The following is a 57,671-nucleotide window of genomic DNA, read 5'->3' on the forward strand; positions in this document are numbered from 1 at the left end:
CAGAAAACCCCGTCACAAAATGGGGCAGAACAATCAGCCAAATCACTCCATCACTCATAACAACACCAATCAACGCTGCAGTGAATTAACAGTGGACATGGCGTTGTCATATTGGCTTCACCCTTATCAACAAATGCTGATGCTCGGGCTTTTAGGGCAGAATGATGGGGTACGGAGGCGCGTTAAACATCTGCACAAACTGGGCTTAAGAACAGTACCGCTTCACTATCGATACGTTCCGCAAGATGCCGATACTAAATGTCTGGTTTCGGCATCTGGTTGTCCTCAAACATGAAAAGGACTAATTGGAGACCTTGGTTTGAGAGGATGGCTGTAATCGGTAATCTTCTTTATTAGGATCGGCAAAACAACATGATAGACTTAAGTAAAATTCGGCCATTGCGAAGAAGCCGCAACTACGAAATTTATCAGCATCCGTTTATTGAGCGCGCGCTGTTGAAAGTCCGGGTGGATGAACCGGTGCGTAACCACGTAATTCCTCGATATGCCGAGAGGCGCTATGGCAACCTCCGTCAGTGGAACCGGGAAGCAAACGAATACTTAGCCGCGTTGACACGAGGCTGCCCCGAGATTGAACGCCTTGCGGATTTTATGGGGTATGCTCCAACATCTCAAGGACCAGCGCTGGTGGTCGAAAAGATGACCGGTCCTGATGGCGATTTGGCGCCAACGCTGGAATCGGAACGGGCCGCATTGGGCGATGACATATCAGAGCGCAAACAGCTGCACAGCGAATTCATGGAACTCATGGACGACCTTGAACGTGGCCGGATTATCGTGGGCGACCTGAGTTTTGAAAACATTGTACGGGCGCAAGAGCGCAATGGAAAACTGGTCGTTATCGATGGCTTGGGCGAAAGAGTGCTGTTTCCGCTGACGCTGGTTTCTGATTTAGCATTCCGCAAGTCCATCGAGCGTCGCCGGACGCGCATGGGCCAGGCATTTGGTCTAGGCTAATGACACCCGCTCTACGGCAATCAACCGGCGTCGATTTGGCTTCGCTGCATAAGCCACCAGCTAAATAGGCGCCTTCCCGGCCTAACCAAACAAGGACCTGTTGGACCTAATCAACAGGGCTTGTCAGACGACTAGCTCTTTGCCGCGTCTATCAATTCAAAGAACTTTTTTCGAACCTGGCCGAGCTTACGGTCATTGTAACTACGAACCCATCTTCGCAGAGGAATGACTTGTTTAGACCCAAAGCTGTCAATCCAAACCCATCGCCCGGATCCGTCGGGCCATGTTTGATAGACAAGATTGCCAGTGTTCTTGTTGCTTATGATGACGCGTTCATCTGACAGTTGGTCGAAGTGACTATTGAGATCGCTCAAATGCTGAGGGGTGAGACGATCTTTGGCAATCAACTGACCCAGACTTGGGGAAAGCTGTCCATCCGGATCAGAAATGCGTTCATAGACAAGCGCCAAACCTTTGTCTGTCGGTGCGGTGCCAAACACCCTGCAAACGGGCATCACTTCCGGACTTTCCTGATGGCGGATCATCAGAAAAAAGGCTTCATCAAACTCACGCATGAAACCCTTAAAAGCGGTAGCTCTGCGAAACAGTCGGTCATACCACTTGTCGGTTACAAGCCTCGAACCTGCATCCATCGTGTGAGGTTGCGGAACCTTTAACAGCAACCCCTTGTCAAATGGGTGTTCATATACGAATTGCCTGTTTCCCTTCGCGATAACAGGGTTGTTTCCTAGTTCAAGCAGAGTGGGATTTTGTTGGCATTTCATATTTTCTGTTTAAGTTGATTCCGAACCAGCGCAAGTTGTTTTTTGACCATTGATATTGTTAGGTTAAACGCCGGAGACAATTGCGATCATGATGCTTGGAGTTCAAGCTGCACAGGGACGGTCACCATCTTGATTGTTGCCGGGAACCTATGGGGTCGCCGCAGTATCCGTCGCTATGCCCCAGCGGATGCGCCCGATCTCAGGAAGGGTCAAGTCCAAACGCTGACCACCTGACTGTACCATCCGACACTCTTTGCAAGCGATGACAAACAACTTGGAAATACCGGTGCGGTGTCCTGAGTTTTCAGATCTTTCGACCCTTGCGCACCCGTAATTTTCCGTTTCGAGGAGGTTTCGGCTATCACTTCGTATTCATAAGCCAGCACCGGCGGGTAGGGCTCTATTGCAAACTTTTGGCTGTTGACGCGCTTAGCTTTAGAGCGTGGATGGCTTTCGATCCCAGCTAGTCGAAAGTCAGTTCATACTCTCTTTCAAAGGCGCGCAATATCCCAAGGATGTGATCCTCTTTGCTGTGTTCTATTATGTCAGATATGGCGTGTCCTGCCGTGATCTTGAAGAAATCATGGCCGAGCGTGGCGTTGCAGTAGGTCATACGACGCTGAACCGCTAGGTGACAAAACACGCTGGTGCCATCGCCGAACTAGCGCGCAGAAGTAAGGGACCGTTTAACCACTCCTGGCGGATGGACGAGGCTTACATCAAGGTGAAAGGCGCGTGCGTTTATCTCTTTCGAGTCGTTGACAAAAGCGGAGCTAAAACAGCTGGCATCAAGGCCATAAACAAGATGCTAAAGGGCTTTGGATGCCCGATGCTAATTGAGATGCTCAGGCGGAAATGTTTGAATGGCATTGTGGAACAGAATGATCGATTTATCAAAGGACGAACCCGCCCGATGCTCGTCTTCAAGTCCTTTGCTTCAGCTTCAGCCACTCTGGCAGACATCGAAGTCGCGCACATGATCCGAAAAGGCCAATTCACACCTGGACTTTGCCCCTTTCAACAGGTCGAAGAACTGGCGGCCTGACACCGCAGGTCGGATGCATTTCTCCGAGCTGTAAGAAACTTCGCAACAGAACCTTTCATGGGTGCCATAAGGATCATTGTCCTCGGTCAACCCGTCATATGCTTGGACGGCCTCAAGACTGGCCTTAAAGACTCTGGCCCTTCGTTATCGATTGCCGTGGTAAAGACCCAATGACCGCTGCTACCTGCAGGTTCACGCTTGCGGAATCCATCATTCTGTTCCACAGGCTGGGCGCTAATCTGCGTTTGTGACATGGTGGTTTCTGCGATTTGTGCATTCATGATAAAGCCCTCCTTCGACGATACGTTGGCCGATATGCACCCGGCTTGTCCGCCATCGTTTGAGTGTGGTCCAATGGACCAAAGGTGTGGGTTTCGCCCGAACGCCCATTGGCCGTGAGACATCGAAACCGGCACCTTTTGCGCGTTTTTTCCCTGGAAAGGAGCGGGGCCGATGGAAAAGACCCGTTTCTGATCTGAGGACTGGGCGTCAGACTGAAATTGGGGGAATTTGGGAGGGGCACGCACTCTGCGCGCGGGAGGAACCAGGATTTTCATGGTTTCTGCTTGAGGCGAATTGAAATGAGAAATTGGAGCCGGACCAACGGTGCGGCTCTCTCTTCGCGCCTTGCCCTGGACCGGTTCAGATACGAGAGATTTGACTCCCTGGCGCCCGGGAAAACAAGCGCCGCAGACCGCAAGGCGGTCTGCTATCGCAACGATTAGAGTCACGGTGAGCCGCGCGCCCCGCGCGAATTTTACCACGCCAAAGGCATGACACAGTCAGCGGTTAGATGCGTTGACTTGTTCCCAATTATAAAATCACTGGATCACGGCATTTAGTGTCACATGACATCCAATTCACAATATGATTGCGTTTAAGCAGGAGTACCTATTGGGAAACGATGTGAGGTTTGACCAAGCTGGTAGATTGGAGATAGATCCTCATATGGCTCACCACCCTATCTTATGGACATTCCGTCGCTGCCCGTACGCGATAAGGGCCCGCCTCGCATTGGCGAGTTCACGAGTTACAGTCGAGCTGCGCGAAATTCTCTTACGGGACAAGCCAGAGGCCTTCTTAAAAACATCCCCATCCGGAACAGTGCCCACGCTTCGACTTCCAGACAAAGTTATAGATGAAAGTCTGGAAATCATGGTTTGGGCGCTCCAACAAAATGATCCGCAGCGGCTTTTAGACATGCCTCAAGAAGGTTGGGGTCTGATTACGGTAAATGATGGTCCATTCAAGGCGGCTTTAGATCACACAAAATACACCACACGGTATCCGGATTTAGACGCCAATGAGGAACGCAGGAAAGCGGCAAGCTACTTGCTCAGCCTCGACGAGCGGTTAGTCGGGAAGGCCTGGCTTTTCGGAGATCGCCCCACCCTTGCCGACCTGGCGCTTCTACCGTTTGTGCGCCAGTTTGCGCATATAGATCGGGCATGGTTTGACGTTCAGGAGTGGCCGAATCTAACAGCGTGGCTGGATCAATTCCTGGACAGTGAGATATTTTTGCTTGTGATGAGTAAATACGCAACTTGGTCAGAGGGCGACTCTCCGATTTGGTTCAAAGGCTAAGTCGAACACGTCGTATCTCGACCCACAGCCGACATCCAGCAGCCAACCGAGATGCTGCAGGTGCACCCCGCTTTGCCGCCATTCGCTACACCGACAAGATCAGAGGGCTGTCAAACTCAAAGATTGCGAAACCAAACAGCTGTTTATCGCAGTGCTGCTATTGGCCCCGTTGGTGAAATCTTGGGTGCAAGATTTAGATTCAGCTTTGAAACTCACCGTCGGACAACTCTCGAACGCAGTCCAGTAAGGCGCTTGAGTATCGAGACGTTTCGTCTTTCAACCGAAACAACGGCACGGATACGCTGACCGCAGCAATAGGCTGGGCATTTTCATCCAGGATGGGCGCTCCAAAACATGCAATGCCGGTTTCGTTCTCCTGATTGTCAAAAACGAACCCCTGCGCGCGGCATTGATTGATCTGCGCGCGCAATTGGATTGGATCCGTGGTTGTGAACGGGGTGATCGATTCCAGAGTCGCATTTTCCAGGAAAGCGGCCAGCTTTTCTTCAGGCAAAGCCGAAAGGTAGGCTTTGCCGACTCCGCTGGAGTGAAGCGGGACAAACGTTCCTATGGTCGAGTTCATGCGCACCGTCTCAAGGCTTTCGATCTTGTCGATATAAACAAGCCCGTCACCGCTTGGCACGGCAAGATGTACGGTTTCGCCCGTCTGATCCCGGACGCGACCCAAGGCATCCCGCGCCCTGTCACGAATGTCAGACTTGGCTAGCGCAGAACGGGCAAGATTGGTCAGGCGCGGGCCGGGTTTGTAGCTTTTGTCCTTTAACTGCACGATCAGCCCTTCAGACTCCAAGCCATTTAGTAGGCGGTACAGCGTTGGGCGCGTAAAGGCGCATTCATCCAGAAGTTCGGCCAGAGTTGGCGGGTTTCTGCGGTCGCAAATATGCTGCAACAGCCCTATGCTGCGCGCAAAGCTTTGGGTTCCCTGGACCTGTTTTGCCATTCCTACCTCTCCGATTGACGGGGCTTCTTGACGGTGTATATTCCATATGTTGATCATTGTGTCCATATTGTGGAATTGCAAAACTGATCGCAATGGGTAGGAGCCGAAATGCCACTGACCGAAACTGACGAAAATCCTCGCGTGCCATACAAGCATCCGATGCCGCAGGATGCCTTGCCCGAGATTGTGATCCCTGACGCGCTGGCCGAAGATGATCCGCGCATGTGGGTGCAACAGGCTGAGCACGTGTTTTTTCGCCCGCTCTGCCTGAATGTCTCGCAAGGCTACTGGATGAACCTGCTGAAAGTCACCAAGTCCGGTGTTTTGTCGCGCCACCGCCATGCCTGCCCGGTGCATGGTTTCGTGCTGAAGGGGCGCTGGCACTATCTTGAGCATGATTGGTTTGCCGAAGAAGGCAGCTATGTATTCGAGCCGCCCGGAGAGACCCACACACTTGTTGTGCCCGATGATGTCCAGGAAATGATCACCTATTTTCAGGTCAACGGGGTGATGTACTACTGCGATCCCGACGGAAATCACCTGGGCTATGAGGATGTGTTCACTAAGATCGATATGTGCCGTGCGCATTTCGAAGAGGTTGGCCTTGGCGCTGACTACGTGAAAAATTTTATCCGGTAAGACATCATGAGCAATGTAACCTATGACTTCGCAGGCCGTACCGCCGTTATCACCGGCGGGGCAGCCGGGATCGGAGCCGAAATCGCAAGCCACTATGCGGCTGCCGGCGCCAACGTGGCGATCTGGGATCTTTCAGGACCAAATGACGTCCCCGCGGGTGCTATCGCTTGCAAAGTGGATATCAGCCAACCAGACCAGATTGCCTCAGCAGTTGCAGAGACCAGAAAAGCCTTCGGTGGCATAGATTTTCTGTCTCACAATGCGGGTTTCGCCGGCCCAACACTTCCGGTCGTGGAAAACGATCCGGCGGTCTGGGCCCGCGTAATTGAGGTCAACCTGATCGGGACTTTTTACTTGGCTCAAGCCATCGTTCCCGTGATGCAAGAGGCTGGCTTTGGTCGGATCGTCAACATGGCCTCGCTTGCAGGCAAAGAAGGCACCCCTAACGCCTCGGCCTATTCGGCGTCCAAGGCAGGCGTCATCGGTTTCACCAAGTCGATTGCTAAGGAACTGGCGCAGACTGATATTCGCGTCAATTGCATCGCACCCGCCGCCATCAAAACGGCGATCCTGGATCAGATGACGCCAGATTTCGTGCAAATCATGATCGACAAATCCCCCATGAAACGCCTCGGCTGGGTTGAAGAAGCAGCGCGCATGGTGATGTGGCTAAGTTCCGAAGATTGCACATTCAACACCGGCGCAGTCTTTGATCTCTCAGGTGGAAGAGCGACCTACTGATGGCGCACGTTCGGGATTTTACGCCTGGCCCCGTGGAAGTGGCTGCAACTGTGGTGGCGGCACAGCATGGCCCCCAGGGCCTGTATGTTGTTCCCGATTTTTCATAGGCCTACGTGCGTGCAGCGTTGTCACAGCAGAAATACGACCTCCTCTGTTTTACCCATTTTGAAACTTCGACCGGATTGTAGCAACCGGTCGATGCCCTCGCCAAAATCGCCTCAGAGGCGGGCGTTCCTATTATGGTCGAAAGTGTCAGCGCACTTTGCACATATCCCGCGCATTTGGATGGCTGGGGGGGTGTCGGTGATGACGGCCGCCTCGCAGAAAGGCTTGGGCTCTGTACCGGGGGTCGGGTTGATCGCCGTTTGAGATGAAGCCTGGAACCTGATCAAAGCGAAACAGTCTCCGCGCGACGGCTTCACGGATGTAATCCGATGGCGGGATCAATACGACGCCTCAAGAAATTGGCATCCAAGCCTGACATCCATGCCCGTGGCGGTCGTTCACGCGCTGGACGTCGCGCTGGATGACATGCTGAAAGAAAGGCTGTACACCCGCTACGCCCGTCACGCCGAGGCACGCGATTTCTATCGCGATGGTCAGGCGGAAGTATCTAAATAACATCGTGGAACAGGACTATCGCCTCATCAAGAGACACACTCGACCGATGTTAGGGTTCAAGGCCTTTGCTTCAGCGGTGGGTTCGGCACAAGTGTGGGTTTAAGTCGTTCAAATTCGATACGGCCACGCTTGTTGGGATCCAAGTCGTCAACATGATCCGGGAACAGCAATTCTCTAGCGCAACGAACTCGAGCTTTCGGATGTCTGCTGGGATTACAGGATGACTTCGCCTGCCATAACATCGACGCTGGTCTATCGAAAACTTTGCGACACAAGCCAGCAGGGATCTCATCTGGCAAGTTTTGGATATGGAATCCATCAGAAAGTTAGCGGAAAATGCTAACATTCAATGCGCAGATCGACCCAATAAGGGCGGTGATCGGAACCAGTTGCGCTGCAATCCACCCAGGCCCTCTCTACTGAATGGACCAAATCGGGAGTGATCAAACAATAGTCCAGCCGCAAAGGCTGTGCAGGTGCGCGATCAGGCGGGTCGGGCCACCACGTAAATCCGTCGCCATCGGATCTATTCTTTGCAACGACCCAGCTGTCCGCAAGGCTGTCCCAGTGTAGGTTGTGACCGGTCGCTATGTCAGGTTCGCCGGTCAAAGCAGTGTATTCCGGACTGTCAGGAACTAAATTGAAATCGCCCAGCACAATTGTACTATTGGGGGCTTTCGGCTCATGTTCACCCTGAGACCAATCCATGGCGTGAAAATTTGCCAACTCGATAGGGTCATGCTTCGGTGCCGATCCGGTCCAAGATCCCCCACGAGCCTGCGCACCCTGATGCAGGGAAATCAGATATTGCACCTGTAGCAACTTTTCTCGCCGGGACGCAGACGATAAATGCAGAGAATAGACCCGCAGCGGACCGCCCGGGGTGTCCAGGATACATTCCAGCGCGCCAGTCTCCATCCCAAGGCTGCAAGCGGTAGCAATCTTGGGTAACAGGTGGCGGCGCACCTCCAGGATACGGTATTTAGACAGCAACATCACGCCGAATTGGCGACGGCGGTTTTCAACGCGGCCGTCTGTGCCGAAGCTGCTGGCGTCCATGTCGAACGCCGGAAAATAGCTCCAATGGTAGTCGGGCAGGAAACCCGCCAATTGTGTCGGCTGGTCTTCCATGCCACTGCGACGCCAGTTGCGCTCGACCTCTTGCAAGGCGATGATGTCGGCGCCGCGCACCTCATCGGCGATACGAGCGGAATCATAAACCCCGTCCATACCCAGAGTGTAGCGGATATTGTAGGTTACCAATTTCATGGAACTGCTCAATACAGCGACGGGTTGTTTTGGGGCCGCCCACCGCTGTTTTCCGGAGCTTTGATTACAGCAGCCAAGTCTTGACCAGTGCGCCGTCGAACATGGTGCCACCACCCGGATCGCCTTCCCAACCGCCGATCTGTTCGCTGACCCCATCGATAAAATCATTGAACATCGGGATAATAGCGCCGCCTTCGTCGCGCACCATCAGACCCATCTCGTGGTAGAGCGATGTGCGCTTGATCGGATCAAGCTCTGCCTTGGCCTGCAACAGCAGTGCGTCGAAGTCTTCGCGCTTGAAGCGAGTGTCGTTCCAGTCGGCATCCGATTTATAGGCAGTGGAGTACATCTGATCCTGCACCGGACGGCCTGCCCAATAGGACGCGCAGAATGGCTCTTTGTTCCAGACTTCGGACCAGTAGCCATCGCTAGGCACGCGCTGGATCTCCAGCGGGATACCTCCCTTGGCCGCACTTTGCTGATACAGCGCTGCGGCATCCACCGCGCTGGGGAATGCAGCGTCCGACACTTTCAGCACAATCGGTCCATCGTGACCGGATTTTTGGTAGTAATGGCGGGCTTGATCCGGATCAAAGCTGCGCTGCTCGATATCGCCGGAAAACAGCGGATAAGCAGCGTTGATCGGCATGTCATTGCCTACGCTGCCAAAACCGCGCAGCACCTTGTCGACCATCTCCTGCCGATCGACCGCCAGTTTCAGCGCCATTCGTAGGTCGTTGTTGGCAAACGGCGGCGTGTCGGTGTGCATGACAAAGACATAATGGCCGCGGCCCGATATGGTTTCGATCCGCAGGCCAGGCGCGCGACCCAGCAACTTGGCGATCTTGGGCGACACCCGGTTGATGAAATGGACCTGACCGCTCTGCAGCGCTGCCGCGCGGGCGGTGTCATCGTTCAACACCAGGATCTCAATCTCATCGGCGTGGCCTCGGCCCTCGTCCCAATAATTGGCGAATTTTTTGAATGCGTAGCGGGTGCCGGCTTCGTTGACCTCGACCGTGTAGGGCCCGCTGCCAATGCCTGCAGCCGGGAGCGCCATACCACCATCCGGCTGAACCACCAGGTGGTAGTCCGCCATCAGGTATGGAAGGTCTGCATTTGGTGTATCCAGGGAAACGCTAAAATAATCGCCATCCACCTTCATCGACTCGATGCCACGCATGATACCCAGCGCACCAGATTGTGCCTCTTCGTTTGAGTGGCGCTGCATGGTCTTAAGTACGTCGTCCGGCGTCAACGTTTTGCCGTTGTGAAATTCCACACCCTTGCGAATCTTGAAGGTCCAGGTCTTTGCGTCATCGGACGCCTCAACCGATTCCGCCAAGCGGGGAACAATCTCACCCTGAGGGCTGACTTCAACTAACAAATCGCCAAAGGCCGTGAGCACATTGGCAGTGACGGAACTGGCTGACAGCGCCGGATCCAGGCTATCGGTGCTGGCGCCGCCTTGCAGGCCCGCACGGATCAAACCACCCTTTTTCGGACCTTCGGCGCGCACTGCAGAGGCCAGAAGGCTGTTAGCGCTGGCAGCGGCCACACCCAGCGCGCCAAGGCGGCCGATGAATTCTCGGCGGCTTATGAAACCTTTGGCCGCCTGTTTCACATAGTGATTGATGATGTCAGACATGTTTTCCCCTGCTGGCTGCACCGGCCCCAGCAGGGCCATACAGCCTTCTTGTTGTTCATGTGCCCAAGTCAGGGCATTCACAGATTTGTTGGCAGAAAGTGGCTTTATTTACTACGTCCATTTAGATTAAATGTTGCAAACCAATTTGGAGTTCGCACGTGCCAGGGCAAACGAAGCATTTTGCGCCGCTGCCATTTTTGAAACTGGATCGCGAGGCTGGCACACCGCTCTATCTGCAACTGGTTCAGCACCTGCGCCGGATGATCCAGAACGGGGAAATCAAACCCGGGCAGAAACTGCCCTCAACCCGCTGGCTAAGAGAACACCACGGAATTGCCCGCAGCACCCTTGTCGCCGCATTTGAGCAATTGACCAGCGAGGGTTACCTGCAAAGCCAAACCGGTTCCGGAACTTTCGTCAACCCGGAGTTTCCAGGCCTAAACCCCGGCGTCAGGAACGTGCCGGAAACCACCCTTCCACCAAGGTTATCGAAGCGCGGCCAGGCGGTAACAGAGGGGCTGGATTCATCTTACTTCGATCCGGTCATGGTGCGCCCCTTCCTGGCCAACATTCCTGCCATAGATCTGTTCCCGCACAAGATCTGGGGCCGGATCGAAAACCGAATCCGCAACCGGCTGGACAGTACGATGATGGCCTATGGCCAGCCCGGCGGCTTTGCGCCCCTACGTGAGGCAATCTGTGATTACGTACTAAACCGGCGCGGCCTGAAATGCAGCCCAAGTCAGGTCATTGTCACTACCGGCTCCCAGCAATCGCTGAATCTGATTGCTGCTCTGCTGCTAAACCCTGGCGACAAAGTGTTGATGGAGGATCCATCCAGCCCGGTGGTACGGGCTAGCTTTCTGGCTCAAGGCGGAGCGATCGTGCCTGTCCCGGTGACGGAAACCGGTGCCGCCGTTCCGACTGACGGCGCGGATTCTGATGGGGCACGTTTGGCCTATCTGACTCCCTCCTGCCAGTATCCTCTGGGCGCCGTGATGCCGATAGCCCAGCGGCTAGATTGGATGGACTGGACCCGCCGCAATGATGCCTGGCTCATCGAGGACGATCTGGACAATGAGTTTATGTTCGGCGGGCGCCCGGACCCGGCGATCTACTGCGACGACCACCATGCGCGTACCATCTACGTCTCCAGCTTCAACAACGCGCTCTTCCCGTCGCTGCGGCTTGGCTTCATCATTGCACCCCGGGCGCTGGCCAGACCGCTGATGGCGCTCAGCGCCGTCACTGACCGCGGCCCCAACACCTGGCTGCAGGCGGTGTTGGCAGAGTTTATTGAGCAGGGACATCTGAACACTCATATCCGACGCATGCACAGTGCCTATACACGTCGCCGCAAGGCGATGATTGACAGCTTTGCTCGCATTGCCAACCCGCCTGTGACCTTGCACAAGAACACTAGCGGGCTGAGAGTGATTGCAGACCTGCCTGCCTGCCTGCCGGATACGGAAATGCTGGATGCGTTGGATGCGCACGGCGTGGCGGCCTATGCGCTCTCATATTATTGCATGCAGCGGCAGGACTTGAATGGGTTATTATTGGGTTTTGGCTGCACCCATGAGGATGACATTCCGGCTGCGGTTGCGGGTCTTTGTTCATGCCTCTCTGACTTCAACAATAACAAAATTTGAGGAAGCAGACTTTCACCTGAACAAAGTATTACCTTTTTGGGACTTGGGCATTGTCAGGTTGTTTTCATTCGACTGAAAGTTGCCATGCCGAGATGGTTTAGGCGGCCTGTTGGCCGCTGTACTGAGTCCACAGATTGACGGCAACCGCTCGTGAATGGCGATAAGAACAGGCTGAAAGACGGTTGCGTTTGGGTCGGAATAGGGCGGCGGTTTGATCGTAGACCGACAAGAACGGTTGCGCCTGAGAGGGTGACTTGAACTGGCCCATAACCTTCTGTCACCGCCTCTTATGTCCGTGCAAAGCCTCAACGCGATTGTTCAATCCTTTTTGCTGGCGTTGATCAGTCTCCGGGGCTGAGGCTGCCATAGCGGCGCGGTAGGAACGTAGTTTATCCGTGATGGTCACGCGCGGTTGCCCCAGGTCTTGAACGGCTTCCTGAATAAGCGCATCGCGGCGGCCTTGTTGCGACACGGCTGAACAAGGATATCAAGTGCGTCGCCGTTGCCATCGACCGTGCGCCACAGCCAATGTTTTCGACCATTGATAGGCACTACGACTTCGACGAGGTGCCATTTGTCCGCCGGACGTAGCCGATGACCGAACGCGGGAAACGGAAACCCCTGAGGCGGGACAGATCAGACTGATCCAACATGGCATCGCGCTACAACCGCAAACCCATTTTTACAACCTGGCAACGCCTTCTAACCACCAGGCACATCTGGGTTAGTCCCAATAGTTTTCGATTTGAGAGATAAATCCGGGAACAAAAACACAGCTCTTTGACCCATCACCAAAAAACTGATTGGCGACATGCACGCCTCCACTCTTCACATAGCGCGTCGTTGGCAGCATTTCTTCCCCTGCTCGACAGCTTCCAACTTAGCCAAGATGCATCTGGGTACGGTCGCAAAAATAGTTAGGTAAAAAAACAATTGAATGGATTTGAGTCGCGCCTAGGTTACGTCTTAAGCAGTGCGTGCCCAGGCGCGACGAGTTTTTACACCATAAAACCAAACGTGTGGGTGGCTAAAAATAAGTGAGAAAACCAGCTTGCTATCATGCGCAATCCTACCTGCTCGTAACTCGCAATTGTTTTGTTGTGTTGCAGGAAACTGGTGATGAAACCACGCTCAATGGTCAAAACGACTTGACCCATTCTAGACATTCGAACACTGCAAAAATTGGGATGACTGCTTCAGCAGAGCCGGACTTCGGACACTGCATAACATCGCACGGTTGGTTCGCCGTTCAGCAGGACCTAGAAGACCTTGGCCGCTTATCTCTCGGATGGATTTCCGAATTGGAAGTTCAACTGGCGGTTTGTCCTGAGGTAAGACAACGGCGTCCCCAAAGCCTCCTCTGCTTTTAAGATCACAGAAGCCGAAGCACGGGCGTCTTCACCTGCATCATGGTGATGAAACTCAAGGCCGAGGTATTTCTTAAGATTTGCCAACCCGTGCCCGCCGGCGCCCTTCAAGGACGGCCATGCCCGACGGGCAATCGACACGCTATTCGTCCAATGCGACGAGATCATTGGCAGCCCATACCGGGTACAAGCAGCCGTCATCGCCTTTTCATCAAACGTACTGTGTTGCACAAGATTGTGGGTGTTCAGGACTTCAAACAAGGATGCGTAAACCGTTGGGAATGTTCCAGCCCCAATCACGGTTTCGGCAGAAATCCCGTGAAGCTCAGTATTGAAAACCTCGAATGGTCCCTCGGGGTCAATCAGTACAGAATAGGTTTGCATGGAACCAGTGTCGCTAACAAAACAAAGCCCAATCTGGCATATGCTACCGATAGAATTGCTCGCCGTTTCGACGTCCAACGCAATAAATCGAAAAGGTCCGGCAGGCGGCGTACTAAGATGTCCAAATTTGTTAAATGTGTCCACCGTTTGAACGCTCTGAATCTGTCGGATTTCCTCAGCTTTCGCTGCCAGTTAGACAACTGAACATCTTAGTTTTTGCAGGTCGAATGGGTCTTGGCAAGCCGTTCTAGCGCGCAAGGAGTTTAGTCTGCCTATACGACGCTTCACTCACGGCCCATACCTGCCGTTCAGCGAGCAGCGCAAATGCCGTGGTGCGTCCGTCAAACCGAATTTTCGACCTGAGCGCTATATCTGGAGGTGGTCTACTAGCACTCTGCGGACCAAGCGCCGATTCGTTGCAGACACACGAATGGCGGCTTCAGTAAATTTCCCTGCTTGATGTTGGGCGGCAGAGAAGCTGATCACCAAGCTGGAAACTGTCGCACCTGACAAGTACCGGACGTCGTTTCTTCAGCCGGATGAAGTACTGGGAGCCGCGGCCTTTCGCCTGGCTATTTGGCGCCGCCAAAAGATAGCCCTTAAATATTTGGAGCACTCAAGCCAACAGACCCGTCGTGTGATCTGGCCCATACTGCTGGGTTATCGGGACACCAGCCGCATCATCGCTGCATGGTGCGAGATGCGAGATGCGAGATGCGAGAAGGCTTTCGGTACTTTCGGACAGAACGGATCATTAAGGCGGAGGTCCTCAATGACAGCATTCCTCGGCGAATGGACCTACTTCGTGCAGAGTGGCGTAACGCGGCGGATGCAGAACGTAAGCGTTATGAAGAGGAGGCAAAAGACAAGGGTTCCGAAGGACTGCTTTGAGGAAGCAGCAGCGCAGCGGCAGGTTTGGGCCGTCCTCGTGTCAGTTTTTAGCGAGGCAGAGGGCTTTGCCGCGATGGCACCGAGGTCCGTAAGGAGCCCTTTGTGCCTGATGCTGCTTTTTGCCCAAATGTCGGCTGTTCGAGCTTTGTCGATTTCCACCTATTCAGTTTCGCGGAGGGCCGTAGCGAAGTCAAATTTCACCGGACAAAGGCTGCCGTACTGCGGGAGGTGCCGCCGACGGGCGGAAACTTGATGTCTTTTCTCAAAACCTTGACGTGCCCGCGCAATAAATCTGAGCCGCAGAATACCATGTTTATTGCACACACAGCGAAATGAACACGCTTAGCTGGAAGGTGCGAAATGATGAGAAACGTAATGATTGCATTTGTCACTGCATTCGCTATTGCTATGTGTGCTGGAATGTCCATGGCCGGTCCGTTTCAAGGCCATGACCAGCGCGGATAAGCACAGGACGTTCGCTCCGCAGTTTCGCAAGCACATAACCACGCTGGTACAAAAAATGTCAGTGATCGCAGTGTTTTGACAAACAGCGATGAACGTCGATATGACACAGTTTCCCTAAGGGAGAGGTTGCAGGCGGACAGGTGTTCGGCGGGCTGGAATTTGGCATCGACCATCTGTCATCAGGTGTCGGTAACCGCTTGGCCAGCGCCGATATCTCGGCCGTCGGCTACGATGCTACCCTCAGTGCACTTTTGGTTGCGGACAGTCAGTTTTATATCGACGGTCAGCTGCGCGATGGGTATTTCGACAGCCAGATAAGCCCGAACGGTGAGGCCGCCGTGGATGCCGATGACAGCGGGTATGAGATTTCCATTGAGATTGGCACGCCTGTTCATGCTGCTGAACGGCGTTGTTGAAGAACTCGACTAAGGAGAATTCACAATGTGAATCCATGTGATTAGGAGGGCGGAATGCCGAAGCCGACTCCCACTCGCCATCGCACGAAGAACTGGGCCAACTACAATGCTGCTCCGAGAATGCGTGCCTCGTTGTTGATTTGGATTGATCGGGGATGACCTGGCTGGCGCGGCCCGAAAGCTGTTCAAGTTGCCTCTGCGGCAGACTGCAGGTGTGGTTGCCAGCCTGCTGGAGTTGGCAGGGCTGGATTGGCTGGAGCTAGACTATTCGACCCTCTGCCGCAGGCAAAAGACACTCACCGTTCGGATCCCATGCCGACGGCCCCTTGAACCTCTTGGTCGACAGCAGGGGGATGACGTTCCTCGGCAATGGCGAATGGCAAACGCCCAAGCATGGCGCGTAACGCCGCACCAGCGGCGCAAAGTGCATCTGGCTATGGGCAAAGGGGACGTCAGACATCCGCGCGGCTGAATTCACTTCGAGCCGCGACAGCGGTAGCCCGGTCCTGCCGGACCTGATCAACCAAGTCCCGGAAGACCAGCAGATCGGCACGGTGACTGCCGATGGCGCATATGACACCCGACGATGCTACGCAGCCATCATCGAACGACAGGCCACCGCAATCATCCCGATCCGCAAAAACGGGCGTCTTTGGAAAGAGGACTGCCCGGCGGCCAGGCTCCGGAACGAGATCCTCCGCGCCGGTCAAGGGGCCAGCGCCGCGCGGAACGCGCGTCGTCTTCTCGACAAAATTCCGGTTCCTACCCCGCGTGAGGCACGCGTGGGTCCCTCCCGGATTTGGCCGTTCCGACCCCTTGACAGTTGTGGAACGTCACAGATATTTGATCTCACTCGATGCCCAAAACCTTAGTAAATCAGTGAAGCGCATCCTTCAATTCTGACCCAAACGTCAAGCATTTTTGACCCAACACAAATAGCAGCATTCATCGACACTGCGGCCAATGCCCCATTCTCCCAGTCGCACTACAGCGATCAATACTTAGGGTTCGGGCGTTGACAAGCTCTCGGCCGGGCTGCGCTGTTAGACGGCGATCACCCAGTGGCATTGCACTTGCCAATCATCACCAATGTTTAACTCAACCCACCAAGCAGACAGAGTATTGGGGTCAGCTACCTCTCGTCGCTAGTGCCGTTTCGAACCTGCCAACAAGAAATACCTAGTGAATTAAATATCAAATTTCATTGTCACCGAGTCTCAAAAATTGATTGGTATTGCAGAAACTTTTGACGCCTCGTTCAGCTCAGCTAGAGTGCCACAATGTTGCAGCCAATTTAAGGATCGGGGACCGGATGCCTCAATCGATTTTTGTTCTTGTGCATGGCCTCTGGCATGGCGGTTGGTGTTGGTCTCGGGTCGCCGACATCCTCCGGACACGGGGCCATCAGGTTCACACGCCGACCAATACCGGTGTCGGGGATCGGTCACATTTGATCAACGCAGAGATTACCTTGGAGACTTTTGCGCGCGACATCGAACAGCATATCTTGTTTGAAGACCTCCAGGACCTGGTTCTGGTCGGTCACAGTTTTGGCGGTGCCACGATTTGCGGAACCGGCGATAAGGTGGCTGAAAGGATTTCAAAGGTGATTTATCTTGATGCAGCAATATTGCAGCCGGGCGAGAGCTGGTTCGATTTGCTGGATTCCGAAATTGCCCAGGCCCGCCAGGATCTGGCCAATCAGTTCAGCAACGGCCTTAGTTTGCCCCCGGTTGACCCGGAAATTCTGGGTGTGACTAAGGCGGCGGACATCGCTTTCCTGAAGCCGCGCTTGACCCCACATCCTTTGGCAACGTTAAAGACGTCATTGGCCATGCAAAAGCCTGCAGGAAAAGGGTTGAACCCCCACTATATTCACTTATCAGATCCGCCCTATATGCCTGCAAACGGATCGCTCGACCGCGCGAGGCAATATGGCTGGCCCATTTCCGAAATTGCCGCCTGTCACGAGGCGATAGTAACCGCACCATTGGCTGTTGCCGATGAATTGGAGCGCATCGCGAACGAGAAATGACAGGATATCTCAAGTTCCCAATCTGGGTGAGTAAAAGCGAATTTAGTACACGGCTAGTGTTGTGATCTGGTAGTCAGATCTTCGGTATCGCTACTGTTGAGCACACAACAGTACTAGCCTTGACAGAATGGGCGTTGATCTTGTGCGGACACCAAAAACCCTATTGGCGCCGCAGGTCGGGACGTTCTCAACGTGAAGCAAAGTCAGTTCAGATCAACCGAACAAATTGATAGTCACCCGTCAATTACTCACTGCAATAATGCGCCAGTTTTTGGGTAAAACCACCGTGACTTGCAGGCGAAGTCCAAAACCGTCGGGGCCCCCGCGTGGGCTTTCAGCTCAACACGTTGCGCCACTGGAAAGCTGAAGCGGCAGTTAGCCCCCGATTATGTTGCTACTTCGCTTCAGTGAGTGCCCGAACGATACAGACCCCTTGAGACGTATTTTTGCCGTCTGCCAGAAAAGCCAACTCTGCAGCTCTTTTAGACTTTGATGACTGGAGTTCAGCTCGGGCTTCGGGTGAAAGCAATGCAACCATGCACTCAGCCAGTAATAGGTTTTGATTGTCAGTCATGTCGCTACGCGACAGGTATTTCACATAGCTGTCTGTTGCCAGCTGGTCTGCGGACACAAATTTTGTCGGTATCAACACGAGCGAGCAGATAGTAGCCAACCTCATTACTTTCACTGTTCGTAAGTTCCTGTCCGGTGTTTGAGCTTTGGCTGACGCTAATAGAAATCGCGCTTCGGTATACAGACTCCGTCGGGCCTGGCGCCAAACAGAGTACGCTTTTAATCGGCGACCAGCTTTGTCACCATTAGATCGACCCCAGTATTCGTACGATACCAACCTATGTTCACCTGCAAGGACGGCCCAGAGCCGGCATCCAACCCATTGTTTTGACGCTGCAATCGCAACCCGTATCGCAGGCTTTCGCTGCACGTGATCGAAAAAGTAGCCACGGTGATCTCCGAAATTCTGTTGCCTTGTGTTTGGCAAGGGCAAGGGAAACGATCGGCGACAGATTATGCTCTTTTTTGGCATCGAACCATCGTTCACGGCACATATCTATCATTCAACCGGCGGACACCGGACTGTGCGGCAAACGCACGCCTTGCGGAAGCCAAGGGGCTTGATCGAAGGGCAATCGGCCTATTCTAATTGTTCTGTTGCTTGAGATTGGTGATGGTGGTGCCAAGGCGGCAAGTACAGGGGGCGCTGTTCAGCCAATGTTGAATATTCCGAAAGAAACGATCAATAACTGGCAGAGAATTGTTAACCTCATCGCTAGATTGGCGGATGTGCCTGCCAGTCTGGTGATGCGCACCCACACCCCCGAACACTCAGTCTTCGTCAGGAACGATACTGCGGACCACCCTTATGACGTCGGGCTGTGTTTCAGATTGAACGACAAACTCTACTGCCATGGCGTTCTGGAACAGGGCGAATTGGTGGTGGAAGACGCGCAGTACGATCCCCGATGGGCGGACAATGACGACATGGAACACGGTATGAGTTTCTATGTCGGCTTCCCGCTCTACTGGCCGGACGGTTCTGTTTTTGGGACAATTTGCGTTTTGGACTCGAAACTGAACCGACGTGCTCTGATGTTCCGCGAAGGGCTGAAAGAGTTTGCTCGCGTGATCGAAGCGGATCTTAAACTGCTTGTCGAAGCGGACCGACGCGTTCAGCTTGAACGACAACTTCAGGAAAGTCTGGATCAACTGGAAACACGTGTCGAAGAACGCACCGCCGAGTTGGAAGAGGCAAACATCGCCCTGCGCGTTTTGCTGCAAAGCGTTGAGCGGTCGCGCGATGACTATAACCAGAACATCATGCGACAGATCAAAGGAGTTGTCGCGCCGACTTTTGCCAAGCTGCGCAGCCGGGTCATAGGAAACGACGCGGCGCTGGCCTATCTTGATATTCTGGAAGAGAATTTAAGATCCATCACTGCCTCGATGTCCGACGAAAAGCGGGATGTGTTCGAACAGCTGACCCCGTCCGAACAGGACATCGCCCAAATGATTATACGCGGCCAGACCACAAAAGATATTGCTCAGGTTTTGTCGCGTGAGCCGAGCACAATCGAGTTTCATCGCAACAACATACGCAAGAAACTGGGCTTGCGGAAAACGGGTCAGAACCTGCGTAGCAAGCTGCGGTCCCTGCAATAATCATGGGGATGATCCCCATGATTTACTCTTGGTTTTCTCACACTCATCTGACCGACTACCGTTGTTACCCTTTTGTCCATGGTGCCAATCCGGGTGCCGGGCAACAACAGGGAAACACATAATGGAACGAGAAGACCTAAAGCTGGAACCGACATTGGTGAATGGCAAGAAAGACGATCTGACGCCAGGCCTTTCGCGACGTTCTTTTTTCATGGCCGCCGGAGCAGCAGGAGTGGGCGGTGCTGCGTCTTTGTTGTCCAGCACATCGGCTCAGGCGCAATCGACAGACTGGACCCAGCCGGGGAACAACAATGGTGTTATCGAATTGCAGAAAACCACGGGCACTGCTGTCGATGGCGATCTGGGGATCGACTTCTACGGCCATTGCGCGCTGAAATTCACCTCGCCGAGCGGGGCGACGGTGTTGTTCGACCCATGGCGCGATGACCCGTCCGGTGCCTGGGGGCTGTGGTTCAAGAATGAATTCCCCGAGGTGCCAGTGGACATCTGCATGTCCACCCACACGCATTTTGACCACGATGCCATTCACCGCCCGGTCTCAACTATGGTGCTGGACCGGATGGTTGGAAACTTTGAGTTTGCCGATATCAAGATCACGGGGTTTGCCGACAAACACGCGTGCCAGGCTCCGGGTTGGTACAATTGGACAAACGCCTTGGCTGAATTCGGCGTTGAAGCCTGCCCGCCCAATAATGTTAGCCATATGGACATGGTGGTCTATGTGATCGAGGCCGGTGGGTTGCGAACCCTGATCTGGGGCGACAATAGGCACAACCCGCCGCAGGAATTCTGGGATGCCATCGGGGAAATCGACATCCTCACTCTGCCGGTGGACGGATCGCAACACATTCTCAGTTATGGTCAGGGCGATGATATCGTGTCGCGCCTGAACCCCAAAGTTATCATTCCGACACATTATCTGAGCGAGACCACCAGCTATACCCTGACCACCTTGCAGGACGCGGATGAGTGGGTGAAGTCCCAACCCAGCTACAAGATGTTGGACGGCGCCAATCTGTCGCTGAACGCGGCGGACGTTGCAGGAATGGACAAAGAGTTCATGTATTTTGGCAACCACGCCCAGACGGGGTAACGGCTGGCTTTGCGCCCTTGCTCAACTCAGTAGAACGGCCAGCGAATTTTTCCGCTGGCCGCTCGTAGTTTCAAAATTTGTTTTCGAAAATAACATAGCTCGGCGAATTTCAGTCGAATTGAAGGCTCGCGGTCCAAACCTGCCTTTCACCGACCAATCAAATGCTGCGGTCGCAGCCTGCTTCGCCGTCATTCACTGCAAGTGCAAAGTTACGTGCACGCCGGAAGCCGGGAGCGCAATAAAGCTGCCCTTAGAAGAAATACTTGATGCTAAAGTAAGGCCCGTGCCGGTCGGCGTCATAGGCGAATTCTCCTGAACTCAGCATGTCGCTGTAGTCGACGCTGAAATAGCGGCATCCAAATGTGAGGGCGGTTGTCTCTCAGGGTTGGAAATCAAAACCAACACTCGCACCGATTTGAAGGTCATTTCCGCCAGCAACGAAGCAATTCCGGGCCAGTTTTGGCTCAGTCGCCACATCCCGCGCTTGCCGATTACGGGTTCTATCCAATCCTGATCGGCGCCCAATACAGGCGGATTGCCAGGCGTCGGAGTGAAGATGTCTGTTTCCTAACTGATGGAGTTGTACCTCTGTCCCGCCTGAATATCGATTGCATACCGCTGGTTTTTAGCAGCAAATGCTCCGTCAACGATACGGTAAGCACCTAGAACACCAGACCATTTTGACGCACGTTTACGTTCAGCTCGGCACCCATCGAGCCAGGCAGCGTCGGCGATTATTCCAAAATCTCCATTCCATGCCTCATACCGGCCGGCCGCTGCGAAATCGAGCAAGTCCAGCACGTCGCCAAGATCTAGATCAGCGGCTTGACCAGCCACGGTGGATGTCCCCGTGGTTCGCAAGGGTGTGAACAGATAGAACGCAGCACCATGACCCCAGCTGGATTTGTCCTGGTCCGGCGCGGTCAGTGATTGAGCACAGGAAAGTGTCGGCAGCGTTAAAATGCACGTCGCAAGCGCAATCACGCTGAAAATTATGCGGTGAGACGTAGCTTTGTCTTTGGGGTTCCTGAAACTTAGTAGTTGAATCTGAGACCGATTCCGACGCCTTGATTATAAGGACGATCTGCTCCGATCCCGATCAGCACATCTGCATAGAGGGCAATACCGGGGCTAAGATTTTTGCCAATCTGAAACTCAGCGGTTGCAGGCCAGGCGTTGTTTTCCCAATCATAGGGCGCTTTGATATCTGCTTTGACCCAATACCCATCGCCAAACGGTTGAAGCGCAATCAGGCGCATTGCAGTTTGGCTGACATCAGTCGGGCCATTGTACGACGCGAAATGCTGGACCAAAGGGATCAGCGTCAGCCCGGTGTTTGTGTTGGCAAAGGCAAAGCCACCAAACGGGGCGATCTGATCCGACCCGGTGCCAATGCCTTCATCGGGGTCGCCAAAATCAAGGATCCACTCCAACCCAAGCGCGGATTTGACGGTCCAGGTGTCATTCAGGGGTTTCTGTGACGGGAAATAGATCAGCTTCAAACTGGTCTTTTCAAACCCGCTGAACCGTGCGCCAGTCGCATTTGTCGAATTGTAGTGGAGCTCATATTTCAGCTTCAGATCAGGGCGCAGCATATATGCGCCATCAATGAACACATCCTGACGGTCTGCCCCACCTTCAAGATCAAAATACTGATAGCGAATGTCCGTGTTGTTGACAGCAGCCAATGGGTTTGACGCGTTTTCCTCAGCTCCGACAGCGAAACCCGCTATCAGCAACCCGGACGTCAGGATTGATTGGATAATGAAGTGGCTGGCCATCGTGTACCTGAAAAACTTCGTGCGATTGGTAAGACGGTGGCTTTGCCACCACCGTCCCAAATTCGCTATTGCCAGCTGGAAAAGACTTCTCTGGTCAGTTCGCTTTCAGGCCGAAGGTTCTCGATACCTTCGTAAGGAACACCCTTTCCAAGTGGCAGATGCGGGTGTTTGGCAATGGTTTTTTGATGGCGCTTGACCATGTCCTGAAAGGACGCCCCTGACCACAAAGAGTACCCGACAAGGGGATGTTCTTCACGCGGGTCGCGGTAGACATTGAAAACAGGTGCCGCTGCGCCCGGCTGGCCGGGGGCAGGCAGGTGCATCTTAAACTCCTGTTTGACCACTGAGCGCAAAACGGGCCCCTCGTACACATAGACGTAGTCTCGGCGCGAGTTGCCTTCGCCCTCAAGCAGCAGCGCGGTTTGGTCAATCCCGTCAATCACACGGTCGCGCGGAATGCGGTCGGTTGCCCCTGCAATTCGGGCAAAGGTAGTGAACAGATCCGAGACATGCACGATATCACCAGCTGCGCTTCCCGGCTCGATTACTCCGGGCCACCGGATAAATGCATCTGTACGCACGCCGCCTTCCAGGTGCTGGGTCTTGCCGCCACGGTAAATCAGCTGGTTTAGACCTGATGTCCCCTCGTAGTGATACATCAAGCCATTGTCAGCCATGACCATGACGACGGTGCTGTCTGCCTTGCCAGTTTCATCGAGCTTGGCCAGAACTTCGCCGATCCAGCCGTCCAGAACCTGTAATTTGTCGGCATGGAAGCCACCATTGCGGGAAACGGCCTCATCAGGGTAGGCAAAGTTCAGCGGGTAGAGCGGCCAGTACTGCATGAAAAACGGGTCGTCCTGCGAAGCCAGCTTCTCCAGCTGCTCCAATGCCTGACGCTGATAGCGCTGGTTCATTTCCTCGTATTTCGCCTGCGTCCATTCCTCGCCTGGTGCCATATCGACTTCGCGGGCAAGACCGCCAGCTTCACCTTCAACGCCAGTTACCAGACCGTAGGGTTTGAACCGCTGGTCCAATTGAAACTGGTTGGACTGACCCGACGCATGGTAGCCAAGCATGTTGTTGGCGACCATTGCGTCACGTGTCATCAGACTCAGTTGAACCTGCTGGTGCAAGGGAAAGGCCGCCCAGTCAAACCCCTGATTGTGCGGGTAGGATTGTTCAATATCGCCTTGATGCCATTTCCCTACATGCGCTGTGTTGTACCCTTCTTCCTTCAGGATTTCGGCAATCGTGACTTCTTCAGCCGCAAGACCTTCACCGACTAGAGCAACCTTGACCTCTTCCACACCCGCGCGCGCCGGGTGACGACCGGTCAACATCGCTGTTCGTGTCGGTGTGCAGGACGGCTCGGTATACATTCTCATCAAGGACATGCCTTCTGTGGCAAAATCGTTGATGTTGGGCGTATCGAAACCGGTGACGTAGTTCATCGTCCGGTTGCCCATCTGACCAAAACTGACATCGTCAATCAGAATGTAAAGAATATTAGGTGGTTTGCCGCCATTGGCGCCGCGGATCTCGGAAAGCTTCGCTTCGATCTCCGTATCCTGAGCGTCCCATTGTTCGCCAAATTGCGCGCGGAGAAAGTGGAATTCTCCATCATGAATGATGGGCGCATCCTGAGCGAAGCCCGCGCCAGCCATCAGCACCATGGCAGAGGCATGTTTCCATATTGATCTCATCGGTATCTCTTCCCCATTTTCGAATTACATCTTTCCTGCACGCCGCAGGGACTGGGCGATTTCATCCCTAAGACCATCCAGGGTCTCGCTGATGTCGCATTGAATCTGATACGATTGGCTTCCCGGCTCAGCATTCATGGAGAGATACTCGTCGCTGAGAAGCTGGTAGTCTTGGCAGATCTCATCGAACACAGTGTCCACGCGCCGTAAGTCCGCAATTGCGGCCTGGTGGTCGGGAAACAGCGTATCAAGTTCGAGGCCTTTCAATTTCGATGTCTCGTTCGATAGATCAGCAGATATACTGGAGTGTTGGACGAATTCACTTTTAACAATAGGTATATCGGGGCATAATACGGTGTAGTCATGGATGTAACTCGCTGAAAATATGGAAGTATTTAGAGACAAGTCACCTCCTCTGAATGAGGGCATTGCGCCTGACGCTGAGGATGTGCGGGCCGCACTTCAACGACTTGTCAGATCCTCGACTTTCGCAAGTTCACAGCGATTGCAGGACTTTCTTGTCTATGTGGTCGAGGAATCGCTTAATGGCCGCGCTAATGACATCCGTGCCAAAACCATCGCCATGGACGTCTACGGCGGGACCATGTCCGAGATGGCGCGTCGAGAAAATGTGGTGCGGGTGGATGCCGGTCGCCTGCGTCGCAAGCTGGCCGACTATTATGTCGAAGATGGCCGCGATGAAATCACTGTTTTCGATCTGCCAAAAGGCGGATACGCACCTGAGATCTCGATTAGGTCGCCCGGGACGGATCAGCCTGAAGTTTCCGAGAGGGAAACTAAGAGGCACACTTGGCTTCGCCCGTTCGTTGGGATTACAGGGGTTTTCATTTTTATCTGTGTTGCTGCTGCAATTGCGTTAATGTCGACAAATCGTGGGGTTCCAGTCAACCTGCCAGTCGATGGCCTGAGCCAAGATGAGCGCAGCGCCATTTTTGATGCATCCCCCATGCGGCTTCAGGCCGTCAACCTGGCCAACTCAGGCCGCGATTTGATTTTTCCGGCGTTGGAGCCCGCGCGGCTGAACGGAGCCCTGACAATATTCAAAGGGGCAATCGAAAACGACGACAGCTATTTCGGAGGCCACGCAGGAGCCGCGCAGGTTGCAGCAATGATAGCGTTGGTTTCACCGGACGCCGATCCGACCGGGGACATGCTGCGTTACGCGGACACACAGGCCAGCAGGGCCATTGAATTGGCACCCGAAACGGGGTGGAGCCAATCTGCAAAGGCCTGGGTCGAATTTACCAAGGGAAATTGGCCTGAAGCTACGGAGTTCTCGTACAGGGCACAGCGTTTAGCACCAAACGACGTGCATGTGCTGGAGTTCGTCTCACTGATCTTGTTGTACGCAGGTGAGTTCGAAGAAGTCGTGATGATCAGCGAAGATGCGCTGTCGAAAATAGATTTGGACCGGGGTTATGTGTTTCAGAACGCGATGGGGTCTGCAAAGTTTCACCTGAAGGATTTCGAAGGTGCCGTTTCCGCCTTTGAGCAGGTGACCGAAAAGGGCGGCCCCGTCGGCCCTGTGTCTGTGGCTTATCTTTTGGCGGCTCACCAGATGCTGGGTAACGAAAGTGAAGCTCAGGCCTTGGCGGATAAACTCTCGCGTGAGTGGCCTGACAGTCGGGTGGATATTTTATTTCAGAGACTGTTCGCGGACCGGGCATACGGAGTGGAATTAGGTGAAGCTATGAAACAAGCCAATTGGAAGCCAAAAGTTAACGAATGAAGCTCGTGTCTTGGCTATCGGAGCCATTCCAGTACGAACTGGCCACGGTGGTTGTTTAACCAAACATCGTTTCCAGCTAGGAAGCGTTATAGCTCACTGCCTCATTGCCGCTGGAGTTCGCAGACGGCCCTAACCGGACTTTCACTTTGAGGGGAAGATTATTACCTTTTCTAGAAGTAGGCAGTCCTATTGTGCCTCACTCATCAGATCGCGAAGTAGTTCCGCATGGGTCTTTCTGGTCATCTGGCTTACGTTGAAACGTAGAAACGAGTTCTTGGATTGAGTTGGGCTAAAGACATTTCCGGGCGCCAGAACGACACCTTTCTTGAGAGCTTTTCGCGCTATCGCTGCAGCATCCTGTCCGTCTGGCAGCTCGCACCAAAGATAAAATCCACCTCTGGGTTTCACAAAAGGCCTAATGCCTAACGCTTCTAACTCGTCGGTTGCGCGGGTACGGGCGCGATCCAGTTTAGCCCTGAGCGCCTCCATGTGTTTGCGATAGCTACCGTCAGTGAGCGCCGAATGTAGCAATTCTGTCACCATAGGGCTTGGACCTCCGAAGCTGATCGCAACCTGAAGTTCGGTCAGGGAGACAATCCAGTCAGGACGCGCTGCAATAAATCCACATCGCAACGATGCCGACAGGGTTTTGGAAAAGCTTCCAATAGTGAGAACGCGGTTAAGCCCATCCAGGGAAGCCAGTCTTGGCGAAAGATCAGGTTCGAACTCAGAGAAAATGGCATCTTCCACGATTTGCAACTCATACGCTTCGGCCAGAGTCAGTACACGATGCGCAGTCGCCGCAGTTAGTGTCACACCTGTTGGGTTGTGCAATGCCGAATTGGTCAGATAGAGCCGCGGCCGCTCTTTCCTAAGCACGTTTTCAAATTGGGCAAGGTCGGGGCCGTTAGGCGTGTAGGGGACACTGACAATGGTAATCTGGTGTGCTCTCAGAAGGGCCTGAAAGTTGAAATAACATGGATCATCCACCAACACAGTATCGCCAGGCTTGAGTAGCAATCTGCAAATCAAGTCCAGCGCCTGCGATCCAGAATTGGTGAGCAAAACGGTATTGGGATCTACCTCTATGTTCTGGTCGCACAGCATTCGAGCCACATGCTGGCGCAGACCGGAATGACCCTGTGCACAGCTGTAATCTGTAAGCACATTGTCGCCTCCACGTGCCACACGGCGCATTGCTCGCCGTAGCGACTCGACAGGCATCCAATCGGCAGGCATCCAGCCACATCCAGGCTTTGCCATGTCCTGGCTGGCGTCTATCGATTGTCGCGCGACCCAAAGCGGATCAATCTCGCGCTCAAGCAGCGGTCCAGTTTGCGAAACCTCGAACGGTTGTACGCGGTCTGACACAAAAAAACCTGAGCCGCGACGAGCAAAGATAACTCCTTCAGCGGCCAAGACATCATAGGCCTCTACCACTGTCGAAGGTGACACGCCCAAGCGAGTCGCAAGGCCCCGGACTGAGGGAAGTTTGTCACCCGCACCAAGTGCCCGCGATCGAATAAGACGCGTGATATGTTCCATCACAAGAGCTCTACGGGTCGCAACGGCCATACTCGATCTCCTCTGTATGGGGCCATACAGCAGTACAGTTTTTTCCAATTGTATTGCTTTGTACCTGCGTTTGTCGCGCCACTCCAGCTACAAGGTTCAAAAAGGACCGTTAATTTATGAACTCCTCGTTTTCTGGTTGGGGCAGCGGACTGCTCGGTGTATTGATCTTCAGTGGGTCACTTCCCGCAACGAGGGTGGCGGTCAGTGGCCTAGACCCGTTCTTCCTGACATCCGCCCGAGCGGTTCTTGCGGCTGTACTTGCGCTTTCCCTGCTGGCCTTTTTCAAAGAAAAGCTACCTTCGCGTGAGAACCTGTTTTCTCTTGTGGTTGTAGCCTTGGGTGTAGTGATCGGCTTTCCGCTTTTAACAGCGCTGGCGCTACAGCACATCTCCGCTGCACATTCCATCGTTTTCATTGGCCTCCTGCCGCTAGCCACCGCGACATTCGGCGTTCTGCGCGGCGGAGAACGCCCGACCGCGTTGTTCTGGGTATTCTCGATCCTTGGCAGCTCGGCCGTCGTCGGCTTCGCCCTCAGCCAAAGCGCTGAAGTATCACTCGTCGGGGACCTCTTCATGGTCGCTGCCGTCCTCGCTTGCGGGTTGGGCTATGCGGAGGGTGCACAGATATCGCGTCGCTTGGGTGGATGGCAGGTGATTTCCTGGGCGCTGGTCCTATCCTTACCTTTTATGGCGGCTTTCGCGATTTTGACATGGCCCCCTACATCAAACGGGCTGACCCTGCCGGTCTGGCTCAGTCTAGGCTACGTCTCTATCTTTTCGATGCTGGTCGGTTTTATCTTCTGGTATCGCGGTTTAGCACTAGGCGGCACAGCAGGTGTCGGACAGCTTCAACTTCTCCAGCCGTTCTTCGGCCTGATCCTCGCGGCTCTTTTGCTCGCGGAGCCCGTTGCGCCGTCCATGATCGGGGTAACGATCTTAGTGGTGATTTGCGTAGCCGGGGCAAAGCGTTTCGCCTGGCGGCCGATTCCGGACTCATGATCCAAGATTAAGATATCCCAGTGCACCCATCGAACCTGCCGTTCGCCGCAAGCGCGAGATAAGAGGCTCCAAGAATTCGCACAACCTCAGTTGAATTTTAGGTCAGGCTACGCTTCGGGACCCAACCAATCCTGTGTCTTACCGTCGGCCTTCAATTTCTGAGCGAGCAAGCTCAGCTCTTTGTAGATAATTCCTGCAGCAGGGTGCCAAGCGGCTACATCTTTCGCTTGTTGCGAGACGACAAAGGTGTCGCCTCGTGATGCGGGTCCCGTAAGCGCTCCCAGTGGTCCATAGGCGGCAACATTCTCACAGGTGGCATGAAGCAGCGTGGTGTTCAGTTGCTTTGCAATGTCATCAGGCACTCCCGCGGTAGCCCAGGCTTCACGCGCGATCGCCTGCAAAACCACAGTGAAGTTATTCGAAATCACGGCGGCCGCATGATAGAGGCTTTTGCTATCGGAATTGATATGAAATGGGATTCCACCAATCTCGGTCAGAAAGTCTTTGATAAAATCCAAGGCAGAAACTTCGCCCTCAATGCCACAAAGTGTTCCCTTGAATTGCTGGATCGCGGTTGCCGGCTCTGCGAACGTAAGTACCGGATGCACGCTGGCCAGTCGCCAGGCTAGCTTCTGAAGCGGCGCCATTTCGCCTGCCGGGAAAAAACCACTGCAGTGAAACGCAACTGGAGGCGGTTCATTGAAATCGTGTTGACCAACAACTTTTGCGAGTTCGGTTGCTGCAATTGAAATCTGAGAATCCGGCACCGCCAAAATCCACAGGTCGGCCGGCGCTAAGTCTGCATATTTCTCCACCGCTCTGCCCATTCCCGCAATTTGGGCTGATCTAAATCGAGAACTCAGTATGTCCTGAACCGAATACTTGGATGAGTGTCGCAAAAGGCCGAGGATGGTTTGCCCCACGCGACCGGCACCAACAATATTTACTCTGATTTTTGCCATTCAATGGCCTCCGACCTATACGCTCTTGCTTCCTTAGGGAACATGCTAAGCGACAGACCAATTCATCAACACCAGTTTATCCAAGGCAACAATCAATCGGAGCGGCCCATTCCTGCCGTTCGACCTTGGTCACCTTCGCTGCGACGCGACCCGTCAGAGGAGACATTCGCCGCGAGCGCGAAAACGGGGGCCGGTCGAACTCAAAGTCAGCGGACAAAAACGGTCTTTTTTCCCTGGCCAGAGTCCTCGGGCACAACCTCATGAGGCTCAAGAAATTGCTGAGATGGTCGGATAATTTCGTATGAGCGATACCTGAACTGCGACTCCTTGTTCGTCACCTGACCGGACCGTACGCCGGCTCGCCGCTGGCTACGCGACGGGCAATATTTTGCCCGAACACTGTGACCTTCGAGTCTCAGAGTGATATTCCGGCGAGATGGGTATATCCTGACATCGCAACACTGCATTCTTGTTTTGCGATGTCAGGATATCAAATCCAGAGACGGTGTTGCTACCTCGCTCTGGAACTCAGGCGGCGGTCTGATCAAGCAAGGCAAAGTCTGAAGATTGGCCGTTCCAGGAACGGCGAACACGGAGACAGAAAATGCGGCCAGTGGACAAACATTCTCCTCCCTCAGCGGAAGAGATCCTGCAACTGACCCGCCTCGATCCCATTCCCTCTTATCTTTCGCCTAGCCTCTATCTCCCGGTATTCGAAGCACTCGTCGAACTCAGGTTAAAGGGGATCGACGCCGACTGGAACGTCGTGCTCGATTCCGGCTGGCGGTGCCTGGGTCTGGCCCATGCGGCGCTGCTACTGCATCAGGACCACACAGCCACACTACGGCGCTCGCTGGCCCTGCAGCAGCTCAGCGACGATTTCACCGACGCGGCCCTCAAGGAGTCTTTCAACGATAGGAGCCGGGCCGAGTTGATTGCCGAGCTTCAGGCCGCCGGCGAAGAGATCGATCCCTTGGCCGGTATCGATGCCCTAATGGCCGAGATCGAGGCGGACCCGCACTTCGCCGACCTCAGCGGCGAGTTCGACGATATTCGCTCCGAACTGGAGCAGATCCACACCAGTACGTTCGAGGAAACGAGTGCCCTCCTGGATCAGGAGACCGGCGGCCCGCTCCTCGATGAAATAGTCGGGCTTCGCCAAAAGGCCATGCAGACACTGGTTGAGGGGGACGCGATGATCCTCACCGGTCTGTCGCGCGGCCTTGTCGCCGTGGCGCATGCCGGCTTCAACCTGACCGAACGGAGTGACACGGTGATCAGCGCTTTCGTCGCAACCGATTATCTTCCAGCGGCTAATCGCTTGATTGACCGCTTCGCCAAACAACTGCGCGGCCTCCAGATGGAGCTTTTCGTCGCATGCGCCCGCAATGCGCTCGACGAGGCGGCCCAGGCGGCGCTGAACATTGTCGTTGAATCCGAGCGCGCGCTTCCCGCTTTCCTGAGGTCGCAAGCCATACTTCGCTACTCCATTGTGGAACTTCAGAGCCTCGGCCGCAACTCCGAATCGGAAACGCTCGGTCGTCAGGCTGCGCGCGCCGGTGGCCTAACCCGGGAAGCGATTGGCAGCCATGTCGCCGCCGCACGCATCATGCAGGAGATCGCGTCCGGTTTCCGCGCCGAAACGGTCGCGGAGCTTGTCGAAAGGGCATCGAGCACCGCCTTTGACGGCGATCTTCCCGACGGCAAGAACATTGCGCTCAATGCCCTGTCAGACCGGCCGGATGGCGAATTTGTTGAGGTCGAGGGCTTCGTCAATACGATCGAAGTGCTCAACCCGCCGGGCAAATCCCGCGTGAGCCGCGTTGTGCTGATCGATCCGTCGAATGGCACGACCTTTCCGGCCGTGATCCTCTTCGCGCACCTGCCCCATGCCGGGCTGACGGAGGGCGCCTATGTCCGGTTGAACGGTACGATCCAGTCAAGCTCTAGCCTCAATGAGGATGAACCGGCCGTCGAAATCGACCGGCTCGCCCTTGCCGAGCTCGCCAAGGAGAATTGGCGGATCGCCTTTTTGCGCGCGGCTGAACCCTGGTACGAGGTCTGGCGCAGCAACGCCAACATGATCTGGTCGATCGGCCCGCACCGCCCGCAGGACGAGCAGGAGCCGATCGCCCTCGGCGCGGCCGACCTCATCTATCCGCCCTTCGTTAGAAATTGAGGCCGACCATGTCCTGTGAACTGGAGAAACATCTCGTCGAACTCGCTGACAAGCTTGTCGAGCACTACCACGACGAGATGAAGAAGGGCGATGAACATCTGCAGGATCTTCTGGAAGACATCCCCGGCGCTTGCGAGCATGTCGGCATCCCGAAGCTCGGCCATCTGTTTCCGTCGAGTTCCGGTGGCGGATATCTGGTCGAAGACCCGCTCCGGCGCGGGTCGAGACGCGAGCTGAACCGGGAGTGCTTCGACGCGATCCAGGCCTATCGCTGGTTCAGGATGGTCGACATGTACAAAAAGACGATGCTTTGGATTAAGGCCAACGACATGCGCGACCGGTTCAGGGATCGACTGAGTGAATGCGAACACGAGAACAAGGAAGTCTGAGCGGCCCTGGCAGCGGTCACTATGAGAGGGATAGCCATGTCAGATACATGCCAACTCGAGCACCTGCGTGTGGAGATCTACGAGAAATGGATCGGGTTCCATTCCGGCCTTTGGTGGGACTTCCATATGGAAGAGCTCGATCTGAAGCACGAGGTTCATGAGGCCTGCCCGGTCATCGAATTCGAGACCCCGCCCGAATGCGCCGAGGCGCGCGGAAAGCTTCAGCAGCATCGGTTCTGGAAGATGGAGCCGCTTGAGAGAACTATCGATGCGCTGCGCGAGAAGCTCTACGAACACCAGGAAGCGCTGGAAAACTGCGAGCATGAGGCCAAGGCGTTCAAGCTCGCCTGATTTCAACGACACTTAAAGTGCCGGGCGCGACAAGATTTCCTTCGCGACAGCGAGGCCACGAGCGGTAACGGTAGAAGGGCCGGCGAGCCATCCCTCAATGATCTCGCTTGCCGCCTTGTGCCGGTCCGGCTGGCTGCGCTGCGCTGCGAGCATGCCGATGACCCAGTGATTGTGGGCAATGCGCGTTTCGCGTGCAATGGGCTGGATGTCCGGGTCGGCCTCGGCGAACAGCGGCAGCGCTTCGGTCAGGTCGCTCGGTGTGGAAAGCAACGTGTTGTCGACCGGCGGCTCGCCATTGTCAGACCACCAGCGCCGCGCATCCTCGGGCCGGTACCCGAACTCCTCCCTGAACTTGCTCGCGAATGGGCTGACGAACGGCCAGTCGCCGCCGGCCATGATCCGCTCCACGATCTCGATCGTCGTCGCCCGATCGCCCCGCGCCTCCGGGTCATAGAGGACGCGATCTTTAACCGCCGCGTGGATCGGGCTCGTCGCGTCGGTGGTTAGTTCCGTTTCGGGCGCAAGGCCGAGCGCCGCGACCGGCAGCAGCGGCGGCGCGCCGAGGCCGAGGCAGTGGAGCCGGTCGAACGCGCCGCCGGCATCTCTCGCCCCGTCCGAGAGACCGCGCACGACCTGGGCAAGGCGCACATAACGCCGTGGCGCCGGGCGAGCGAGCTTCAGGCTTGCCGTCCCCATGACGTAGAAATCCGTGGCTGTCGGGTCACTTGCAAAGCTCGCCACGCTGAGCGCGACATTCCTAACGCCCGCCCCCATCGCCTCCTGCCCAGCCGCGCGCGCGGTGTTGTAATCGACCGCGCCGAGCACCGCATAGATGAGGCGCCCCGCCACGGCCGGATCCTCCGCGACCCGCCGCCAGAGCCGAATGCTTCGCCGGGCAAGCGTCCGATATCGGTCGACACTCCACCTCGTGATTTCGCGCTCGATACCGAGCGCCATCAGGCAAGCCGTCCCGAAATCCTCATTGGCGATGAGGTCGGTCGGATCCATGGAAAGCTGCGCCGCCAGCAGCGCGTCGTGGTCGCGCATCTCGGATTGCGCCTCGGCCGCATCGATCACCGAGTCGGCGAGCGCCGAAGCCCGGTCGCGGAGGGCATCGGGGACATCGCGCCCGCGCGGGATGCGCCCGACCGTCCGCCGGATCTCCTTGACCTCATCGCGAACAAGCGCCGCCTCGTCCCCGAATCCGGCGGTGACCTCGCCAATCAGTTCGATCGTGCCATTGTCGGCAAAGAGTGGCAGGCCCATGGCGCGGACCTCCGCCGCGTCCTGAAGTGCCGCTGGCGTGATCCGGTGGCTCGAAAGGAGATAGCCATGCGCCTCGGCGCCGGCCTCGGCGAACGCCTTGAGCGTGTCGCGCCGGAGATTAGATATGAAGCGCATCGGCCCGCATCCTTACGGCAGCTAAAGATAGAATACACGATTTCGCTAAGTCATAGAAATTATTAACGCCCTATTCCACGCCCAGATTGTTAATCAGACACGGTTCTGGGGGATGATAGATTGAATCTCTTGCCTGGCTTAGAGAATAACTGTTCAGACAATCCCTCTTACCAGACAGTACGCGCTCTACGTTCCTACGGAGTCTGATAGTGCAGAGCGATCAGGTTTGGCTGGTGGATTAGCGGCAGCTTCAATAACCCTAGATCTCAGCGCCCTTGTCAAAATCGGGTGTTTCCACCGGTGAAGCCGATACCACTTGCCTTCGCAAGAATGGCACGCGCAGCCATAAGCATAATTTTCCATCTTGATCGCATGCGAGCAACAACAACATGCGACGCAAGATGACACAGTTCAGCAACATCGGGTGCTGAAGTGTCAAAGTCCCTAGGTCATGACCCCCATGTCAAAAAACGGCCGTTTTTAAGCATTGTCGGGCTGTATCCTGAAAGCCCTGCAAAACCTTGTGCCACAAACCCTTGGCACCCCCTTTTGGTTTTTTTCACATTTTTGGCCGCAGCCCGAAGAGCGGACATTGATGCGATGCGCGGCATTGGTCGAAATGGGCTCTCTGCTGACATTCTCTGCGACGCGCCTCAGCGCAAAGAAACCCGTTACCAACCGTTGATCACAATTCGATTTTTCGCTCATGCTGCATGTCGCGAACCACGCAAACCGGATCTTCCCTAAGTGGAACACAGATTGCGGTGACGCGGGACAGAGTGACCTTTGGCTGCGACTGTATCAAGGGCCGCTTTCCGTTCGGACTGTCAATATCGGTCGTTTTAGCCAACGAACATGCTCGTTAGGTTGCCAGTGCCGTCGACCATGCGTCCAATCCGTTTGCTGTCTTTATTTCCCTTTTTCAGGTACTTGCGCCAACCGCCCACTTAATAGAGGAACGGCACGAATTTCGCGGTTTTTCCGGCATAGGCATTGAATTCCTTGCCATAGCGATCCGCCAGATACTCGTCGAGTGGCGGGATATGATAAAAGATGAACAGATAGGTCATCAGCGCCGGGATTGAGAACGCCCAGATTGAGGCCGTCAGGATCGCCCAGCCGGTGAACAGGATGCTGTCGCCCAGATAGTTGATGTGCATTGAATAGGCGAAGAGGCCATCTGTGTAACACCGCCCCTTGGAGCCCGGTAGCTTCTTCCACGCACGGCGTTGCAGTTCGGAGCCTGTGTTCAGATATGAGCCGAACAGAAGTAGCGCGATCCCGATCCAATCCCATGGACCAAACGGTGCGGCTTGGCCGGAAAGAAAGCCAGCACCGAGTAGCAAGAAGCCGATTTCGAAGATAGCGATGAAGACGGTCAGCCCCAACCCTTCGGACAGTTCGACCTTGCGCTGCAGCAGTACGAACAGGGTTATCATGTGGCGCAACCAATAGAGTACTGCCGCCCCTGCCAGCAGTTTGCCTCGGGTAGGATCGGCCCATTCGAAACCCCCGAAAGCCAACCAGAGGCAGACCACCACAATGGTGCTGTGCAGAAGCGCAAAGATCAGTTTGATCCCGAACGAGCGATCATGTGCGCGGTCCACGCCGCCGTATTTGGTTGTCATCAATCTATCCCTAGTCTCGTAGCAATCATGGGCGCGTCTTAGAACGGTTTGAACACCATCAAAACAAGCCTGGTGATGCTCATGATGAATGCGGCGCCACCGATCGGTGAGGCTTTCTTGAACGTGGTTTCATAGCTCTCGGACAGCACCGAAACGCCCTTGTGGGTGGCGTCGACCGCTGTGTCATGCAGTTGTCGTTCAATCCGGTCTCCGATCAGAAATGCCAGAAGCAGAGCGAGCCAGAGGGCAATTGAGACCACAAGCCAACCGGTCCACCAGTCATAACTCAGCAGCAGCATCATCCACAGGCCTGATGCCGGGATGATGAGAAGCGATGGCCCCATGAAGATCCTGTTGATCCGCGTCACAACCCGTAAAAGGGCGGCTGCCTCTACCTGGGTCGCGGCGCGGGCATGGGCGTGGATCACGCCGTTGATGATGGTCGCCCCCACCGTGATGAGTGCGGCAAGCAAATGGGTCAGTTTCCAGGAAAGGAAAATATCTGGCATGGCGCTCATCTTTTTTAGACCAATTGGACTATTTAATATTTATGGACCCCAACTTCAATCCGTGTCAATCGTAATTGGACCACATGGACGAAAAAATGCCGAAAATTGTTGATCATGACGCCCACAGCCAGGATCTGGCGCAACGGGCGGCCAAATACTTCTCGGATCACGGTTATGCCGGGACCAGCATGCGCAAGGTTGCGGCCTATCTGGGTGTTTCGAAAAGCGCGCTTTATCACTACTTTCCGACCAAGGAAGACCTGTTCCTGGCCTGCACCAAACAGGTTATGGCTGCGTTTGATACGGATATTGTCGACCCGGACCTTTCCGAGGAAGAAAACCTGGCGCGCCTGACAGATGTCCTACGTCGGGACTTTGCTACGGAGATGGCACTGACCTTCGAGTATCTGCGCGGCAAAAACCCAGCCGAGATTGCCGGGGACGAGGCTATGCTGGTCGCCATGGATGCCTATCGCACAGTGGCCGCGCGCATTGTCGGAGAAAAGCGAGCCGAAGATGCCTTGGCACGCTTGTTCGGTGTTTTGATGCTGGACTACATGTCCGGGCGGTAACGACACACATACCTATTCCGGCTGGTAAGGCTCCTCGCGCAGCACATGGCTAACCAGGATCTTGAAGAACAGGATCGGCAGGAACCATTCTAGATAGGGTGGGCTGTCAAACACATAAAGCGACAAAAGCAGAGCGGCCGCGTAAAGTGTCGCTGCCACCGGGCGTCGCAGATAAAGCGGCGATTTGAGGATGATGACACTGGATGCCACTAGCATCCCATACACCCCGGCGACCCACAATACGTCAAAACCCTGAAAAGCCCAGCTGAAGACCACGATCTGAAGCAAGTGAATCGCAATGAAATTCATGTGCTGCTTGAAGCCCTCACCCTCGCGGAAGAACCAGCGCTTTGCTGCTGAAGTCGCGTTTGTGATCACCCCACCGACCATGTCCACGGCCAGAAGCGCGATGATCACAAACTGCCAGATCGACCAGTCGAACTGTGCATAGAGCCCGACACCAACAACGCCAGCCGCGAACAGAAACGGTGGATAGAGTTGAATGTTTTTTTCGGCCTTGGTGGCACCGGGGCCAATGAACTTGTCGATTGCACCCCAGATGCCGGGACGGAATGCGGGTAATTCCCAATTAATTGTCATGATGTGACCTTCCGAAAGATGGTTTCCGGAGGTCGAATACGGTCATCGGAAGGCCGTGTAAATTTTTTTAGTCCAATTGGACTATTAAGGAAATTAATAGAATTGCCAGATCGAATTTACGTGCGAGCTAAAGGTCCGTTTCTAACACATTGCGACGCTTCGGGCTAAGTGCATCAGTCAATATGATGGGCTCACAGCGGATGTTGTCAGATCGACGCGTGGCCTGCCTGCGCGGACGGGTTCCGAACCCTTGGATTGCCCAGCTCGCGTTAGCCAGTCAGATCTGTTTGGACTACTAGTCAACCGCCGACATACACACCCGACTTAGGCCGATAGAATATCTTCTGATCGTGCAGCCGCCCAAGCAGATCCTGAATTCGGTGCAAGCTGTCATTCCGTTCTTTCTTTTCGTCTTCGCTTTCACCAGGGGCTCCAACCGACAATGAGGTTAGTGCGCGCCGCAGGGATACTTCAATCAGATCGATGTCCTCGACTGAGAGTTCGAACAAATCGTTGTATTGGGGCATTCTGGTTACTCCTACCCGGGCGTGGGTTTCCAGAGTGCATCACCTTCCAAAGTAAATCCACCCTTGCATGATGCGGTGCTCAAGGTGGCTCTCAGAACTTTTTGATTACTGGCCAACCGTAATGATCGCCGTATTTTTGGCTTATAAGACAGTGTTTTTTAAGCCGACAAACAGTGAATTCGCTGCGTTTGCCCGAATGTCGGCTATGCTAACGCCTGCCAACCTGATGATCGCCAATCCAGGCGCGCTGATCCCAGGTTGTGATTTCACTCGTCAACCACCTCATCACAGGCCCTTGGTCAGTCGCGTTTATTGTGAGGAAATCCACCGTCCTCAGGATCGCGTTCTGTGCGAATTCGTACTCCAAAACCTTTAACTCGCCGCCTAAGATTTCTCGCTCCACCGAAACGACCGGCAACTCTGCCCAGCCCAAGCCACCTATCACAAGCGCCTTTCTGGTGATCGGGGTACTTGAGATCCAAATGTCCGGGCTGAAAATGCGGTCTCCAGCGATTGAAGCGACGGAACTCGGTTCCACTGCTTGACGGTATTGCGACAGGTCTTTCCGCCCCACGGTCGCCAGTTTAGCCAGCGGGTGGTCAGCGTGACACACGGGCACGACCCTCTGAAACCCGACGCCGAGGCATCTGTAGCTTTGAGCCTCCTTGGGTGCTTCACATACAAAAGCAGCGTCCGCATCACCTGATTGAACTGCCTTGAGAACAGAAGGCCTCGAAAGCTGCTCCACACGGAGTTCTAAGCTTGGGAACCTATCGGCTGTGCCAATTAACAGGTTTCGAACACGATCCACCAACAACCCATCTTCGACAAAGAAGGAAAACCTGGGCTCAATAGATCCGCTCAGCGCCTCGGCTTGCCCTCGGAGCATGTCCATGCTGCTCAATACCGACCTTGCGTGCTTCAGCAATGACTCACCGGCATCCGTTAACACGGGGCGATAGCCATCTCTGTGGAATAGCGACAGATCCAGATCGATTTCCAGATTTGAGATCGTCGCGCTGACGGCAGATTGTGCTTTGCCTAGTTTTCGCGCAGCGGCAGAGAACGAACCACACTCAACTGCGGTGACAAAAGCGCGTAACTGCTCGATCTCGGGCATTCGTAACTCCATCGGAAAATCATATGGACTTCAACTTTCTATATCTATCCTTCCTCTGATTAAAATGCGTCTGATCAAGAGATTTCTGCATTGAGGACACACGGTATGAAAGCGCCCTCCCCATTGAGCTTGGCAGCGGTAATTGCGTGCACATTCACTGTCGGCACAGCGACCGCGCAAACAACAGCCTGCAGTACTGCTTTGGACATTGATCTGCCATCGGAGTGCAAAGACGTGACAGTTAGTCATCCGATCGACGGGCTTGAGAATTTTCGTGAACTCACGACACCAGATGCGGGGATCAAGCCCGGTGTGCTCTTTCGCTCGGATCAGTTGGACGGCCTTTCCGATGCCGCCATTGCCGAGCTGAATGGCCTCGCTATCGAGACCATCGTTGATTTGCGCGCCCCGGAAGAACTGGAGACGCACCCAAACGCGCAGATTCCTTCGGTGGATTTCAACGTCAATCTGCCCATTGGCTCAGATCCAGCCGACATCGCCAAGATCATGCCCATCGAGATCGCGTCTCAAATCCGCCCAATGTGGTTTGAAGGCAAGTTCGATGAGATCGACCAGTTGCTTGCGGATCACGATGTCGACTTGCGCCAGATCAGGATTGACCGTTACCGGGATTTTGCGACCAAGTTTGATCCGCAAGTGTCCCGGTTCCTGCATCTGCTTACCGATGCGAACAACTTTCCGATGCTATTTCACTGCGCAGGCGGAAAGGACCGTACGGGATACATGGCGGCCGTCACCATGTTGACTTTAGGCTATTCCGAAGAGGATGCCTTGCGCGACTACCTGACCACCAATGCCTTCACCTACGACGAGCTCGAGCAACTGGTTGGCAAGGGCCCACGCTCGCTGCGTCCGGCCTTCGGAGCGCATCCGGAACAAATCAAAGCCTCCCTTCAGGCGGTCAAGGATGCTCATGGTTCTTTTGACACTTATCGCCGCGATATTCTCGGCATTAGTAATGAAGAAGTGGAGTCGATTAGGCAAAACCTGCTTTTGCAGAACTGAGGCGCTGACAAACGGATGGAATAGTTACAAAGGGTGGCCGCTCAATTTCTTCTCGCGGCGCGCAGCGTGGACCAATTGGCGGGATGCGCCCGAAGTTCTTGACGACTTCAAGCTTGGGCATAGCGTGGTGGTAGCCGATGACGCCGGTAGCATTTCTCTCTCACCGGGCATCCGAACAAGAGCTGACGCGAAACCTCAATCAGGCAATTGACGAACGGTTTGGTCTGTATGGCGGCAGCAAGTTTTATCATATCGCAGTCATTGTCGGCGGCTGCATGCTGGCCCCGCCAGGTGCACCGATCTTACTGAGCCCGAAGTCAGCCCTGATTGCTGAAGTTTCTATCTGGGATGATGCGCCAGACCAAAAGCTGACCGATCAACCCAAACAATTCACAGTGCTTGAAGACACAACGCTGGCGTCCTTCATTGCAGGTTCAGCTCATATGCGCACGAAGCAGGAGCAGTTAGATGGGCTATCCGAAAACCCAGCTCAACAGATCGAAGCATGGCTTGTTCGGCAGCGAGAAGAAAATGCCTGGCACAGTAGTCGCGGGATGGAAGGTCAGCCAGAACATCTGGAAGCGTCTTGGAACGATAAGAAGATATTCGGCTCGCCAATAGCCGACATTCGGCAACCTACGGTGTCAGTTGCTTCCGGGCTCGCAGCTGACCTCGGAGCGAGCCCAGCATTGCCCCTACCACTTCTGTGTTAATCCAACTGACGATCCAATGGCGACATCTGGCAACGTGCCTGTCGCTGCATCGCGACTTCACTGAACCAGTCGTCGTACATCGCGAAACATTTTTGGTACGTCCCAAGAACGATAAAGAATGTACTACGCAAATTTTGGATGCTCTGGAACGCATTGGGGCCCGAGAGGAATTGGCTCAACCAACCTTATCCACAGTAGAAACCGACGATGGGCGACTCCGTTCGTTAATCCCTCACATTGCAGGAAACAAAACCGATCTTCTTCTTTTGTTTTTTGACCGCCTGAACGAGCGTGAGAAGGCGAAGTTAGGTACATTGAAAACTATTGAGGGTCAAGACGTCTGCGCCGAACATGTATTGAATCTGCTTCTTGATGGTCTTCTAGGTGATGAACATCTCAGCAAAATGGTAGATGAGCTTTGGCCTTGCGCGAATTCGGACCGATTTATTCAAGCCCGGCTAAAGGGCCTATATCACCGGATACGTGTCGAGTTGACTGATCGCATGGCGCTCGAAGGGAACGGCGCAGACAAAGTTGATCGTTTTTATCAGGCCTAGAAATTTGGACCTATAGCACCCAGGATATCAATTGAGGTGACGGCTAACCTGATCGAACAGGAACATCGGTTCATAATACGTCGTATTCGGCACATGTGCGGGTTCAAATTGTTTAATTTCACCTCGGCTACTCTGGAAGGCATCGAGGTCTCCAATATGCTCCGGAAGTGGTAATTCCAGAGCACAGTGACGTCTGGATTTCTGCTATTTGCCGAGATCGCAAAATAGGTGCGACTAGTAAGTCGCCGCCTCAGACCGCTTTAGAAGTTTGCGACACAACCTGTCGCAGTGCATGATTTTGCAGCGGGGGCAGTGGTTCAGTCCATTAAGCTAAATGCAAAATGATCTGGAAGCTCCCGAGTCAGTCTGGTCGAAATACTCTACACTTGGGTTTGGGAAATTTTCCGCCAATAAGAAGAGTAACACGCTAACAAGAAACAACACAGTGACAGCTTCAATGGAATTAAGAATGCCAACCAGTTTTTTCACACTGGTCCTCCCAAAGGCGTAGGTAAACAGCAAGGAACTACGTTTCGCCGTTTTCTTGGCGTTAATAAAGCGCAAAGATGCACCATAATATACTGATTAATAAGCGCAAAAATTAAACATTAGGCTAATCCTAATGTTTGGTGAGGAAGTCAGTTATTAGAAGGATAGCGCTGCCCGTATATACCTGAGTGGAATTTCGCAATGCTCGGGGAGGCGCAATTGTCTGACAAGGTAAATATCGCGATCGACGTGCGGGATGCAGTAAAACGCTACGGCGATTTTACGGCGCTCAAGACGATCTCGCTGTCGATCATGGACAATGAGTTCTTTACACTCCTTGGCCCGTCCGGGTGCGGCAAGACAACTCTGCTGCGAATGATCGCCGGTTTCGAGGCCGTAACCGAAGGTGCCATCTACCTCTATGGTGATGAGATCGAGAACCTGCCGCCCAACAAACGCCCAGTGAATACAGTTTTCCAGAACTATGCGCTGTTTCCGCATATGACCATTCTGGACAACGTGGCGTTCGGATTGGAAATGCGGGGCAAGTCGAAATCCGAGGCACGAAAGAAATCAGGTGAGATGCTGGAGCTGGTGCAGCTTTCCCAGTTCTCGGCACGTAAGCCCAGCCAGTTGTCGGGTGGTCAGCAGCAGCGTGTTGCGCTTGCCCGGGCCCTGGCACCGCAACCCAAGGTTCTGTTGCTGGATGAACCATTATCTGCGCTGGACCTAAAACTGCGCAAGGCGATGCAACTGGAGCTGAAGCACCTGCAGCGCGAAACCGGGATCACCTTTATCTTTGTCACCCACGATCAGGAAGAGGCCCTGACAATGTCTGACAGGATCGCGGTCATGTCGGCAGGCGAGTTGCAGCAGCTGGGTACACCAACCGATATCTATGAGCGTCCGCACAACATGTTCGTGGCGGATTTTATCGGCGAAACGAACCTTTTGGAGGTCTCTGTCGATGGTATTGATAACGGCCGCGCAACCTGCCATCTGGGCGGTGGGCATGAGTTGACTTGCAACGCCGTCGACGGGGTTGGCGTTGGGTCCAAGGTCCACATGTCGATCCGCCCCGAACGTCTGTATATGTCCGCCGAGCCGGTTGAGACCGAAGGCCTGCACGGGCGCGTCAAAGACAACATCTTTGTCGGCACCGACATCACCACAATAGTGCATCTGGACGAGGGTCCTGATTTTGTCGTGCGTACGTCGAATTCAGATCGCGGCAACAAGCGTATCTTCGAGCCGGGTGCCGAAATGTTTGTCAACATGGAGCTGGGGGCCGCGCGCCTCCTGGTGGACTGATGGCGGCGGGTGCAGCAAGCGGCGGCAGCGCAACGACAGACACCTACAAAGAGGCCCGTACATGGCTGTTGTTGCCTGCCTGGGTGACACTGTCCATTCTGGTGCTGGCCCCAGTTCTCATGATGCTGATCTACTCTTTCCTGACGAAAGAGTTCCGCGGGGGTGTGATCTGGGAATTCTCTCTGGCTGCCTACGATCAATTCTTCTTTGATCGCGGCTTGTTCGGGGATGAGCCCCCCAAGATTGAGTGGACCTATATCACTATTTTCTGGCGTTCGATCTGGCAGGCGGCGGCGGCGACGCTGCTGAGCCTCGCGATCGGGTTTCCAACCGCCTATTTCATTGCGACCCGGTCCGAGAACATGCGTCCGGTCTGGGTATTCCTGATCACTATCCCGTATTGGGTGAACCTGCTGATCCGGACCGTGTCGATGAAATTCCTGCTACGGGATCAGGGGCCGCTCAATGATTTTCTGATGAATACCGGCCTGATCGACAGCCCCCTGCACATTGTGAATACGAACTTCGCGGTGCAGCTGGGCCTGTTCTATTCGTACCTGCCCTTCATGGTATTGCCGATTTATGCGGCGGTCGAACGCTACAACTTTGCCCTGTCCGAGGCAGCGGCGGACCTTTACGCGTCGAAATGGACGACGCTGCGGCGGATCCTGCTTCCTGCGGTCAAACCTGGCGTGTTTGCGGGCTGCATTCTGGTCTTTGTCCCTTCGATGGGATCGTTCCTTGCACCTGACCTGCTAGGTGGCGCCAAGAACTTCATGATCGGTTCGCTGATTGAAGAACAGTTCAAGGGCAATGCTGGCAACTGGCCGTTCGGAGCGGCGGCATCGATGGTCTTGCTGACGATGGTGCTGATCATTCTGATGTTCTCGGCCCGGCAACAAGCCAAAGCCGACAAGGCGGGGGGCTGACCAATGGCAAGCAAGCAATTCGACATCAAGTCATATCCCGGATTCAAGGGTATTACACTGCTGTGTCTGGTCATCCTTTATGCGCCGCTGGTCGTGGTCACGATCTACAGCTTCAACGCTTCACAATCGCTGACCAACTGGGAAGGTGTATCGCTGCGCTGGTATGCAGATGTGTTTACCGGCCCAGAAAGCGGCAAGTTCAAAACGGCAGCGAAGAACAGCTTCATCATCGCAATCATCGCGGCAACTACGGCAACGACCATCGCGACCCTGGCGGCGACGGGGATGGTGCGCGGGGGTAAGTTCCGTTTTCGCACTGTGTCTTTCGGGTTGATCAGCCTGCCGCTGATGGTGCCGGAAATCGTGCTGGCGGTTGCGACCTTGATCTTCTTCAATTCGATCGGTTTCGAACGCGGGCTCCTGACGATCCTGCTGGCCCATATCGCGTTCTGCATTCCCTTTGCCTACCTGCCGATCTCAGCCCGCATGCAGGGGATCGAAGACAGCTATGAACAAGCGGCACTGGATCTCTATGCCACGAAACGGCAGGCATTCACCAAAATCCTTTTGCCATTGATGATGCCCGGCATCATTTCGGGCTTCCTGCTGGCGTTCATCGTCAGCCTGGATGATTTCATCATCACCAATTTCGTGAAGGGTGCGGGCGTCGAAACGCTTCCTACCGCGATCTTTGGCTCGGTCAAGCAGGGGATCAAACCGAATATCATGGCGATTTCGACCATGTTGCTGAGTGTGTCCATCGTCATGGTCACGATCAGCTATTTCGTCAGCAAGTCTGACAACACAAAATAACCAACAGATGGAGAGTCACATGAAACATATGATGAAAAGCGGCGTCGCTGCCCTTGCTCTGGCCATTGGTGCCAACGCGGCCGCAGCCGAGGGTGAGTTGGTTCTGTACCACTGGTTCGAATACATCCCACAAGAGCTGCTGGATAAGTTCACCGAAGAAACCGGTATCACTGTCACCATGGACACATACGACTCGAACGAGTCCATGTTGGCTTCGCTCAAGGCTGGTGGTATCGGCACTTATGACGTTTCTGTGCCTGGTGATTACATGGTCTCGATCATGGCGGGCGAAGGCATGCTGGACACGATCGCCGATGGTGAGCTGAAGAACAAAGGCAACATCGCCCCCGATTGGGCCGATCCCAGCTTTGACCCCGGCCGTCAATCTTCGATTCCGTATCAGTGGGGCTCGACCAGCTTTGCAGTTAACCGCGATGCTTATGACGGGGACATTCAAACCACCGACATATTGTTCAACCCGCCGGCTGAATTGCAGGGTCGCATCAACATGCTGGACAGTCAGGGCGAAGTGATGGCCATGGCCGCGTTGCACATGGGCATTCCGCAGTGCTCCACAGATCGTGAACAGCTGAAGGCGCTGAACGCCATGCTGCAAGAAGCCAAACAGCATTGGGCCTCGTTCAACTCAGACACCGCGAAAGAGGTACTGGTTTCGGGCGATGCGGCTGTAGGTCAAATCTATGACGGTTTCTCTGCCAAGGCGCGCGAAGAAGGCGCCAACGTCGAATACGCCTATCCGACACAAGGTTACATTGCGTGGATGGATAACGTGGTTCTGCTGAAAGATGCGCCCAACCGCGGCAACGCGCTGATCTTCATGGATTTCCTGCTGGAACCTGAGAACATCGCTGCCGTGACCAACTTCGCGCAATACAACGCGGGCGTGAACGGGGTGGAAAGCTTTCTGGACCCAGCGCTGGCAGCGCAGCCTGAAAAGAATCCACATGCCAATGCCGGACCGGGTGTCTTTATCGAAGTTTGCGATGAGGAAACTCAGGCGGTGTACGACCAAATCTGGACCAATCTGAAGAAGTAATTCAGGTCACATACTTATCTTGAATGCCCCTGGTTTCCGCCGGGGGCATTTTGGTTTGTGGCAAACCCCTTGTTGTTCACCGCCTGATATCTTCGAGGATGCGATCCATCATTGCGTCGCAAGCGTTCAGTTGACTGATCTCCAGGTACTCATCCGGTTTGTGGCCCTGACGTTCCATTGATCCGGGCCCGCAAACAACAGTCGGCACGCCCAGTTCGCTGAAGAACCCGGCCTCTGTACCGAAGGCCACCTTTGTGGTGACGTTGCTTTGCGCCAGTTTCTGCGCATAGGCAATGACGCCTTCGGTCTGGGCGACCTCCAGTCCGGGATAGGCGTTATACTGTTCAACCTCGATACGCGCCTCGGGACACAGGTCCTGATACTGTGCACCGACCCTGATGGCCGCCTCCAGAATTTGTGACAAGATGTCTTTGCCATGATCCGAGGCGACATGACGGTATTCAAATGTCAGTTCAGCGCGATCCGGCACAATATTCAACGCCTTGCCGCCAGACATCATGCCCACATGGAACGTGGTGTAGGGCACCGAATAGGCCGGGTCGCTGTTGCCGCTTTTGGCATAGGTTTCTTGCAACGCGCGCAGTTCACCTACAAAATCAGTTGCCAGGTGCAGCGCGTTGACGAATTTCGGGGCCAGAGCTGAATGCCCGCTTTGGCCGTGGCAGACGGCACGTAGCGCGGCTTTTCCTTTGTGGCCGACGGCCACCTGCATCTCGGTCGGTTCACCCACAAAACAGGCGCGTGGCTGGCCCAGCATAGGGGCGAGCCGGTCCAGCATGTGCTGGATGCCGACACAGCCGACCTCTTCATCATAAGAAAGCGCGATCTTGAGAGGTTCGCGCAGATCAGCCCCGGCGGCACGATCCGCCAGCGCCATGACAGAAGCCACGTACCCCTTCATATCCGTGGTGCCACGCCCATAGACGCGATTGCCTTCACGGGTCAGGCGGAATGGGTCCTTGGTCCAACTTTGGCCTTCGACCGGGACAACATCAGTATGCGCGGATAGTAGTACGCCATCACCCGCAGGTCCTTTCTCGGCGTAAAGCCCGGTCTTGTCGCCGCCAGGGTCGGTGATGCGATGAACGGTGAATCCGCGCGCCTCCAAAAACTCTTCGACATAAGCGGCAAGCTCAAGGTTCGAGTTTTTGCTGACCGTATCGAAGCCAACAAGCCTGTCGAGAATATCCAGGGTAGAGGTCATAGGATTGAACCTGTTTTTTGGTTTGACAGCCGCTTTGGTCTTGGCTGTGAGAGGGTCATTCTCTCCAAGCCTATACGACGGGCAAAATACTTAAATCTGGGAATGGCGAAGCAGAGGTTAGGAGATCTCTAAGTCACGCAATCACCCTTCGTCCTGCGCAAAAAGACCAGGAAGCGATCCTGAATCTACGGCATGAGCACAATGATCAATGAATGCTCTTGATGTGTTTGTTTCATTCTCGGCCCGCGCGCGCAGCAAGCCAAGACGCATTGGGCGCATTTCCCCGGCCAAGGGCACAAAGATCAGCTTTTTGCCATCCGGCGACAAAACGTTGAGGGGGCGGATATTGGCAATCGAAAAACCGAACCCGTTCGCCACCAAAGATCGCATGACCGACATATCTGCGGTGCGCTCCGCGATATTCGGTTTGATATTGGCTTCGCGGAAAAAGGACAGAAAATACTCACCACTGAATGGCAGGTCCAGCAAGACCATTGGGCTGTCCTGCAGGTCGGGGATCGTCAGCTCGCTGCGATTTGCCAGCGGATGACCTTCGCTCAGAACGACATAAGGTGGCAGTTCATGGAGTGGCCGGAATTCGAGATCGGCGGGAATGTCCAGATCGTAAGTCAGGGCGATGTCCAGTTCAGCCCGGCGCAACTGGCTGAAAATAACGGCCTGATTCAGTTCACGCTGTTCGATACGTACATCGGGATAGGTGTCCTCAAAGTCGCGTCGCAACCCCGGTAGAACAATCTGAGCAAATGTAACCAGACACCCGACGGACAGGATACCCTGTACCTTCCCGGTGATTTCCCCGGCCAGTGTGGCCAGCAACTCGGCCTCGCGCAGAACGAACTCGGTACGTTCCATGATTTTGTGCCCGGCCTTGGTCAGCGACAGACCACGCGCGTGTTCGCGCACAAAAAGGGCGACGCCGAATTCCACTTCCAACTGGGTGATCGCCGCCGAGATCGACGGCGACGAGACGTTCAGCTTGTCGCTGGCGGCTGCGATGCTGCCTGCCTTTCCGACGGCCACAAAATATTCAAGCTGTCGCAGCGTGTATCTGAAAGGCAAAGGCGCATCTCCGCGGTCTTGCGGATCAAGCCTTGTACTTGATCCAAGTCGTTTTCAAAGCAGTATACTTTTCAAGCGAGTGCAATGACAAATCGCGCCCAAAGCCTGACTGCTTCATGCCTCCAAACGGCGTCATTGCAGACAGCGCGTCTACCGTATTCACCGAAACGGTCCCTGCCATCAGCTTGTCTGACACCCGGCAAGCGCGGGACAGGTTATCGGTCCAGACTGACGCTGCCAGCCCATAGACCGAGTCATTGGCCATCGTCACGGCTTGGTCTTCGGTGTCGAAGGGAATGACTGACAGGACGGGGCCGAAGATCTCATCGCGCGCCAGCGGGTTGTCATGGTCTACGTCGTCGAAGATGGTCGGTTGGACAAAGCAGCCCTTGCCATCCAATGTGATCCGTTCGCCCCCAGTCACAAGGTTGGCGGTTTTCTTGCCTTCCTCGACAAAGCGCATGATCCCCTGTGTCTGCTTTTCATCAACGATGGCACCCATTTTCGACGCCGGGTCCAGCGGGTCACCGGGTTGCATCGCCTGCGCACGGGCGATCAGCTTTTCGACAAAGGCATCCTTGACCGAGCGTTCCACGTATAGCCGCGAATTGGCCGAGCAGACCTCGCCCTGATTGAAGAAGATGCCAAAGGCGGCCATGTCAGCGGCCGAGTCCAGATCCTCGCAATCGGCAAAGATCAGATTGGGGCTTTTGCCACCTGTTTCCGGCCAGACCTGTTTCAGATTCGACTCGCCCGAATACTGCATGAACATCTTGCCGATTGCGGTCGACCCGGTGAAGGCAAGGCAGTCCACATCCATATGCAGACCCAGCGCTTTGCCCGCAGTCACGCCAAAGCCAGGCACGACGTTGAATACACCATCCGGAACGCCAGCCTCAGCCGCCAGTTCTGCCAGTCTCAGCGCTGACAGGGGCGACTGTTCGGCCGGTTTCAGCACAACCGAGTTGCCGGCCGCAAGCGCCGCGGCGGCTTTCCATGTGGCCATGTCCAGCGGGAAGTTCCACGGTGTCACTGCTCCGATCACGCCCAGAGGAACACGTTTGACCAGCGCCAAATCGCCAGGCCCGGTTGGGGCGACTTCGTCATAGACCTTGTCGATAGTCTCGGCATACCACTGGAAGAAATGCGCCGAACCGGGGGCATCGATAGTGGCAGCATCCGTCACTAATTTGCCCATGTCGAGACTGTCCAGTAGCGCCATCTCTTCCAGATTGTCGCGGATCAGGTCGACCAGTTTCAGCATCACCGCCTTGCGGTCACCGGGGGCCATGCGCGACCAGCGGCCATCCTCGAATGCGGCGCGGCCTGCGGCGACGGCACGGTTGATGTCTTCCTCATCGCATTCGGCAACCTGAGTCAGCACTGCGCCTGTGGCGGGATTTATGCTATCAAAGGTCTTGCCCGATGTGGCATCGACAAACTTGCCGTCAATGAAAGCCTGCCCACGAAATGACAGACCGGCGGCGCGACTTTTCCAATCTTCGTGCGTATAATCCAACTTGATGTCTCTCTCGCTGATTATTCGTCGCCGGGTACGCCATAAGAAGGCGCTTCTCTCGGGTCGAGCGCGCGCTGAATATAGGCGTCCAGCTGCGGTTTATAGATGTCCCAGGCGGTTGCGATGGCCTCAATCGGGCAACCCTCGGTCCAGTCGCATCGTAGATCGGCTACCGGCCAGCTGACCTTGTCGACGATCTTCATGCCTGCTGAATGTACCGGACCGGCCTCGCCCCCCGCGTCCAGACCGGCGCGCATGGCTGCGATCAGGCGGTCTCCGATATGACCCGAGGCCGACAGAAACCCGTCGACGATGGCCTGCGGGACGCCGTCGTTGTCCAGAAGATTGCCACCCGAGGCGACGTTTTCGGCCTGCGCTTGTGTCCAGATGCCAAGGCTGTTGGGACCGGAATGGATCGCCGTGCGTCCAGCGGTGTCCACGGCCAGAACCTGACGGTACTCAATGAATTTCATGCGGGCCGTCATCTCGGCGATGGCCTCAGGCGCGGTTTTACCTTGTTCCATCAGATCCAGCGTCAGCGGGCCAAGGCTGGGGTCGGTTACGTTCTGCGATGCGACAGCACCGACACTGGCGCGGGCAAACGAACAGCGGGCGGCCACGGCGGGTGAAGACGACGAAATCGCCAACCCGAACATGCCGGTATCGGCACAACGGGCAACCAGTGAAAAAGTCATATAGACCTCCTTAACGACAAAGACCGGGCTGCGCGGGGTGAGAGCGTAAGTGCGCAGCCCGGTATCCTCAAATGATCGGCAAGATCAGTCGGGAATGACTGCGGTGCCGTCAATCTCAACCAACCAGTCCGGGCGTGCGAGTGCCTGAACCACCAGCCCCGTCGAGCAAGGGTAGACCCCTTTGATATACTCGCCCATGGTGCGATAGACGGCCTCGCGGTGGCGGACATCAGTGATGTAGACGACGACCTTGACCAGATGTTCCATTGAACCGCCGGCCTCTTCGATCAGCTGCTTGATGTTCTGCATGACCTTGTGGGTCTGCTCGACCGGATCGTGGCTGTCGATATTGACCGCATCATCCAGGTTCTGCGGACACTGGCCACGCAGGTAGACGGTTTTTCCACCTTGCGTGACGACGGCCTGACACAGGTCGTTATCGAGGTTTTGCTCGGGGTAGGTTTCTTTGGTGTTGAATTTGCGAATGCGTGTGTGCGCCATTTCGGTGTCCTGTTGTCTTATTCTGCGGCTGCTGGGGCGATGATAGCCGCCTGACCATCGTAATCGGCATAGGCGCGCTGGATCGCAATCTGATCGGCTATGTATTTCGCATCGTGCCAAACGCCCCAAATGAAGGTGGAGCCACGACGTGACTGCCAAGGCAGGCCAAGGAAGTATATGTCAGGTTCGACCGAAACGCCGCGCTGGTGGATCGGCGCGCCTTTGGCGTCAAATGCGTCCGCCTTGATCCAACTGAAATCCTGACGGAAGCCCGTGGCCCAGATGATCGTGGAAATACCTTCTTTGGTAAAGTCGACTGACCCAAGCGGATTGGTCAAACAGTTCGGGTCTTCAAAGGGTTCGCGCGCCTCAGGTTCTTCCGGCAGATCAATTCCGGTGCGTTCCACATAGGCGTCAGCAAGATCAAGCATCTCTAGATAATTGGCGTCGCCTGCGGCTACGTTGCGCTGCAGATCATCCGCGAAGCTGAGAACGCCGTTCTCGAAGCTGTTGGTCATGCCCGTGAGGGTGACCCCCTCGTTCCCAAGTCGGCGAAAATCCATCGTATGCCCACCATGGGCCCCGCTGACCGAGATGGTGACATGCTCGGTTCCGGGTTTTTGCGCAGCGATATCCCAAAGTCCCAGCACGCCCAGCCACCAGACATTGTCGCGACCGCGGTATCGGCGAGGCGGGCGGTCATGCGGACCAACCGACAAAAAGACCTTGCGGCCTGCGCGGTTCAACTCGTCCGCGATCTGCGCGCCGGACGACCCGGCACCGACCACCATCACGGCACCTTCTGGCAGTTGGTCGGGGTTCTTGTAGTAGAAGGAGTGGATTTGCTCGACACCAGCCGTTGCCGGCACGATCGGCGGAATGACCGGTTGCTGGAACGCGCCCGTGGCGGCCACAATGCGTTTGGCATGAATCTCGCCGGCAGAGGTTTCAACCTTGAAGCCTCCTTCACCCGGCAGACGTTCTGCTTTCAGCGCCTCTACACCTTCGCGAATGGGGGCTTTGACCATTTCGGCGTATTCGACAAGATATTTGGCAACCCGGTCCTTAGGCACGAACGCATCGGGGTCGTCGCCGTTGAACTGCAGGCTGGGAAAACGGTCATGCCAGGCCGGGCCATTGGCAACCAATGCGTCCCAACGACCGGTACGCCATGCTTCTGCAGTGCGGTTCTTTTCCAGAATGATGTGGGGCACATAGTTGTTTGCCAAGTGCTCGCTCAGCGCGATACCAGCCTGTCCGCCGCCAACAACCAGCGTATCCGTTTTCTCAATGGACATGTGTCGGTTCCCTATAACTGCATCTCGAATTGACCCTGAGAGGTCATTGCCATCGCTCATTACATGCCGGTCTTGGAGGACGAGCGATCACAATGGACCGAACGCCTTGCACTTTCAGAATTCGGACATCAGCACCTAACCGGTGAGCTAGCCGATACCTGGGTAACGGCCGCTTTGGATTGCCGCATTCTGTGCCACTCCAGCACGCTATGCACGTTTCCAGGTTAAGGTTTCACAAGTTCGAAACAGGTGAAATAACTGTCTAACTTACTCTTAATTAGGCTTTGGCTAACTTGTCGGGTTTTATGTTGAGCTCCCAGGCAGTTGCCTATTCTCCGACAGATAAGGCGCGATCAGGTAATACAGTTCCCCCTGCGAAGAGATCTGGCATTTCCGGTAAAGTTGCTTGCGCAAGACCTTTACGGTCTGGGGGCTAATGCCAAGTGTCAGGCCAATAGAAATCGACGAATGTCCTTGCAGGATCAACAGCGCCACCTGGGCCTGTCTTGGGCTTAGGCTGATGTCCTGCTCGGCGGACATGCGCCGGCGCAGTTGTTCAACGGTATCTTCCGGCTCACCTTCAATCGGGGGCTTGATGTCTGGCCAGTTCATTCTGACCAGCGCACTAACCACTGGCGCGATGTGTTTAGCCGCGCTGTAGTCTCTGGACGAGAACCGCGATGCGGTGGTTGCGTCCCTGCCGATACAGACTGTGATTGAACTGATCGGGGTAAGGCAGGCGAAATAAGCAAGCTCATCTGTCAGCGTTGTGTTGGCGTAGTAGGATTTGAAGTACTCGTTGCGCTGAAACTGATCAGGGGCGACATCGGTTAAACGATAAAGACCGTCTGCAGCGCGGCTTTGATGTAGGCCAAAGAACGGATCCAGCAGATAGGCTCCTTTGACATAGTGGCTGTCGATGCGCTCGAAAACGCGACTGTCGCGAGCGTGGGTCATCAGAACCTGGGGCGCACGATCCTTAAAAAAGGCGATGATCGCGAAGTTATCGAATGAGCATGTCGCATCCAGCCAACGGTGCAATGCATCACCGAAGCGTTCTGATCCGATTGCCATAATTGCGGTCGACAAGGCGTCTGGTGCCGAAATTTGTGACATATTCGGGTACCCCCCTGGGGGTATATACCCCCTGAAATCGCCAAAGTAACGTAAATACTCAATTTAGGTGGTATGTATCCGCCGGCGCGATCATGGCCCGAACAAGGGACGCGCCGGATCAGCAGAACTGCTACAGGAAAACAAAGGGGTTGATCATGGCTAAAGATACGCTCGACATTCTTTCGCAGGATAAGCACCTGATTCAGTCTTTCGCCGATCTGGACGCGCTAAAGAAGCAGGGCGCTCGCACCGTCATATCGCGGGCAAAGGGCGCCTACGTTTATGACAGCGACGGAACAGAGCTGATCGACGGAATTGGCGGTTTATGGTGCGTCAATATCGGCCATGGCAATGACGAGATGATTGCCGCGATCTCGGATCAGTTGAAAACACTGGACTATTACTCGACCTTCTACAACTTTACACACCCGGCAGCGGCGGCGCTGGCCGAGAAGATCGCTCAGCTTGCGCCGGGTCATCTGAATTCGGTCTATTTCAGCAATTCCGGTTCGGTCGCAAATGACAGCGCCATTCGGATGCTGCACCATTATAATATCCGCAAGGGAAAGCCAGAAAAGAAGCTGGTTCTATCGCGGCACGGCGCCTATCACGGATCGACTCATCTGGCGATGGCGATGACCACACCTGGCTATTCCGAAGGTTGGCACGCGGCCAGCGAACTCGTGCATCACCTGCGCTCACCCCACTACTGGCGCGAATGCGGTGAGATGACCGAGGGTGAGTTCCTTAACGATCTGATCGACGATCTGACCGCCAGTATTGAGCGGATTGGCGCAGAAAACATTTGTGCGTTCATCGCCGAGCCGATCCAGGGCGCAGGCGGTGTTGTGACCGCACCTAAAGGTTATCACAAGCGCGCGTGGGAGGTCTGTAAGGCCAACGATATCAAATACGTCGCCGATGAGGTCGTCACCGCCTTTGGCCGTCTTGGGCACTTTTTTGCCTCGGAAGATGTGTTCGACATGGTGCCAGACATCATCACCACGGCCAAGGGCTTGACCTCAGGCTATCAACCGCTTTCGGCCACTATCGTCTCGGATGATATTCACGAAGTGATCTCGGGGCCCGACGGTATGTTCCTGCATGGCATGACCTATTCGGGCCACCCTGCGGCAGCGGCGGCAGGTCTGACCAACATCGCGATTATGGAGCGCGAGCAGATCCCGCAGCGGGTGCAAACAACCGGTACCCGTTTCGAATCCAACTTGCGCGGTCTGACCGACATCGAAATGGTCGGCGAAGTGCGTGGTAGCCATTTCATGATGGGGATCGAATTCGTCAAAAACCGCGCCAGCAAGGAAAGTTATCCGGATGAGGCGCAAGTGGGGCTGAAAGTAGCCCAAGCCTGCCAGAAACGCGGCCTGATCGCACGCCCCTTGGGTAACGTGCTAATCTTGTCCCCGACATTGATCATGGACGAGCCCATGATTGATCGCATCGAAGCCATCCTGCGCGACGCCATCACAGAAGTTGCCGCCGGTCTTTAGATCTTGATTTACTGGGACTGACGGCCCTCCGTGAACCCTATCAGCCAGCCTTAAGGAGCCAGCCATGCGCGATCCACGCTATGATATTCTGTTCGAGCCGATGCAGATCGGCCCTCTGACCGCCAAGAACCGGTTCTATCAAGTTCCCCATTGTAACGGCGGCGGATATCGTGATCCCTCGGCGGCGGCTGCGATGCGTGGGATCAAGGCTGAAGGCGGCTGGGGTGTGATCTTCACCGAGCAGTGCGAGATGCACCACACGTCTGAGATCACACCCTTTATCGAGCTGCGTTTGTGGGAGGACAAGGACATCCCGCAACTGCGCAAGATGTCGGAACGGATGAAAACACATGGCGCTTTGGCGGGCATTCAGCTGGCATATTCCGGCATCAACGGGCCGAACCTCTATACCAAAGAAGTGCCGCTGGCCCCTTCGGCCCTTCCCATTCGGACTTTCACAAACGACCCGGTTCAAGCGCGCGCGCTGGACAAGCAGGACATCAAAGACCTGCGCCGTTGGTTTGTGAACGCTGCCAAACGGTCAAAGGACGCAGGATTTGACTTGATCTGTCTTTATGGTGCGCACGGGTTTGGTATCTTCCAACATTTCCTCAGCCGTGCCACCAACCAGCGCAACGACGAATATGGCGGCAGTCTGGAAAACCGCGCCCGGTTCAGTCAGGAGGTCATCGCCGATATGCGCGACGCGGTGGGTGATACGATGGCGATCACGTTGCGGGTTAGCCTGGATGAAACCATCGGTGAGCTTGGCTTTTCGAATGCCGAGGTGCGCGACTATATTGAGATGAACAAGGACCTGCCGGATCTTTGGGATTTGGCGCAAGGAACTTGGGAAGACTGTTCTGGCCCTTCACGTTTCAAGGAAGAGGCCGCGCAGGAAGAACTGGTGCGTGGTATTCACGATCTGACCGACAAGCCTATTGTCGGCGTGGGCCGGTTCACTTCACCAGACGTTATGGCCAAGATGATCAAGTCCGGCACTCTGGATTTCATCGGTTGCGCCCGTCCATCCATCGCCGATCCGTTCCTGCCCAAAAAGGTCGAAGAAGGCCGGATTGATGACATCCGCGAATGCATCGGCTGCAACATCTGCATCACGGGCGACATGACCATGTCGATCAGTCGTTGCACCCAGAACCCGACCTTCATGGAGGAATGGCGCAAGGGCTGGCACCCCGAGAAGATGAACGAAAAAGGTGATAGCTCGAACGTGCTGATCGTGGGCTCGGGCCCTGCGGGGCTTGAGGCCGCGTGGGCGCTGTGTCGCCGCGGCTACGACGTTGCCGTGGCCGAGGCCCGCGATGTTATCGGAGGCCGTGTGGCGCGCGAACGTCTGTTGCCGGGCCTATCGGCCTGGGGTCGGGTAGTGGACTATCGTGACTATCAACTCAGCCAGCGCCCAAACGTGGAAATCTATCGCGAAAGCGAGCTGGATGCTGAAAGTATTCTGGAGTTCGGCTTCGAAAACATCTGTATCGCCACAGGAGCGACATGGCGCAACGATGGTGTCTCGCGTCAGCACGTTGTGCCGATGCCAATTGCTGAAGGCGCCAGGGTCTATACCCCGGACGATCTGATGGATGGCACAATCCCATCCGGCCGCGTGGTGGTGTACGATGACGACCACTATTATATGGGTGGTGTTCTTGCCGAACTGTTGGCCAAGAACGGCGCGCAAGTGACGCTGGTTACACCATCGGCTTATGTCAGTGACTGGACCAACAACACGTTGGAACAGATCGCCATTCATCCAAGGCTGGTCGACGCGGGGGTTGAGATCGTGCTCAACCAAGGCGTCACCGAAATCCACCCGGATCATGTGGTCTCAAACTGTGTCTACACCGATCGCACTTGGAAGATCGAGGCGGATGCTGTTGTGATGGTTGCATCCCGTCTGGAAAACAACGGCGTATTCAATGATCTGAAGGCACGCGAAGCGGACTGGGCAGATGCAGGCATCAAGTCGGTCAAACTGATCGGCGACGCCAACGCACCGGGTCCGATCGCTTGGGCAACCTATGCCGGTCACCGCTTTGCACGGGAACTCGATGGTAAAGGTATTGGTGACGCTTTGCCCTTCCGCCGTGAAATTACAGAACTTGCGGTAGACTAATATCTTTGTGGGGTTTTGGCGGCGAAGTGTGAAATTTGCCGCCTTATGCGCCTGAATGTTATTTGACATCCGCGGAACACCAACAGACACAACAAATCCGTTACGAAATAATACTCTTTCTCAACTCAACGGCGAATTGCTTTCATTTGCTTACGAACTCAAAACAGTGTGAACATCCGCGTTAGGTTCGAAATTGATAGTGTAATGCACGCGCAGCGAAAGTCAGCGTTTCCGCAAAATCCCGACAATTCCGTCCGATAGACGTCGGTATGACCTACAGTTCGTTTTTTTTGAGATAACTACGGGTCATACCACCATTTATCTGAAGAAGTTGATGAGCCTGGTGCTGATTAACTATGTTCCCGGATCCAGGCCGTTTTCTCTCATTTTTCGTTGCTGTTGTTTGTGTTGTTGCCTTGAAGATAGTTGAATGGTGTCATCGCAACTGCTTAAACAACTTTGCGACAGATCCGCAAAAGACCCACAACATGACGAATCCCCCGCATGACTTACCGACGCCTGATCGTTTTCTCTATTACGTCGTAGGGCAATTCACGCTCATCATAAACACCGATAAAAATACCGACATCAGCCGCACTACCGTCTCGCTTCTTCAGCAACGTTTCATTTGAAACTGTTGTACGTTGCGATGGACGGCGCGCCCATTCTGACAAGCGCTTCATGAACATGTTGATCACCTCGGCATGGCCCAAGTCGGCACCGAGATCATTCAACTCTTTAGGGTCGTTTTTCAGGTCGAACAATAACGGGCGAAACCCACCATCGGCAAAGATGAATTTCCAATCCTTGTCCGCCAGCATGAACAGGCGTGCTAGTTTGGGGTCAAGGCCCAGAGCCGCGGCTTCGGGCGTGGCAGAA

53 protein-coding genes and 4 pseudogenes (1 of these 57 running past the window's edge) are annotated in these 57,671 nt (G+C 54.9%); 29 read left to right on the plus strand and 28 right to left on the minus strand.

The features are described from left to right. Window positions 1-295: hypothetical protein (locus AC2FD9_RS17250; RefSeq protein ID WP_496838063.1), on the plus strand; the 295-nt coding region annotated here is incomplete at its 5' end. A gap of 77 nt (window positions 296-372) precedes the next feature. Beyond that, window positions 373-978, plus strand: coding sequence for a YrbL family protein (locus AC2FD9_RS17255; protein ID WP_282121617.1), 606 nt, complete (start codon window positions 373-375; stop codon window positions 976-978). Between the two features lie 131 nt (window positions 979-1,109). Here AC2FD9_RS17255 and AC2FD9_RS17260 read toward each other — a convergent pair whose 3' ends face one another. Further along, window positions 1,110-1,763, minus strand: a complete 654-nt coding sequence (locus AC2FD9_RS17260; protein WP_496698991.1) for a YrbL family protein — start codon at window positions 1,761-1,763, stop codon at window positions 1,110-1,112. Between the two features lie 481 nt (window positions 1,764-2,244). On the opposite strand from AC2FD9_RS17260, the pseudogene AC2FD9_RS17265 reads away from it, so the two are divergent. Both AC2FD9_RS17265 and AC2FD9_RS17270 read left to right on the plus strand, forming a co-directional pair. After that, window positions 2,245-2,808, plus strand: a pseudogene (locus tag AC2FD9_RS17265) (IS6 family transposase). A gap of 948 nt (window positions 2,809-3,756) precedes the next feature. After that, on the plus strand, window positions 3,757-4,392 hold the full coding sequence (locus AC2FD9_RS17270) for a glutathione S-transferase (RefSeq protein WP_496838065.1): 636 nt from the start codon (window positions 3,757-3,759) through the stop codon (window positions 4,390-4,392). A gap of 199 nt (window positions 4,393-4,591) precedes the next feature. On the opposite strand, the gene AC2FD9_RS17275 is transcribed toward AC2FD9_RS17270, so the two are convergent. Further along, window positions 4,592-5,353: an IclR family transcriptional regulator gene (locus AC2FD9_RS17275; protein ID WP_496838067.1), complete on the minus strand. Its 762-nt coding sequence runs from the start codon at window positions 5,351-5,353 to the stop codon at window positions 4,592-4,594. A gap of 108 nt (window positions 5,354-5,461) precedes the next feature. Between AC2FD9_RS17275 and AC2FD9_RS17280 the strand changes: the two genes are divergently transcribed. From AC2FD9_RS17280 to AC2FD9_RS17295, 4 genes and pseudogenes are all read left to right on the plus strand, one after another. Further along, window positions 5,462-5,992 carry a 2,4'-dihydroxyacetophenone dioxygenase family protein gene (locus AC2FD9_RS17280; RefSeq protein ID WP_496756588.1) on the plus strand — a complete coding sequence of 177 codons (531 nt, stop codon included), beginning with the start codon at window positions 5,462-5,464 and terminating at the stop codon, window positions 5,990-5,992. Between the two features lie 6 nt (window positions 5,993-5,998). Further along, window positions 5,999-6,733 (plus strand): SDR family NAD(P)-dependent oxidoreductase, encoded by a 735-nt coding sequence (locus AC2FD9_RS17285; protein WP_496838068.1) that lies wholly within the window; start codon window positions 5,999-6,001, stop codon window positions 6,731-6,733. Window positions 6,734-7,219: 486 nt separating this feature from the next. Next, complete coding sequence (locus tag AC2FD9_RS17290; protein WP_496838069.1) at window positions 7,220-7,354, plus strand: hypothetical protein; 135 nt, start codon at window positions 7,220-7,222, stop codon at window positions 7,352-7,354. After that, window positions 7,338-7,578: pseudogene (locus tag AC2FD9_RS17295) on the plus strand (hypothetical protein); the annotation flags it as partial. The gene AC2FD9_RS17290 and the pseudogene AC2FD9_RS17295, both read left to right, overlap by 17 nt. A 115-nt stretch (window positions 7,579-7,693) precedes the next feature. Here the strand turns inward: AC2FD9_RS17295 and AC2FD9_RS17300 are convergent. Beyond that, window positions 7,694-8,623 (minus strand): endonuclease/exonuclease/phosphatase family protein, encoded by a 930-nt coding sequence (locus AC2FD9_RS17300; protein ID WP_496838070.1) that lies wholly within the window; start codon window positions 8,621-8,623, stop codon window positions 7,694-7,696. Between the two features lie 64 nt (window positions 8,624-8,687). After that, window positions 8,688-10,271: an ABC transporter substrate-binding protein gene (locus AC2FD9_RS17305; protein WP_496838255.1), complete on the minus strand. Its 1,584-nt coding sequence runs from the start codon at window positions 10,269-10,271 to the stop codon at window positions 8,688-8,690. 158 nt (window positions 10,272-10,429) lie between these two features. Here AC2FD9_RS17305 and pdxR point away from each other — a divergent pair, with 158 nt between their 5' ends. Continuing rightward, the gene (gene pdxR / locus AC2FD9_RS17310; RefSeq protein ID WP_496838071.1) at window positions 10,430-11,923 is read left to right on the plus strand and encodes a MocR-like pyridoxine biosynthesis transcription factor PdxR; all 1,494 of its coding nucleotides are present in this window, start codon (window positions 10,430-10,432) and stop codon (window positions 11,921-11,923) included. 97 nt (window positions 11,924-12,020) lie between these two features. On the opposite strand, the pseudogene AC2FD9_RS17315 reads toward pdxR, so the two are convergent. The 3 genes and pseudogenes from AC2FD9_RS17315 to AC2FD9_RS17325 all read right to left on the minus strand — a co-directional run. After that, window positions 12,021-12,508, minus strand: a pseudogene (locus tag AC2FD9_RS17315) (IS6 family transposase); the annotation flags it as partial. Between the two features lie 413 nt (window positions 12,509-12,921). After that, window positions 12,922-13,080: a hypothetical protein gene (locus tag AC2FD9_RS17320; RefSeq protein ID WP_496838072.1), complete on the minus strand. Its 159-nt coding sequence runs from the start codon at window positions 13,078-13,080 to the stop codon at window positions 12,922-12,924. Between the two features lie 120 nt (window positions 13,081-13,200). Further along, window positions 13,201-13,818 carry a 3'-5' exonuclease gene (locus tag AC2FD9_RS17325; RefSeq protein ID WP_496756612.1) on the minus strand — a complete coding sequence of 206 codons (618 nt, stop codon included), beginning with the start codon at window positions 13,816-13,818 and terminating at the stop codon, window positions 13,201-13,203. A gap of 1,352 nt (window positions 13,819-15,170) precedes the next feature. Between AC2FD9_RS17325 and AC2FD9_RS17330 the strand changes: the two genes are divergently transcribed. From AC2FD9_RS17330 to AC2FD9_RS17340, 3 genes and pseudogenes are all read left to right on the plus strand, one after another. After that, window positions 15,171-15,446 (plus strand): autotransporter outer membrane beta-barrel domain-containing protein, encoded by a 276-nt coding sequence (locus AC2FD9_RS17330; protein WP_496756619.1) that lies wholly within the window; start codon window positions 15,171-15,173, stop codon window positions 15,444-15,446. Between the two features lie 54 nt (window positions 15,447-15,500). Then, window positions 15,501-16,150: pseudogene (locus AC2FD9_RS17335) on the plus strand (IS5 family transposase); the annotation flags it as partial. 608 nt (window positions 16,151-16,758) lie between these two features. Continuing rightward, a complete protein-coding gene (locus tag AC2FD9_RS17340; protein WP_496838073.1) occupies window positions 16,759-17,481 on the plus strand; it encodes an alpha/beta hydrolase family protein in 723 nt (240 codons plus the stop codon). Window positions 17,482-18,273: 792 nt separating this feature from the next. Here AC2FD9_RS17340 and AC2FD9_RS17345 read toward each other — a convergent pair. Continuing rightward, entirely contained in the window at window positions 18,274-18,444 is a 171-nt protein-coding gene (locus AC2FD9_RS17345) for a hypothetical protein (protein ID WP_496838075.1), read from the minus strand. A 207-nt stretch (window positions 18,445-18,651) separates the two neighbouring features. Here AC2FD9_RS17345 and AC2FD9_RS17350 point away from each other — a divergent pair, with 207 nt between their 5' ends. Further along, window positions 18,652-19,659 (plus strand): LuxR C-terminal-related transcriptional regulator, encoded by a 1,008-nt coding sequence (locus tag AC2FD9_RS17350; protein ID WP_496838076.1) that lies wholly within the window; start codon window positions 18,652-18,654, stop codon window positions 19,657-19,659. A gap of 121 nt (window positions 19,660-19,780) precedes the next feature. Continuing rightward, complete coding sequence (locus tag AC2FD9_RS17355; RefSeq protein WP_282170410.1) at window positions 19,781-20,773, plus strand: MBL fold metallo-hydrolase; 993 nt, start codon at window positions 19,781-19,783, stop codon at window positions 20,771-20,773. A gap of 567 nt (window positions 20,774-21,340) precedes the next feature. Here AC2FD9_RS17355 and AC2FD9_RS17360 read toward each other — a convergent pair. The 4 genes from AC2FD9_RS17360 to AC2FD9_RS17375 all read right to left on the minus strand — a co-directional run bounded on the left by AC2FD9_RS17360 (window position 21,341) and on the right by AC2FD9_RS17375 (window position 24,527). Beyond that, entirely contained in the window at window positions 21,341-21,757 is a 417-nt protein-coding gene (locus tag AC2FD9_RS17360) for a hypothetical protein (protein WP_496838077.1), read from the minus strand. Window positions 21,758-21,807: 50 nt separating this feature from the next. Then, window positions 21,808-22,554 carry a hypothetical protein gene (locus AC2FD9_RS17365; RefSeq protein ID WP_496838079.1) on the minus strand — a complete coding sequence of 249 codons (747 nt, stop codon included), beginning with the start codon at window positions 22,552-22,554 and terminating at the stop codon, window positions 21,808-21,810. Between the two features lie 65 nt (window positions 22,555-22,619). After that, the gene (locus tag AC2FD9_RS17370; RefSeq protein WP_282170408.1) at window positions 22,620-24,260 is read right to left on the minus strand and encodes a sulfatase-like hydrolase/transferase; all 1,641 of its coding nucleotides are present in this window, start codon (window positions 24,258-24,260) and stop codon (window positions 22,620-22,622) included. A gap of 24 nt (window positions 24,261-24,284) precedes the next feature. Continuing rightward, window positions 24,285-24,527, minus strand: coding sequence for a hypothetical protein (locus AC2FD9_RS17375; protein ID WP_496699031.1), 243 nt, complete (start codon window positions 24,525-24,527; stop codon window positions 24,285-24,287). Window positions 24,528-24,765: 238 nt separating this feature from the next. Here AC2FD9_RS17375 and AC2FD9_RS17380 point away from each other — a divergent pair, with 238 nt between their 5' ends. Then, window positions 24,766-26,010 (plus strand): tetratricopeptide repeat protein, encoded by a 1,245-nt coding sequence (locus AC2FD9_RS17380; protein WP_496838081.1) that lies wholly within the window; start codon window positions 24,766-24,768, stop codon window positions 26,008-26,010. A 186-nt stretch (window positions 26,011-26,196) separates the two neighbouring features. On the opposite strand, the gene AC2FD9_RS17385 is transcribed toward AC2FD9_RS17380, so the two are convergent. Continuing rightward, window positions 26,197-27,585 carry an aminotransferase-like domain-containing protein gene (locus tag AC2FD9_RS17385; RefSeq protein ID WP_496838082.1) on the minus strand — a complete coding sequence of 463 codons (1,389 nt, stop codon included), beginning with the start codon at window positions 27,583-27,585 and terminating at the stop codon, window positions 26,197-26,199. Window positions 27,586-27,701: 116 nt separating this feature from the next. On the opposite strand from AC2FD9_RS17385, the gene AC2FD9_RS17390 reads away from it, so the two are divergent. Next, a complete protein-coding gene (locus tag AC2FD9_RS17390) occupies window positions 27,702-28,583 on the plus strand; it encodes a DMT family transporter (protein ID WP_496838084.1) in 882 nt (293 codons plus the stop codon). 107 nt (window positions 28,584-28,690) lie between these two features. Here AC2FD9_RS17390 and AC2FD9_RS17395 read toward each other — a convergent pair whose 3' ends face one another. Beyond that, window positions 28,691-29,545 (minus strand): Rossmann-like and DUF2520 domain-containing protein, encoded by an 855-nt coding sequence (locus AC2FD9_RS17395; protein ID WP_496838085.1) that lies wholly within the window; start codon window positions 29,543-29,545, stop codon window positions 28,691-28,693. Window positions 29,546-30,149: 604 nt separating this feature from the next. Here AC2FD9_RS17395 and AC2FD9_RS17400 point away from each other — a divergent pair. Genes AC2FD9_RS17400 through AC2FD9_RS17410 form a run of 3 tightly spaced genes read left to right on the plus strand, consistent with a single transcriptional unit; the run spans window position 30,150 to window position 32,464 of the window. Next, window positions 30,150-31,724, plus strand: coding sequence for a hypothetical protein (locus tag AC2FD9_RS17400; protein WP_496838086.1), 1,575 nt, complete (start codon window positions 30,150-30,152; stop codon window positions 31,722-31,724). 8 nt (window positions 31,725-31,732) lie between these two features. Beyond that, window positions 31,733-32,113, plus strand: a complete 381-nt coding sequence (locus AC2FD9_RS17405; protein WP_496838087.1) for a hypothetical protein — start codon at window positions 31,733-31,735, stop codon at window positions 32,111-32,113. A gap of 36 nt (window positions 32,114-32,149) precedes the next feature. Then, the gene (locus tag AC2FD9_RS17410) at window positions 32,150-32,464 is read left to right on the plus strand and encodes a hypothetical protein (protein ID WP_282170401.1); all 315 of its coding nucleotides are present in this window, start codon (window positions 32,150-32,152) and stop codon (window positions 32,462-32,464) included. A gap of 12 nt (window positions 32,465-32,476) precedes the next feature. On the opposite strand, the gene AC2FD9_RS17415 is transcribed toward AC2FD9_RS17410, so the two are convergent. From AC2FD9_RS17415 to AC2FD9_RS17425, 3 genes are all read right to left on the minus strand, one after another. Beyond that, complete coding sequence (locus AC2FD9_RS17415; protein ID WP_496838089.1) at window positions 32,477-33,865, minus strand: hypothetical protein; 1,389 nt, start codon at window positions 33,863-33,865, stop codon at window positions 32,477-32,479. Between the two features lie 947 nt (window positions 33,866-34,812). Next, window positions 34,813-35,493 carry a DUF1295 domain-containing protein gene (locus AC2FD9_RS17420; protein WP_496838090.1) on the minus strand — a complete coding sequence of 227 codons (681 nt, stop codon included), beginning with the start codon at window positions 35,491-35,493 and terminating at the stop codon, window positions 34,813-34,815. A 38-nt stretch (window positions 35,494-35,531) separates the two neighbouring features. Beyond that, window positions 35,532-36,002: a DUF2269 family protein gene (locus AC2FD9_RS17425; RefSeq protein ID WP_496838092.1), complete on the minus strand. Its 471-nt coding sequence runs from the start codon at window positions 36,000-36,002 to the stop codon at window positions 35,532-35,534. A 95-nt stretch (window positions 36,003-36,097) separates the two neighbouring features. Here AC2FD9_RS17425 and AC2FD9_RS17430 point away from each other — a divergent pair, with 95 nt between their 5' ends. Beyond that, complete coding sequence (locus AC2FD9_RS17430) at window positions 36,098-36,574, plus strand: TetR/AcrR family transcriptional regulator (protein WP_496838094.1); 477 nt, start codon at window positions 36,098-36,100, stop codon at window positions 36,572-36,574. A 12-nt stretch (window positions 36,575-36,586) separates the two neighbouring features. Here the strand turns inward: AC2FD9_RS17430 and AC2FD9_RS17435 are convergent, their stop codons facing one another. The 3 genes from AC2FD9_RS17435 to AC2FD9_RS17445 form a co-directional block, all read right to left on the minus strand. Further along, the gene (locus AC2FD9_RS17435; RefSeq protein ID WP_496838096.1) at window positions 36,587-37,174 is read right to left on the minus strand and encodes a hypothetical protein; all 588 of its coding nucleotides are present in this window, start codon (window positions 37,172-37,174) and stop codon (window positions 36,587-36,589) included. 299 nt (window positions 37,175-37,473) lie between these two features. Beyond that, window positions 37,474-37,701, minus strand: a complete 228-nt coding sequence (locus AC2FD9_RS17440; protein WP_282170395.1) for a hypothetical protein — start codon at window positions 37,699-37,701, stop codon at window positions 37,474-37,476. A gap of 208 nt (window positions 37,702-37,909) precedes the next feature. Beyond that, window positions 37,910-38,821 (minus strand): LysR family transcriptional regulator, encoded by a 912-nt coding sequence (locus tag AC2FD9_RS17445; protein ID WP_496838098.1) that lies wholly within the window; start codon window positions 38,819-38,821, stop codon window positions 37,910-37,912. A 201-nt stretch (window positions 38,822-39,022) separates the two neighbouring features. Between AC2FD9_RS17445 and AC2FD9_RS17450 the strand changes: the two genes are divergently transcribed. From AC2FD9_RS17450 to AC2FD9_RS17480, 7 genes are all read left to right on the plus strand, one after another. Then, entirely contained in the window at window positions 39,023-39,847 is an 825-nt protein-coding gene (locus AC2FD9_RS17450) for a tyrosine-protein phosphatase (protein WP_496838099.1), read from the plus strand. 137 nt (window positions 39,848-39,984) lie between these two features. Then, window positions 39,985-40,560 (plus strand): hypothetical protein, encoded by a 576-nt coding sequence (locus AC2FD9_RS17455; RefSeq protein ID WP_496838100.1) that lies wholly within the window; start codon window positions 39,985-39,987, stop codon window positions 40,558-40,560. After that, window positions 40,554-41,117 carry a hypothetical protein gene (locus AC2FD9_RS17460; RefSeq protein WP_496838102.1) on the plus strand — a complete coding sequence of 188 codons (564 nt, stop codon included), beginning with the start codon at window positions 40,554-40,556 and terminating at the stop codon, window positions 41,115-41,117. The genes AC2FD9_RS17455 and AC2FD9_RS17460 overlap by 7 nt, the downstream gene beginning before the upstream one ends. Window positions 41,118-41,807: 690 nt before the next feature. Beyond that, window positions 41,808-42,917, plus strand: a complete 1,110-nt coding sequence (locus AC2FD9_RS17465; RefSeq protein WP_496838103.1) for an ABC transporter ATP-binding protein — start codon at window positions 41,808-41,810, stop codon at window positions 42,915-42,917. Beyond that, complete coding sequence (locus AC2FD9_RS17470; RefSeq protein WP_496838104.1) at window positions 42,917-43,846, plus strand: ABC transporter permease; 930 nt, start codon at window positions 42,917-42,919, stop codon at window positions 43,844-43,846. The genes AC2FD9_RS17465 and AC2FD9_RS17470 overlap by 1 nt, the downstream gene beginning before the upstream one ends. 3 nt (window positions 43,847-43,849) lie before the next feature. After that, on the plus strand, window positions 43,850-44,659 hold the full coding sequence (locus AC2FD9_RS17475) for an ABC transporter permease (protein ID WP_282120977.1): 810 nt from the start codon (window positions 43,850-43,852) through the stop codon (window positions 44,657-44,659). A gap of 19 nt (window positions 44,660-44,678) precedes the next feature. Further along, window positions 44,679-45,716, plus strand: a complete 1,038-nt coding sequence (locus AC2FD9_RS17480) for an extracellular solute-binding protein (protein WP_282153274.1) — start codon at window positions 44,679-44,681, stop codon at window positions 45,714-45,716. A gap of 76 nt (window positions 45,717-45,792) precedes the next feature. On the opposite strand, the gene argE is transcribed toward AC2FD9_RS17480, so the two are convergent. The 7 genes from argE to AC2FD9_RS17515 all read right to left on the minus strand — a co-directional run bounded on the left by argE (window position 45,793) and on the right by AC2FD9_RS17515 (window position 53,150). Next, window positions 45,793-46,941: an acetylornithine deacetylase gene (gene argE, locus AC2FD9_RS17485; RefSeq protein WP_282120979.1), complete on the minus strand. Its 1,149-nt coding sequence runs from the start codon at window positions 46,939-46,941 to the stop codon at window positions 45,793-45,795. A gap of 141 nt (window positions 46,942-47,082) precedes the next feature. Continuing rightward, window positions 47,083-48,021, minus strand: a complete 939-nt coding sequence (locus tag AC2FD9_RS17490) for a LysR substrate-binding domain-containing protein (protein ID WP_108862429.1) — start codon at window positions 48,019-48,021, stop codon at window positions 47,083-47,085. Window positions 48,022-48,046: 25 nt separating this feature from the next. Further along, window positions 48,047-49,540 carry an aldehyde dehydrogenase gene (locus AC2FD9_RS17495; protein WP_282170385.1) on the minus strand — a complete coding sequence of 498 codons (1,494 nt, stop codon included), beginning with the start codon at window positions 49,538-49,540 and terminating at the stop codon, window positions 48,047-48,049. A 20-nt stretch (window positions 49,541-49,560) separates the two neighbouring features. Further along, entirely contained in the window at window positions 49,561-50,235 is a 675-nt protein-coding gene (locus tag AC2FD9_RS17500) for a DUF1028 domain-containing protein (protein ID WP_282153277.1), read from the minus strand. Between the two features lie 84 nt (window positions 50,236-50,319). Further along, window positions 50,320-50,736, minus strand: a complete 417-nt coding sequence (locus AC2FD9_RS17505) for a RidA family protein (protein WP_282120982.1) — start codon at window positions 50,734-50,736, stop codon at window positions 50,320-50,322. 17 nt (window positions 50,737-50,753) lie between these two features. After that, window positions 50,754-52,034, minus strand: coding sequence for a flavin-containing monooxygenase (locus AC2FD9_RS17510; RefSeq protein ID WP_496838107.1), 1,281 nt, complete (start codon window positions 52,032-52,034; stop codon window positions 50,754-50,756). A 303-nt stretch (window positions 52,035-52,337) separates the two neighbouring features. Next, window positions 52,338-53,150, minus strand: a complete 813-nt coding sequence (locus tag AC2FD9_RS17515) for a helix-turn-helix transcriptional regulator (protein ID WP_282170383.1) — start codon at window positions 53,148-53,150, stop codon at window positions 52,338-52,340. 155 nt (window positions 53,151-53,305) lie between these two features. On the opposite strand from AC2FD9_RS17515, the gene AC2FD9_RS17520 reads away from it, so the two are divergent. Next, complete coding sequence (locus AC2FD9_RS17520) at window positions 53,306-54,658, plus strand: aminotransferase class III-fold pyridoxal phosphate-dependent enzyme (RefSeq protein ID WP_282170382.1); 1,353 nt, start codon at window positions 53,306-53,308, stop codon at window positions 54,656-54,658. A 64-nt stretch (window positions 54,659-54,722) separates the two neighbouring features. Continuing rightward, window positions 54,723-56,792 (plus strand): oxidoreductase, encoded by a 2,070-nt coding sequence (locus tag AC2FD9_RS17525; RefSeq protein WP_496838109.1) that lies wholly within the window; start codon window positions 54,723-54,725, stop codon window positions 56,790-56,792. Between the two features lie 509 nt (window positions 56,793-57,301). Here AC2FD9_RS17525 and AC2FD9_RS17530 read toward each other — a convergent pair. Then, window positions 57,302-57,671, minus strand: partial view of a sulfatase-like hydrolase/transferase gene (locus tag AC2FD9_RS17530; RefSeq protein ID WP_496838111.1) — the end only. Its footprint extends 1,286 nt past the window's final position; 370 of the gene's 1,656 nt are visible here — the last part of the coding sequence; the start codon falls outside the window, past its right edge — the gene reads right to left on this strand; the stop codon is at window positions 57,302-57,304.

It is taken from the genome of Ruegeria sp. YTSC230, from assembly GCF_059609665.1.

Excerpts from the sequence above, each read along its gene's own strand:
- AC2FD9_RS17255 (WP_282121617.1), top strand. The coding sequence starts at position 373 with ATGATAGACTTAAGTAAAATTCGGCCATTGCGAAGAAGCCGCAACTAC.
- AC2FD9_RS17260 (WP_496698991.1), bottom strand. The coding sequence starts at position 1,763 with ATGAAATGCCAACAAAATCCCACTCTGCTTGAACTAGGAAACAACCCT.
- AC2FD9_RS17270 (WP_496838065.1), top strand. The coding sequence starts at position 3,757 with ATGGCTCACCACCCTATCTTATGGACATTCCGTCGCTGCCCGTACGCG.
- AC2FD9_RS17275 (WP_496838067.1), bottom strand. The coding sequence starts at position 5,353 with ATGGCAAAACAGGTCCAGGGAACCCAAAGCTTTGCGCGCAGCATAGGG.
- AC2FD9_RS17280 (WP_496756588.1), top strand. The coding sequence starts at position 5,462 with ATGCCACTGACCGAAACTGACGAAAATCCTCGCGTGCCATACAAGCAT.
- AC2FD9_RS17285 (WP_496838068.1), top strand. The coding sequence starts at position 5,999 with ATGAGCAATGTAACCTATGACTTCGCAGGCCGTACCGCCGTTATCACC.
- AC2FD9_RS17290 (WP_496838069.1), top strand. The coding sequence starts at position 7,220 with ATGCCCGTGGCGGTCGTTCACGCGCTGGACGTCGCGCTGGATGACATG.
- AC2FD9_RS17300 (WP_496838070.1), bottom strand. The coding sequence starts at position 8,623 with ATGAAATTGGTAACCTACAATATCCGCTACACTCTGGGTATGGACGGG.
- AC2FD9_RS17305 (WP_496838255.1), bottom strand. The coding sequence starts at position 10,271 with ATGTCTGACATCATCAATCACTATGTGAAACAGGCGGCCAAAGGTTTC.
- AC2FD9_RS17320 (WP_496838072.1), bottom strand. The coding sequence starts at position 13,080 with ATGGGTCAAGTCGTTTTGACCATTGAGCGTGGTTTCATCACCAGTTTC.
- AC2FD9_RS17340 (WP_496838073.1), top strand. The coding sequence starts at position 16,759 with ATGCCTCAATCGATTTTTGTTCTTGTGCATGGCCTCTGGCATGGCGGT.
- AC2FD9_RS17355 (WP_282170410.1), top strand. The coding sequence starts at position 19,781 with ATGGAACGAGAAGACCTAAAGCTGGAACCGACATTGGTGAATGGCAAG.
- AC2FD9_RS17365 (WP_496838079.1), bottom strand. The coding sequence starts at position 22,554 with ATGGCCAGCCACTTCATTATCCAATCAATCCTGACGTCCGGGTTGCTG.
- AC2FD9_RS17370 (WP_282170408.1), bottom strand. The coding sequence starts at position 24,260 with ATGAGATCAATATGGAAACATGCCTCTGCCATGGTGCTGATGGCTGGC.
- AC2FD9_RS17385 (WP_496838082.1), bottom strand. The coding sequence starts at position 27,585 with ATGGCCGTTGCGACCCGTAGAGCTCTTGTGATGGAACATATCACGCGT.
- AC2FD9_RS17390 (WP_496838084.1), top strand. The coding sequence starts at position 27,702 with ATGAACTCCTCGTTTTCTGGTTGGGGCAGCGGACTGCTCGGTGTATTG.
- AC2FD9_RS17395 (WP_496838085.1), bottom strand. The coding sequence starts at position 29,545 with ATGGCAAAAATCAGAGTAAATATTGTTGGTGCCGGTCGCGTGGGGCAA.
- AC2FD9_RS17400 (WP_496838086.1), top strand. The coding sequence starts at position 30,150 with ATGCGGCCAGTGGACAAACATTCTCCTCCCTCAGCGGAAGAGATCCTG.
- AC2FD9_RS17405 (WP_496838087.1), top strand. The coding sequence starts at position 31,733 with ATGTCCTGTGAACTGGAGAAACATCTCGTCGAACTCGCTGACAAGCTT.
- AC2FD9_RS17410 (WP_282170401.1), top strand. The coding sequence starts at position 32,150 with ATGTCAGATACATGCCAACTCGAGCACCTGCGTGTGGAGATCTACGAG.
- AC2FD9_RS17415 (WP_496838089.1), bottom strand. The coding sequence starts at position 33,865 with ATGCGCTTCATATCTAATCTCCGGCGCGACACGCTCAAGGCGTTCGCC.
- AC2FD9_RS17420 (WP_496838090.1), bottom strand. The coding sequence starts at position 35,493 with ATGACAACCAAATACGGCGGCGTGGACCGCGCACATGATCGCTCGTTC.
- AC2FD9_RS17425 (WP_496838092.1), bottom strand. The coding sequence starts at position 36,002 with ATGCCAGATATTTTCCTTTCCTGGAAACTGACCCATTTGCTTGCCGCA.
- AC2FD9_RS17430 (WP_496838094.1), top strand. The coding sequence starts at position 36,098 with ATGCCGAAAATTGTTGATCATGACGCCCACAGCCAGGATCTGGCGCAA.
- AC2FD9_RS17435 (WP_496838096.1), bottom strand. The coding sequence starts at position 37,174 with ATGACAATTAATTGGGAATTACCCGCATTCCGTCCCGGCATCTGGGGT.
- AC2FD9_RS17440 (WP_282170395.1), bottom strand. The coding sequence starts at position 37,701 with ATGCCCCAATACAACGATTTGTTCGAACTCTCAGTCGAGGACATCGAT.
- AC2FD9_RS17445 (WP_496838098.1), bottom strand. The coding sequence starts at position 38,821 with ATGCCCGAGATCGAGCAGTTACGCGCTTTTGTCACCGCAGTTGAGTGT.
- AC2FD9_RS17455 (WP_496838100.1), top strand. The coding sequence starts at position 39,985 with ATGACGCCGGTAGCATTTCTCTCTCACCGGGCATCCGAACAAGAGCTG.
- AC2FD9_RS17465 (WP_496838103.1), top strand. The coding sequence starts at position 41,808 with ATGCTCGGGGAGGCGCAATTGTCTGACAAGGTAAATATCGCGATCGAC.
- AC2FD9_RS17470 (WP_496838104.1), top strand. The coding sequence starts at position 42,917 with ATGGCGGCGGGTGCAGCAAGCGGCGGCAGCGCAACGACAGACACCTAC.
- AC2FD9_RS17475 (WP_282120977.1), top strand. The coding sequence starts at position 43,850 with ATGGCAAGCAAGCAATTCGACATCAAGTCATATCCCGGATTCAAGGGT.
- AC2FD9_RS17480 (WP_282153274.1), top strand. The coding sequence starts at position 44,679 with ATGAAACATATGATGAAAAGCGGCGTCGCTGCCCTTGCTCTGGCCATT.
- argE (WP_282120979.1), bottom strand. The coding sequence starts at position 46,941 with ATGACCTCTACCCTGGATATTCTCGACAGGCTTGTTGGCTTCGATACG.
- AC2FD9_RS17500 (WP_282153277.1), bottom strand. The coding sequence starts at position 50,235 with ATGACTTTTTCACTGGTTGCCCGTTGTGCCGATACCGGCATGTTCGGG.
- AC2FD9_RS17505 (WP_282120982.1), bottom strand. The coding sequence starts at position 50,736 with ATGGCGCACACACGCATTCGCAAATTCAACACCAAAGAAACCTACCCC.
- AC2FD9_RS17510 (WP_496838107.1), bottom strand. The coding sequence starts at position 52,034 with ATGTCCATTGAGAAAACGGATACGCTGGTTGTTGGCGGCGGACAGGCT.
- AC2FD9_RS17515 (WP_282170383.1), bottom strand. The coding sequence starts at position 53,150 with ATGTCACAAATTTCGGCACCAGACGCCTTGTCGACCGCAATTATGGCA.
- AC2FD9_RS17520 (WP_282170382.1), top strand. The coding sequence starts at position 53,306 with ATGGCTAAAGATACGCTCGACATTCTTTCGCAGGATAAGCACCTGATT.
- AC2FD9_RS17525 (WP_496838109.1), top strand. The coding sequence starts at position 54,723 with ATGCGCGATCCACGCTATGATATTCTGTTCGAGCCGATGCAGATCGGC.